Genomic DNA, 56064 nt, shown 5'->3' on the forward strand with positions numbered 1-56064 from the left:
CATCTCAACCGAGGCGCGCATTCTACAGCAGCCTCACTTGCTGTCAAGCGGTTATTTTCAGAAGTTTTCAAAGTTTCGCTTGGAAATCCTTAACAACTTCAACCACTTGCGCTGTCGATCTCTCGTCAGCGGGAGGCGAATTTTACAGCGTTACTCGCTGCTGTCAACACCTCTTTTTCAACTTCCTTTCAGCTTCGATGACCTGAAGCCGCTTGCTGCCTAAAATTCGTCTAACTCATTGTTTTGCAAGGAGTTTTCCGTTTCGACTGCGCCGGAAGTGGGGCGAATTATAGGCTCATAAAATTCGCCGTCAACCCCTAATTTGGTTTTTCTATCAACAAATGCAAATCGACGGCTTATATATAGACGAGACAGCAACGATTGCGCAGTATATTGCCCAACACCAAGAATAGTTTCCCTGCTTCCTTTTTCGGACGATGCCACTCAATGAATGATCAGCCTCGCAGCCTTGCCTCGACTCTGTTCTCGGTCGGCCTGCTATTAATAGCCATGGCTTCGATCCAGTCCGGAGCGTCCCTGGCCAAAAGTATGTTCCCTGTCATCGGCGCCCAGGGAACCACAACCCTGCGCCTGATCTTTGCCAGCGTGATCATGTTGCTGCTCCTGCGCCCATGGCGAGCGAAACTCACTGCCAGGTCCCTGGGCACCGTCATTGTCTACGGCATGGCATTGGGCGGAATGAACTTCCTGTTTTACATGTCCTTGCGCACAGTTCCGTTGGGCATCGCCGTGGCACTGGAATTCACGGGACCGTTGGCCGTTGCCATCTATGCCTCGCGCCGGGCCATCGACTTTCTGTGGATAGCCCTCGCATCTGCCGGTTTGCTGTTATTGATACCGACGGGAGCAACCTCTGCGGCAATCGATCCGCTGGGGGTCGGATACGCTTTGGGCGCTGGGGCCTGCTGGGCGCTATACATTCTGTTTGGGCAAAAGGCCGGTGCCGACAATGGCGTGCAGACCGCGGCACTGGGGGTGATGATTGCTGCCCTGTTCGTGGCCCCCATCGGGATCATCCATGCGGGCGCTACACTGCTCACGCCCTCGCTGATCCCGGTGGCTATCGGTGTCGCCATCCTCTCCACGGCCCTTCCGTATACGCTGGAGATGGTCGCCCTCACACGCATGCCAGCCAGGACCTTCGGCACACTGATGAGCATCGAGCCCGCATTTGGCGCACTGTCAGGCCTGTTGTTCCTCCACGAATACCTTTCCCTGTCGCAGTGGATGGCTATCCTTTGCATTATCCTGGCCTCCATCGGTGCGACCATGACCATGGGAAGTACGGCCAAGCCTGCCGTTGCGGCGGATTGATGGGAGATTTGACGAAACTCTGGCATTTACCGTCCATTTAGGCCATGTTAGGCCCGCAACCCCATGCCATACATGGACTTTTCAAGATAGGGATTTCAGAGCGCTTCATACGAAATCGAATACTGTCAGACCGGGCGTGAGATCCGGAAACGTATCAAGGACAGCAATGAAACGAATTTTGATACTGATCGCCATACTTGCAGTTGCGGGCTGCGCGGCGACTTCGGAAACCCATATCAAACGGGGCAAGAAAGGGCTACACATCAACTGTTCAGGGTTGTCATCCTCTTGGGACCAGTGCTACGCAAGTGCAGCCAACTCGTGCGCCCCCAAGGGATACAAGGTGATCGCAAAATCCGGGGATGCCGTCGAGGAGCCGGGAGATTATCCGTTTGGCCTCAACCCTGCGGGCTATACCAGCCGTAGCATGATTGTCATCTGCAAGTAGACCGATACCGCGCCGTCAGATTCTCGGACCTGCAATCTGACGGCCGATCTCATCGTAACTGGATCGCAACACAGTACGCTGAAGCTCTTCAGTGGCGAGCATTCGCGCCATCACCAACGCCCCGATGCATTGCGACAGGATGGCCCAGGCCAGGCTCTCGCTCTCCAGCACTTGCGCCCAACTCTCCTGCAACAGACAAATCCAGTGCTCTGCCTGCCGGCGAATCGACATATCGGAACGAGCAATCTCGGCACCCAAGGCAGGCAATGCGCAACCGGATTCTGCGTGCTCTACATGAGACAAGCTCAAGTATTGCTTCAAGCAACGCTCAAGCTTTTCACGCCCCTGATCCGCACCCAGGCGTTCCAGGCTCTGGCGCAACTCGCGTTCGACAATTGAAGCGAACAACTCATCTTTCGATGAAAAATGGCTGTAAAAAGCGCCGCCACTCAAACCGATCGCTTTCATCAATCCATCGACGCCCACGGTGGAAAATCCGGATTTCTTTGCAGAAATCGCGCTGCTTTGCAGCAGTTTTTCCCGGGTTTCCTCTTTGTGATTGGCCGAGTAACGCATCGCACTTCCCTCTGAATTGATCACCTTGACGCTCGTCGAATCGTAGCATAACGTTCGTTTAGTTAACGATCGTTTACTAAAAGGGACCCATCCATGAATAACAAAAAGGTCGTACTGGTTGTAGGTGCAGGGGATGCCACCGGCGGTGCCATCGCCAAACGCTTTGCCCGGGAAGGATTCGTCGCCTGTGTCACGCGGCGCAGCGCGGACAAGCTTCAGCCACTGGTCGATACAATCAAGGCCCATGGTGGTGAGGCCCACGGTTTTGCCTGCGATGCGCGCAAGGAGGAAGAAGTGGTCGCGCTGGTCGAGCAGATCGAAAAGGATATTGGCCCCATTGAGGCGTTCGTGTTCAACATTGGCGCCAATGTGCCTTGCAGCATTCTTGAGGAAACTGCGCGCAAGTATTTCAAAATCTGGGAAATGGCCTGTTTCTCGGGTTTTCTCAATGCCCGCGAAGTGGCCATACGCATGGCCAGACGCCAACGGGGTACGATCCTGTTTACCGGCGCAACCGCCGGCATGCGTGGTGCCGCCGGATTTGCCGCGTTCGCCGGAGCCAAGCACGGTATCCGTGCGCTTGCGCAAAGCATGGCGCGTGAACTGGGGCCGATGAATATTCACGTCGCCCACGTCATCGTCGACGGTGCCATCGATACTGATTTCATTCGCGAAAGCTTCCCCGAAAAATACGCGACCAAGGACCAGGACGGCATTCTCAATCCCGAACACATTGCCGAGAACTACTGGTACCTGCACAGCCAGCCACGAGACGCCTGGACCTTCGAGATGGACCTGCGCCCCTGGAGCGAACGCTGGTAAGCCTCCCTTCCAACAACAAGCAGAGCACACCGATCATGAGCAAAACCGTTGAGTTCTATTTTGATCTGGGCAGCCCCGCCACGTATCTGGCCTATACCCAACTGCCAAAAATCTGTGAGCAAACCGACAGTCAGTTGATCTACATCCCGATGCTGCTTGGCGGCGTGTTCAAGGCCACCGGCAACGCCTCCCCTGCCGAGATTCCGGCCAAGGGACGCTACATGTTTCAGGATCTCGACCGCTACGCCAAACGCTATGGCGTACCGTTGAAATTCAACCCGCACTTTCCGATCAACACCCTGATGTTGATGCGCGCCGTCACCGGCATTCAGTTGCGCCATCCCGAGCGCTTTGCCGATTTCATCGACTGCCTGTTCAAGGCGCTGTGGGTGGAAGGTCTCAGTCTTGATGAGCCGGCAACCGTGGCGGCCGTGCTGACCCGACACGGTTTCGATCCCGAAGAAGTGCTGGCCCTGACCGCCGACGAGGAAGTCAAAAACCTGCTCAAAGACAACACCGGGAAAGCGGTGCAACGAGGTGTATTCGGTGCACCGAGCATGTTCATCGGTGATCAGCTGTTCTTCGGCCAGGACCGACTGGACTTTGTCCTGCAAGCCCTGAGTTAAATTTCGATGATCAACCGCCCCTGCGCCGCTCCTGACAACAGCAGCTCATGGGCGGCCTCTGCGGTTTGCAGGGTGAATCGGCGAGGATCAAGCAACGGCTTGAGCTGACCAGCCTCGATCAACCGAGCCGTCTCGCGCAGAATGTCGCCGTGATGCGCCCGCCCTTGCCCCGTCAGCAATGGCAGTAACGTGAACACTCCGGAATAGCTTGCCCCCCGAAAGGAAAGTGGCGCGAGGCTATGCTGTCCCCAACCGAGGCAGCTCACCACGTGTCCTTGATAAATCTTCGCTGCCTTGAACGAGGCATCAAGGGTTTCGCCGCCCACCGTGTCATAAACGATGTCGAAGCCTTCCCCTGCGGTGTGCTCTGCCACGTAAGCCTCGACGGACGATTGGCGATAATCAATGAACGTCGCCCCCAGGCCCTCGATGATTTCCTTTTGCCTCGCCGATCCGGTGGCAAACACCTGTGCACCCAACGCACGGGCGATTTGTATCGCGACGTGCCCCACACCTCCTGCCCCGCCATGAATCAGCACTGTATGCCCCGCCTGTACCCGAGCACGGTCGACCAATCCCTCCCACGCCGTGATCAACACCAACGGCAAACCTGCTGCTTCACGCATGCTCAGATTGCCCGGCTTGCGTGCCAACAGTCGCGCGTCGACTACCGCGTATTCAGCCAGTGAACCCTGGGCGCCACCAATTCCTGTCGCCATGGCGTAGACCTCATCACCGGTTTCCCATTGATCCACACCCTCGCCCAACGCTTCGACAGTGCCCGCCAGGTCCATTCCCAATACCGCCGGCAGCGGCTGGCGCGCATGGGCCGCCTGACCCGCGCGGATTTTCCCGTCCAACGGGTTCACACCGCTGGCCGCGATCCGCACAAGGACTTGCCCCGCTTCAGGTGCGGGTCGAGCAATGGACGCCAAGCGTAATGGTGCATTGGCCGAGTCAACAATCAGAGCGCGCATTTGCAGTGAGTCCGTCATTTCACATATTCCCGTCAGAAGTGGTTGTAGGACCTATCTTCAAACAACTCACTCATGCCGATAAGACGCCATATAGCTATAGTAATCATGCCTATCCGGCATGAATGAGGACTACCATGGACAAACTGAATGCGATGGCCGTTTTTGTCCGGGTCGTGGAGCGCGGCAGTTTTTCCGCCGTCGCCCGGGAAATGCAGACCAGCCAGCCGACAATCAGCAAAATGCTGCAGGCGCTGGAGGCCGGGCTGGGTGGAAAGCTGATCGCCCGCAGCACTCGACACCTGTCGCTGACCGATGAAGGACAGCGTTACTACGATCAGTGTCGGCAGATACTCGCCGCGGTAGATGCCGCCGAACACAGTTTTCAGTCCGGCAGGGAAACCATCGCCGGCCCTCTGAGAATCGGCTCCTCTGTGAGTTTCGGGCGCCTTCAGATTGCGTCGCGATTGCCGGATTTTCTCAAGCGTCATCCAGAAGTCCAGATTGACCTGCAACTGAGCGACCAGAACCAGGATCTGGTCAGCGAGGGCCTGGACGTCACGTTCAGGATCGGCGAGTTGAGCGACAGTGGCCTGATCGCACGTCATGTCGGCACCACCCACCGTGTGACCGTCGCTGCCGCGGATTACCTTACCCAACACGGCCAGCCGCAAACACCGCAGGAACTGCGCGAACACAACTGCCTGGTGTTCAACCTGCTGAGCAGCCAGAACCTGTGGCACTACCAGAACGGTACTCAACGCCATGAAGTGCGCATCAAGGGAAACGCGCAAAGCAACAATTCGGAAGCGATTCGAGAAATGGTGTTGGGGGGATTGGGGATTGCGTTGTCGCCGGTATGGTTGTTCAGCGAGGACCTGAAAGCCGGGAGAGTGACAGCGATTCTGCAGGAGTACACCGCACAGACGTTGCCGATATACGCCGTGTCCCCGGCGAATCGTCGCCAATCCGCCAGGGTCAAAGCCTTTGTCGACTACATGAGCCAGGCACTGGAAACAGCGCCCGGCTCATGATCCGTCAAATGGCCGCGGTGCGAGTGTTCAACCACTGCAGTGCTGCGCCATCGAGCAATGGGCTCAGGCGTTCGCGCACTTCGGCGTGGTACGCGTTGAACCACTGTTTTTCCTCTTCGGTCAGCAGCGAAGGCTCCAGGCAACGGGTGTCGATCGGGCACAGGGTCAGGGTTTCGAACTTGAGGAACTCACCGAATTCGCTGGAACCTGCCTCGCGGTTCATGGCCAGGTTTTCGATCCGCACACCCCAGCGCCCCGGACGGTAGGTACCCGGCTCGATGGAGGTGATCATGCCCGGTTGCATCGCTGTTTGCGGTGCCGGTGCGGCCTGATAGGCAATGACTTGCGGGCCTTCGTGTACGTTGAGGAAATAACCGACGCCGTGACCGGTGCCATGACCGTAGTCGACGCTCTCGGCCCAGATCGGCGCGCGGGCGATGGCATCGAGCAATGGCGACAGGATGCCCTTGGGAAATTGCGCCCGGGACAAGGCAATCACGCCTTTGAGCACACGGGTGCAATCACGCTTCTGCTCGTCGGTCGGCGTTCCCACCGGCACCATCCGCGTGATGTCGGTCGTGCCGCCCAGGTATTGGCCGCCCGAGTCGATCAGCAACAGGCCATCGCCCTCGATCACTGCGTGCTCTTCTTCGGTAGCGTGGTAGTGCGGCATGGCGCCATTAGCGTTGAACGCGGCGATGGTGTTGAAGCTCAACGACACGTAGCCAGGACGACGCTCACGCGCGGCGGTGAGCTTTTCGTCAATGGTCAGCTCGGTGACACGCTCGCGGCCCAGCGCCGAGTCCAGCCAGGTGAAGAACTCGCAGAGTGCCGCGCCGTCCTGCTCCATGGCCTGGCGGATGTGTGCGGCATCGTCCAGGCTCTTTTGCGACTTGGCCAGCGTGGTCGGGTTCAGGCCTTCGACCAGCGTGACGCCGCTGCCCAGGTTATCCAGCAACCCCGCCGTCACGCGCGCCGGATCGACCAGCAGGCTCGCACCGTTCGGCACCGCGCGCAGGGCATCGGCTACCTCGCTGTAGTCGCGCAGGGTGACGCCGTCCTGTTCAAGCACCGCACGCAGCTCGGCATCGACCTTGCTCAGGGCCACGAACAGCGTTGCCTGTTGCTGGCTGATCAGGGCGAAAGAAACGAATACCGGGTTGAACGACACGTCGCCGCCGCGCAGGTTGAACAGCCAGGCGATGTCATCGAGGGTCGCGATGAAGTGCCAGTCGGCACCACGCGCCTGCAGGTTTTCGCGCAACTTGGCGAGTTTTTCACCGCGACTGACCGTGGCCTGCGGCGGCAAGTGCTGATAGATCGATGCGTTGGGCAGGCTCGGACGGTCGCTCCAGACTTCGTTCAACAGATCGATGTCGGTGCGCAGACGTGCGCCGCGCTCTTCAAGTTTGCTGCCCAGAGTACGTGCCGAGGCCACGGCCATTACCGCGCCATCGACCGCGACCACACCACCTTCGGGCGTTTGCTCGGCCAGCCAGTCCAGCGGTCCCGGTTGGCCCGGTTGCAACTTGACCAGGTCGATGCCGCTGCCCTTGAGTTCCTTGGTCGCCTGTTCCCAGTAACGGCTGTCGGCCCAGACACCGGCGAAATCCGGCGTGACGATCAGGGTGCCGACCGAACCATGGAAGCCCGACAACCATTGCCGTCCCTGCCAATAGCCCGGCAGGTATTCGGACAGGTGCGGGTCGGCCGACGGCACCAGCAGCGCATGAATGCCCTCCCGGCTCATCAGCTCGCGGGTTTGCGCCAGGCGCTGGGGCACCGGCCCGTTGATCGAAGACTGCGTACTCATCGTGACTCCTGCTAACCACTCATCATTATTGTCATGTGCCGATCGGGATCGGCGTTTACAAACCTGTCGCCCAGAATGCCGGAGCACGGGTACAGGCTGCTTTTATAAGCTGTATCGCTTGATCGATATCCTGCTCGGTCGTGAATCGTCCGAGGCTCAAGCGAATGGTGCGACCCGCCGCGTGTGCGTCATGCCCCAAAGCCAACAGCACGTGGGATGGGGTTTTGCTCGCGGAGTTGCAGGCAGAGGTCGCGGAAAAGGCGATCGAGGCGCTCAACGCCTCCGGGCTGAACTCGCCCTCGTTGAACGTCAGGCTCAGAGTATGGGGGATGCGTTGGCTCGGGCTGCCGTTGAGACGCACGCCCGGAATGTCCAGCAGCGATGCGAGCAGGCGTTCACGCAGATACACGATCCTGGCTTTCTCTTCATCGAACGATGCTGCCGCCAATGCGAAAGCCTCGCCCATGGCGACAATCTGATGGGTCGCCAGGGTGCCGGAGCGCAAACCGCCCTCGTGTCCGCCGCCGTGGATCTGCGCCTGCAGGCGCTGTTGTGCTCTGGGGCCGACATACAACGCACCGATGCCCTTGGGGCCATAGAGTTTGTGCGCCGAGAACGACATCAGGTCCACTGGCCACTCGCCCAGGTCGATCGCCACCTTGCCCGCCCCCTGAGCCGCGTCGACATGGAACAGGGCCTGGCGATCACGTACTACCTGGCCAATGGCCGGAATGTCATTGACCGTGCCCAGTTCGTTGTTGACCAGCATCAGCGACACCAGAAAGGTGTCCTCGCGCATGGCCTGACTGACAGCTTGCGGGGTGATCAGGCCGTCGGCGTCCGGCACCAGGTAGGTCACGGCGACACCGGCATCCTGCAACTGCCTGGCGGTATCGAGGATGGCCTTGTGCTCGATCTGGCTGGTGATGATGTGGCCACCGGCAATCCCGCGCGCCTGGGTGACGCCCTTGAGGGCAAGGTTGTTCGATTCGGTGGCGCCGGAGGTCCAGACAATTTGCCCGGGGGTGGCACCGACCAGTTCGGCGACCTGGCGCCGCGCATGCTCGACCGACTGCCGGGCCTGTTGGCCGAATGCGTGGGAACTGGAGGCCGGGTTGCCGAAATTGCCGCTGAACCCCAGACACTCGACCATCACCTTGATGACGCGTTCATCCACCGGCGTGGTGGCGGCGTAATCGAAATACAACGGACGTTCATTCATAAAAGTCTCGCAGAGCGTGTTCCGGGATCAGGAGTGGCTCGTGACTGCAAACGTCAAGACGCAGCCTTGTGAGCCGCGTCCCGGTTTACAGGAGGTTACCAATACCTGATCGGATGCCGTTAAAGAAGTACAACTTCGTTTAAAAGTGCGTTGGAACGCTCCTGAAAAGCGAGCTTAACAGGCATCGGGCGACCGGTTGAAGCAATGCGTCAGGTAAAGCTTTCTCGCAGGATGGGATAAAGCGACGCCACCAGCAGCGCCGCCATGCCCCAGTTGAACAAACGCAACCAGCGGCGATCCTTCAGCACATTGCGCAGCAACGTGCCACACCCGGCCCAGAGGCCGACGCTCGGCAGGTTGATCAAGGCGAACACCGCTGCAATCACGACGACATTGGTGAAGTAGCCCTGCATCGGCGTGTAGGTGCTGATAGCACCAATGGCCATGATCCAGGCCTTTGGATTGACCCACTGAAACGCAGCGGCGCCGAGGTAGCTGATCGGTTTCGCCTCGCTCTGCTCGCCGTCGGAAACCGGCCCGGAACGGGCGATTTTCCACGCCAGATACAGCAGATAGGCCGCGCCGATGTAACGCAGCAACGTGTAGAGCAATGGATAAGTCTTGAACACCGCCCCAAGACCGAACCCTACCGCAACCACCAGCACAAAGAAGCCGCAGGTCACGCCGAGCATATGAGGGATGGTGCGGTTAAAACCGAAATTCACGCCGGATGCCAGCAACATCGTGTTGTTCGGGCCGGGTGTGATCGAGGTGACGAGGGCAAACAGGGCGAGGCCCAGCAGCAGATCGAGTGAGAGTGTCATGGCAGGCAGTCCATCAGGGTCGGTCAGGTATCGACCCTATCGCACACCCGATTGGAAACCCATGGACAGTTACACGAAAGTTGGACCAGTACAGTTTTCGATCAGCTTTGACGACCGTGCAGCTGTACAGTTCGCTCGGCGTTCATCTCACCCTGTTTATCGAAGCCGAAAGATTTCTGCGGCTGGCCAAGCAGTTCGGCCTTTTTGGCCTGGTATTCATCGAAGGACAAACCGCGGCGATTCAACGCTTCCATCGCCAGTTCACGGGTTTCTTCAGCGGTGTAAGGCCGCAGCTCAGGAGAAACATGACTGGCACATCCGGCGAGAACAGAAAGGCTCAGCAACAGGAAAGCGGTGATTGGCGTTTTCATTTCGAGCGTCCTGGCAATTCGGGTTCGAGGCAATGAACACAGGCTACTCGCGCCCTTGAACGGGTAGAAATCAACACGCTCGATAGTCGCTATCGCGATTTTCCAATCATTCTTTCTCGTCAGCCCTCATATTCCATATAGAAATATAAATATTTGTTTAATGTATTTTAAGGAATAAAAAATAAGCTTTATAACAACGCCATCCGCAGGCGCACTGCCGGATGCGTCCACCCCTGACAGAGAAACCCGGCCCTGGCACGCATCCCCTGCCAGGTAAGTGCGCTCAATCGAACTCCAGCGATTCCCACTTTTCATTCATTGCCTGCCCTACAGGGAGCGTATTCCATGCAATTGCTGACCTTGCCGCCCTCACCCGCCCTGGCCACGTCTATTCGTGCCACCGCCCAGGTGTTCGAAGACCCCAAATCCCAGGCCCTGCTGGCGCATCTGCAACAAGTCGCCCCCAGTGAAGCCAGTGTGCTGATCATTGGTGAAACCGGCACCGGCAAGGAATTGGTAGCGCGACATATCCACAATCTCAGCGCACGACGCAATCAGCCCTTCGTGGCGGTGAACTGCGGTGCATTCTCCGAATCACTGGTTGAGGCCGAGCTGTTCGGTCATGAAAGGGGCGCCTTCACTGGCGCCCTGAGCGCCAAAAGCGGCTGGTTCGAAGAGGCTGATGGCGGCACCTTGTTCCTCGATGAAATCGGCGATTTGCCGATGGCGATCCAGGTCAAGCTGCTGCGGGTGCTGCAAGAGCGCGAAGTGGTGCGCCTGGGTTCGCGCAAGAGTATTCCCATCAATGTCAGGGTGCTGGCGGCGACCAACGTACAGCTGGAAAGAGCCATCAACGCCGGGCATTTCCGCGAAGACCTGTACTACCGGCTCAACGTCGTCAGCCTGGAACTAAACGCGCTGCGTGAGCGCCCCGGCGACATCCTGCCACTGACCCGCCACTTCATCGATACCTACAGCCGGCGTCTGGGGTACGGCGACATCACCCTCAGCAAAGAGGCCGAGCTGAAATTGCGCAACTACAGTTGGCCGGGCAACATCCGCGAACTGGAAAACGTCATTCACCATACCTTGCTGATTTGCCGCAACGGTGTCATCGAGCGCGACGACCTGCGCCTGTCGAACCTGCGCATCGAGCGTCAAGACGATGTGCACGGGCAGGTCGACAATTCATCCGAAGCACTGCTTGATCGCGCCTTTCAAAAGCTGTTTGAAGAACAGGCCGGTGCGCTGCACGAGAAAGTCGAGGACGCGCTGTTACGGGCGGCCTATCGTTTCAGTCACTACAACCAGGTGCATACCGCCGCCCTGTTGGGGCTCAGCCGCAACGTGACCCGGACACGCCTGATCAAGATCGGCGAACTGGCGGTGAACAAACGCCGGCCAGCGGAAAACGTTCAGGGTGAGCGATTGGTGCAGTTGTCGATTTAGGCAATGTAAGTCAGCGGTACAGCGTTCGCGGGCAAGCCTCGCTCCTACGGATCGTGGAGTCCTTGTAGGAGCGAGGCTTGCCCGCGAAGGCGTCTTTAAGGTCAACCGATCATCAGAACCCCGGCGCAATCTGCCCCTTGTAGCGGGTCAGGATGAACTGGCGCACGTCATCGGAATTCAACGCCTTGGCCAGTTTCTGCAGGCCCGGGTCGTTGATGTTGTCTGGCCGCGCGACCAGGAACTCGACGTACAGGCTCTTGCCCTTCTCGACGATCAACGCACTGTTGGTGTCGATCCCCGCCTCCAGCGCGTAGTTGGCAAACACGAACGCCAGGTCCACCTGACTCACTGAACGCGCCAGCAAGGCGCCTTCCAGTTCACGGATCTTCAGATGCTTGGGGTTCTCGGCGATGTCCCGCTGGGTCGCCAGCGTGTTACTCGGGTCCTTGAGTTTGATCAGCCCGGCCTCATGCAGCAGCACCAGCGCTCGACCGGTGTTGACCGGGTCGTTGGGGATCGACACGGTGGCACCGTCCTTGAGTTCGGCGATATTCTTGATCTTGGTCGAGTAGGCACCGAACGGCTCGATGTGGACGCCGACTACCGGCACCAGATCGGTGTGACGGGTCTTGTTGTAGTCATCGAGAAACGGACGGTACTGGTAATAGTTGGCATCGAGGTTTTTCAAGGCCAACTGCTGGTTGGGCTGGATGAAATCGGTGAACACCTTGATGTCCAGGTCCACGCCTTCCTTGGCCAGGGTCGGTTTGACGAATTCGAGAATTTCCGCGTGCGGCACCGGGGTGGCGCCCACGGTGAGTTTCTCATTGGCGTGAACGCTCAACGAAATCAGGGCAGCCAATACGGCGAGAGTCTTTTTCATCTTGTGCTCCAAGGCAGAGTTCAATGGCCGTCGTGGGGCGCACGTGAGGCCGGTTTTGTGGGTTGTGAATCGAATGTCTATCGCCGGCTGTAGCGCGCCACCAGGCGGTCGCCGCTCATTTGCAGGGCCTGGACCAGGACCAGCAGCAGTACCACGGTGACCACCATCACGTCGGTCTGGAAACGCTGATAGCCGTAGCGGATCGCCAGATCACCCAGGCCACCGCCGCCGATGACCCCGGCCATCGCCGTGTAGTCGACCAGCACGATGGCGGTCACGGTAATCGCCGCCAACAGCCCTCCCCGGGCCTCCGGCAGCAGGGTGTGATGGATGATTTGCCAGGTGTTGGCGCCCATGGCCTGGGTCGCTTCCACCACGCCACGATCGACCTCGCGCAAGGCGGTTTCCACCAGCCGCGCGAAGAACGGCGTGCAACCGACCACCAGTGGCGGAATGGTGCCCGGCACGCCCAGCGAGGTCCCCACCAGCAAAGTGGTCAGTGGAATGAGCACAATCAGCAGGATGATGAACGGCAGCGAGCGCAACATGTTCACGATCACTGACAACACCCGGTAAACACCCACGGCCTCATGCAACTGGCGTTTGCCGGTGAGGAACAGCAGCACACCCAGCGGCAACCCCAGCAATACAGTGAAACCCAGCGCTGCACCGAGCATGCTCAAGGTGTCGAGACAGGCCTGGGCGATGTCGGCCCAAAAAATGTTCTTCAGCAGTTCGGCCATGATCACGACCAGTCATGACGGGGTGGTTTGACGCCGTTGAGCAGCCAGTTGCCCACCACGTGGTATTTCCAGCGCACGGGGTCATGCAGGGTGTGCACCCGGGCATTGCGCCAGTGGCGGTCGAAGTTGTGCTTCTTGAGCGTCGAACGGGTGCCGCCGAGCTCGAACAATTTGTTGCTGGCTTCGATGGCGATTTCGGTGGTCAGCACTTTGGCCCTCGCTACGGCCAGCGAGGCATGGGCCACATTGTCTTCGTCCGGGGCCTGGCGCGCCGCGTCCAGTGCTCGACCGGCACGCTCCAGCAAGGCTTCGGCAGCCTCCAGGCGAATGTCCAGGCCACCGACCTGAATGATCGTCAATGGATCTTCGCTGGCCTTGTCCACGCCCGCATCGATCCAGGGCCGGGCAAACGCTCGAACAAACGCCAGGGTGTCGCGCAGAGCGGCACGGGCAATGCCGGCATCGATGGCGGCCGTCGTCAACTGGGCAAACGGGCCTGCCAGCGTCGGGCTTTCATAGGAGCGATACGTTGGGAACAGGTTGAACGCCTGAACGTGCAGATCCTCGGCCAGCACCGTGCCGCTGGACGTGTTGCGCTGACCGATGCTGTCCCAGTCATCGAGTATCACCAGGCCTTTGGTGCCACGCTCGACGAAGGCCAGTTGCCCCTTCTGCTGCTCATCCAGCGCCAGTACCGCCAGCCAGTGGGCATAGAGCGAACCGGTGCAGTAACCCTTGCGCCCGTTGATCACATAACCGTCGCCATAGGGACGGATGGTCGCCTGAATGTCCTGCACTGTCTTGCCGCCGGTTTCCGACAAGGCATTGGCAAAACGATGCCCCTGCAACGCCAGTGCAAAGAAGTGCGCCTGCTGCTGCGGTGTGCCTTGCAAGCGGATGTCTTCAAGCAGGCAGTAGTGATTTTGCGGGATCTGCCCCAGGGAGGGGTCGGCCGCCGAGATGATCGCGATGACTTGTGCCAGCACCGCATACGACACCTGCGCGCCGCCAAATGCCTTCGGCACGGTGATGCCCCACAGGCCGCTGTTGGAATAAAGATCGACGATGTCGACGGGGACATGGCGGTTGCGGTCGCGTTCGGCATCCTGCTCCAGCAGGATCGCGGCGACGTGTTCGGCCACTTGCAGGGCTTCGGCTTCGTCGGCGATCCGGTGGGCGGCCGGCGGGTTGATCGGATAAACGGCTGAGGGGGTCAAGGCAGACATACAAGGCTCTCGGTACAAGTGTTACCTGAGTCATTGCAGCTTCTGTGCCTGACCGCGAGAGCCCGTGTTTTCGGGCTGTTCGCCCTGGTTTTAAACGTTTAATGCGCTACTGAACGAACATTCTGTTGCTTTGCTGTTGATTGCCGAACAGTGCCACCGAGAGGAAAAACGTCCGTCGCCAGACGCGATCGATGTGTGAACTTGAAACATCCTGAAGATCAAAACCAAGAGATCGCAGTCTCCAGCACCTCCTACAATTGTCGGTTCTGCTCAAGGCAGCGAATCCACAACCACTTCAGGGAGAACCCATCATGAGCGTCAAACCCATTCCAGAGGGTTATCACAGCATTACCCCGTACCTGGGCATTGCAAAGGCAGCCGAGGCCATCGAGTTCTACAAAAAGGCCTTTGGTGCGATCGAAGTCATGCGCCTGGCCATGCCCGATGGCGGTATCGGCCATGCCGAACTGCGCATCGGCGACTGCCCGATCATGCTCGGCACGCCATGCGACCAAGGACCGTTGCGCAGTCCGGAGCAATCGCCGTCCGTGGGTCTGCATTTGTATGTGACCGATGTCGATAAATCCTATAAACAGGCGATTGAGGCAGGCGGCATCGTGGTATCGGAGGTCAAGGACCAGTTTTATGGCGACCGGTCCGGGACCTTGAAGGACCCTTATGGCCATCTGTGGTTTCTGGCCACGCGCAAGGAGGATCTGACACAGGAGCAGATCGAGCAGCGGGCGAAGGAGATGTTTGCGCAGGGTTGAGTGTTTTAGCGTCTGAAACACCCCTATCGCGAGCAGGCTCGCTCCCACAGATGCTGCATCGCACACGAACAGATAACCGACATGAAAGGCCCGCTGGTTGTCACCTATCCAGCGGGCTTCTTTTTGCCGTACGAACTTAGCGCGCTACATCTTTTGTATCGCGCAATCGTTTTTCGCGGGCAAGCCGGATCGCCGCACCGCTCGCTCCTACGGTCTGTGGTGTTAGTAGGAGCGAGGCTTGCCCGCGAACGCATCAAACCGCCTGCAACGGCATGGTCAGTTCGACGCGCAACCCATCCGGTCGGCTGTCGAAATGCAGGGTGCAGCCGCATCGCTGGACGATGGCCTGGACAATCGCCAGGCCGAGGCCGCAACCGGTGCTCTGGCCGTTGCGCCAGAAGCGTTGGGTCAGGTGTTGCAGGTCATCGTCGGCGATGCCCGGCCCATGGTCGCGTACCACGAACTGCACGCGGTTGCCGCTGGTTTGCAGGCTCAGCTCCACCGGTCCGTCACCGGGTGTATGGCGAAGGGCGTTGTCCAGCAAATTGCGCAACGCGGCAATCGACAGCACTGAAGGCATTCGCACCGGCGCGTGGGAGAACCCCGCCGGCACCGCCAACCGGATGCGTTGGCGATCACCGCCCGCGGTGTCCTGAATCGCCAGTTTCGCCACTTGTTCGGCATTGCATTGAACGCCGTCATCGAAGGACAGACTGCCTTCGACCCGGGCGAGCAACAACAATTGTTCAAGTGTACGGTGTAGACGATCCGCGCCCTCTTCGGCCCGGGCCAGGGATTGATCTCGCGCGGCGCCATCGGTCATGCGTGCCACTTGCAGGTGGGTCTTGATCGCGGTGAGCGGGCTGCGCAGTTCGTGGGCCGCATCGCCCGTCAGCCGACGCTCGCGCTCGATGGTCTTGCCGATTCTCTGAAACAACTGGTTCTGCGTTTCGAGCAACGGTTGCAGCTCACTAGGCAACGGCTGGATCTGCAAGGGTTCTAGGGAGTCGGCACTGCGGCGCATCAAGGCATCGCGCATGCGGTTGAGCGGCGCCAGCCCCTGGCCGATGCCCAGCCAGAGCAGGCACAGGCAACCGAGCAACGCCACGCCTACCGGTACCGAGGCCGCCAGCAGGATCGACATGTTCAACGCCTCGCGTTCAGTCTGCCGATCAGCGGTGGTAATGCGCAGATCGCCCCGCGCCAGGGTAAAACTGCGCCACGGGGCACCGTCGATCATCTGATCGTGAAACCCCACTTTCTCCGCTTCCAGAGGTTGCCCGGGTTCGGTGTGACTGCGGGCGAGTATTTCCCCGCGCAACGAACTGACCTGACAGGCCATGCCACCGGGGATGTTCAGTTGCTCGGCACTGAAATGAGTGCCCTCGCCTTTGCTCGGCAACGGCGGCAATTGCTCCATCAACCCGGCGACCATACGCGCCGAGGCGACCAACCGCTGGTCCAGGGAAAACATCATCTGATTGCGCAGGTCGCTGAGCATCCAGGCCGCCGCCAGCGCCCAGATCAGCGCAAACGCGGCGCCCAGGGTCAGGCTCAGGCGCAAACGCAGGCTCATCACTTCGATTGATCTCCATCGGCAGGCCCCAGGCGATAACCCAGGCCGCGCACGGTTTCGACGATGCCTTTGCCCAATTTGCTGCGCAGGTGATGGATATGCACATTCAGCGCGTTGCTTTCCAGTTCATCGTTGAAGCCGTAAACGCTGTCCTTGAGTTGCTCGGTCGACAGCACGCGACCACGGTTATGCAACAGCGCCTGCAACAGCGACTGTTCACGGCGCGACAGGTCCACCGGCCGGCCGGCGAGCGTGGTTTCGCGGCTGCTCGGGTCGTAGGTCAGGGCGCCGTGTTCGATCAGGTTGATGCTGCGCCCCGCCACCCGTCGCAACAGCGTGTGCAGACGCGCGGCCAGTTCGCGCAGGTCGAAAGGCTTGAGCAAGTAGTCGTCGGCGCCGGCTTGCAGGCCGTCGACGCGGTCAGTGACCGAATCGCGGGCCGTGAGGATCAGCACCGGCAGCTCCAGACCGTTGCTGCGCAACTGTTGAAGCAATTTCAAGCCGTCTTCATCGGGCAGGCCGAGATCGAGCACCATGACATCGAATTGCGCCACCTTGAGCATCGCCCGGGCCGCGGACGCCGTGGCCACATGCTCCACGGTCAGGCCCTGTGCGGTGAGGCCGGCGACGATGCCGCTGGCGATCAACTCATCGTCTTCGCAGACCAGTACGTGCATGGAAAGCCTCGTGTAAATAATGCCGATTAGGCCGGTGACCGATTAAGCGGACATTATGCCGCAAGCACCACAGCCACAAGGCCGCGACGGTTAATCATCGGTTAATCGCCGCCGCCCATTGTGCAGTTCATCTGCAAAAGGATAAGGCTTTTCCATGCGTCATCTGCTTCTACTCGTCGCCCTGCTGTTCTGCAGCCTGACCCAGGCCGGCACCAATCCGTTCGAGAGCAAACCCGACTTCCTGCCCGTCGCCAAAGCGTTCGTGTTCACCTCCGAGCGCCTTGAGTCCGGCGAAACCCAGTTGTTCTGGCAGATTGCCGACGGCTACTACCTGTACCAAAAGCGGCTCAAATTCGACGGATTGCCCGCCGACCAGCATCCGGCGCTGCCCGAGGGCGAAGCCCACAGCGACGAGTTCTTCGGTGAGCAGACCGTCTATCGCCAGGGGCTGGAGCTGAAGATTCCGGCCGGTGCCCATGGTCAGCTCAAGGTGGGCTTCCAGGGTTGCGCCGATGCCGGTTTGTGTTATCCACCGCAGACCCAGGTCGTCGATCTGGGCACCAGTGACGCGGCCCCGAGCGTGGCTCAGGCACCGGACGAGGCCCTCGCCGGCGACCTGCAACAGCGGGCGCTGGGCTGGAGTCTGCTGGTGTTTTTCGGCCTCGGCCTGTTGCTCGCTTTCACACCCTGCACCTTGCCGATGTTGCCGATTCTGGCCGGGTTGATCGTCGGCAGCGGCGCCACGCCCAAGCGTGGTTTCGCCCTGGCCGGCAGTTACGTGGTGAGCATGGCGCTGGTGTATGCGGCGATGGGTGTGCTGGCGGCAATGCTTGGCGCCAACCTTCAGGCACTGCTGCAGAATCCATGGCTGCTGGGCGCTTTTGCGGCGATCTTCGTGCTGCTGGCGTTGCCGATGTTCGGCTTCTTCGAACTGCAACTGCCGGTGGCGGTGCGTGACCGGCTGGAGAATGTCTCTCGCAATCAGCGTGGCGGCAGCCTTGTCGGTGCGGGTGTTCTGGGGGCCTTGTCCGGCCTGTTGGTCGGCCCGTGCATGACCGCGCCACTGGCCGGAGCACTGCTCTACATCGCACAAAGCGGCAATGCGCTGCACGGTGGCCTGGTCCTGTTTGCCCTGGGCATCGGCATCGGCGTGCCACTGCTGGTGCTGGTAACGGTAGGCAATCGCTTCCTGCCCAAACCCGGTGCCTGGATGAATCTGCTCAAGGGCATCTTTGGCTTCCTGTTCCTCGCCACCGCGCTGTTGATGCTGCGCCCGGTGCTCGATGAATCCCTGTGGGTCGGCCTGTGCGGCGCGTTGTTGCTGATCGCGGCCTACAGCGCCTGGAAGCAGTCGGAAGGTTTTGGTCGCATCGCCCATCTGTTTGGCGCCAGCGCCCTGTTGCTCGGAGTGTGGGGCAGCCTGTTGATGATCGGTGCCGCGGGTGGCAGCAATGACCTGTTCAAACCGCTCCAGGTCTTCCGCGCCTCCGGCTCTGCCGTCGCCGCCGTTGCGACGGGGCACGAGGCCTTCACGACCCTCAAGGACCCCGCCGCCCTGCAACGCGAGCTGGACGCGGCGCAAGCGCAAGGCCAGTGGGTGATGCTCGACTATTACGCCGACTGGTGTGTGTCGTGCAAGGTCATGGAAAAACAGGTGTTCGGCAACGCCAAAGTGCTCGAAGCACTGCGCGACGTGCGCTTGCTCCGACTCGACGTCACCGCCGACAATGCCGCCAGCCGTGAACTGCTCGGCCGTTATAAAGTGCCGGGACCACCGAGTTTCCTGTGGATCGGTGCCGACGGCAACGAACGTCGCAGCCAGCGCATCAGCGGCGAGGTTGATGCCGACACTTTCCTGCAACGCTGGTCCACCACCCGAGACGCCCGTTAATGCTGACCTTCACCCTCGGCACCTTTGCCATCGCGCTCAACCACCTGTTGCTGATCAGTGCATTGGCGCTGGCGACCTTCATCGGTTGGCGGGTGGCCAGGCGCGGCGGTGATAATCCCGAGTCGGCGCTGTTCGGCCTGTTTCTGATCGGCATGCTCGCGGCACGGATCAGTTTCGTCATCGTTTACTGGACGCACTATCACAATGATCCCTGGCAGATCATCGATCTGCGCGACGGTGGTTTCCTCGCCTGGCCGGGAGTGATCGCGCTGCTTCTGGCCACGCTGTACCGAGGCTGGAGGCGCCCCGGCCTGCGCCGTCCATTGGGCTTTGGCGTGGCCGGCGGCCTGGCGTTCTGGTTGCTGGCGACCTTTTCCCTGAGCCTTTATGAGCAAGGCACGCGCCTGCCGGAAATCACCCTGCGCAATGCCGCGGGTGAAACCGTGCAACTGGCCGATTACAAGGGTGGACCGTTGGTCATCAATCTATGGGCCACCTGGTGTCCGCCCTGTCGCCGGGAGATGCCGGTGCTGGAAAATGCCCAGCAACAGCGCCCGGACCTGACCTTCCTGTTCGTCAATCAGGCCGAGAGCATGCAAAGCGTCGCCACCTTTCTGGAAACCCAGGGCCTGAGCCTGTCCAACGTACTGTTCGACGGCAGTGGTCGCCTGGGCCAGGCGGTAGGTTCCATGGCGTTACCGACTACGCTGTTCTATAGCCCCGACGGTCGCCTGCTGGGCAGCCATCTGGGTGAACTTTCCCACGCCAGCCTGGCCCGCTCCCTGGAAAATTTCGATTCCACCCCCGTCACCTCGTCAAGGAAACTGCCATGCCCCGCCTCCGCCACCTGCTGACCTTGAGCCTGGGTGCCGCCTTGCTGCACCTGCCAGCGGCGCAGGCCGAAGAGTTGCCCGACGCGATCAAGAAGATCGAAGCCAAGGGCGCGAAAATCGTCGGCCAGTTCGATGCACCCGATGGCTTGCGCGGTTACGCGGCGCAGTACCAGAACCGCGGCATGGCGCTGTACCTGACGCCGGACGGCAAGCATGTGCTGCTGGGCAATCTGTACGACGCCGAAGGCAATGACCTGAGCAGCGCCCCGTTGCAAAAACTGGTCTACGGGCCGATGGCCAAGGAAGTCTGGGGCAAGATGGAAGCCAGCAACTGGATCGCCGATGGCAGCAAGGACGCGCCACGGGTCATCTACATGTTCAGTGATCCGAACTGCCCTTACTGCAACATGTTCTGGGAACAGGCGCGGCCATGGGTCAAGGCCGGCAAGGTGCAATTGCGCCACATCATGGTCGGCATCATCCGCGAGGACAGCCCCGGCAAGTCCGCCGCACTGCTCGCCGCCAAAGACCCGCAAAAGGCCCTGCAAGATCACGAAGCGGCCGGCAAGGGCAGCTCGCTCAAGCCCCTGAAGGATGTACCACCGGCCATTGAGGCCAAGCTCGCCGCTAACATGCAATTGATGGATGAACTTGAACTGCAAGCCACCCCGGCGATTTTCTACATGGACAGCAAAGGCGAACTGCAACAGCAGCAGGGAGCGCCTTCGCCGGACAAACTGGCGAAGATACTCGGGCCGAAATAACGCCATCAGTCAGGCCATGGGAGCCGACCTGCCGTGGCTTTCACAGTGCACTATCGAGGAGCACTACTTTCGCCCCTCAATTGACAATAATTATCATTACGAATAACTTGTCGCTCGATGTGTCGGACGCTCCGCGGATTCGCCAGCGTCCCACGAACCATTTGGCAGCAGGGTGTTTTCCATGACGGAACCAGTGTTCACAAGCAGGTGCGATTCACCTTTACTCCAGACCTTCGTCGACAATCGACCGATGCTGGTCAAGATCGCCGCCCGCATCACCGGGTGTCGTTCCCGTGCTGAAGATGTGGTGCAGGACGCTTACTTTCGACTGCAATCGGCTCCTGCGATCACGTCCTCGCTCAAGGCCCAACTGAGCTATCTGTTCCAGATCGTGCGCAACCTGGCAATCGATCACTACCGCAAGCAGGCAGTGGAACAGAAATATGCCGGCCCTGAAGAAGAAGGCCTGAGCGTGGTGATTTCGGGCGCGTCACCAGAAACCTCGCACATCAATTTTTCGACCCTGGAAAACATCGCCGATGCACTCGGCGATTTGCCAAGCCGTACCCGCTACGCGTTCGAGATGTACCGACTGCATGGCGTGCCGCAAAAGGACATCGCCAGGGAGCTGGGCGTCTCGCCAACCCTGGTGAATTTCATGATTCGCGATGCACTGGTGCACTGCCGCAGGGTGTCGGGCAGTCGGGCGAATGCCGCTGCCGGTCGTTGAAATCAGAAATCTCTTTGCCTGCTCGCGATGACTGACTCAAGATCAAGACGAGAGCCGTGTCGCGCACTCAGCTGCCCGGGACCGGTACGATCGCGATCTTGTACGGGTCGAAGATTTTCAGCATCTGGCCGTTATCCCTCAGCCCCTGCAACAACTTGCCGAACGCCTCGCCGGTGATGGGTGCGGCCGGACGCAGGATGGCGTAATGGTGATACACCTGATCGATACGATCGGAGACCAGCAACTGGTCGGCGACCTTCTCATTGCGCAGCAAGTAGTCGCTCAGGTAGGAGCGCGTGACCAGGGCGATATCGGCACGCCCGCGCAAAACCATCAGCAGGTTGCTGTCATGGGAATAGGTCAGCGTGGCGTTGTAGTTTTGCGCGAGGTACTTGGGCTCGGCATTGAAGTTGGCGAACTCGTAGTGATAACCACTGAACAGCGCCAGACGCTTGCCCGCGAGGTCGACAAAATAATCCTGCTGGCGAGTCGGCCGGCCTTCGGGCTGGCGTTGGGCGACGAAAATCTCGGCATCTTCAAGGCCCATGTCGACATCGGTGTGCGGGATCTCCTTCCAGCCCCAGTTCGGGTTTTCGAAGATCGCCATGTCGATCCGGCCCTGCTTGAAGTCACCGAAACGCCGGGGAATCGAGGTAGGCACCAGAACAAACTGATAGTCGCTTTGCAGGGCATTGAGTGCATCGGCCAACTGCGGCAGCAGGCCCGTGTCGGCGCCGTTTTCCGGGCGCACTGTATAAGGAGGAAAATGCGCGGCACCGATGCGTACCAGTTGCGCAGCCTGGGAGGGCATCGCACACGACACCGCAAGCGCTGCGAGCAATAGACGCGAAGCCGTCCGAATTGGCGAAGACATCAAGACAACCCACTCCCCAAAAATACAGCGTCAATGCATTCAAGCTAGGCGGTTTCGTCCAGTTAGCCAGTTTCCCGCCAACCTGCACAAGCCCGTTATTGTTCGTCCAGCACCAGAATCAGCGCCTCATCGGCCAATTGATCCAGACTCATGCTGCCATCCGGGCGAAACCAGGTCGTGGTCCAGGACAACGCCCCGGTGAGAAATCGCCGGGCGATAAATACATCGCCACGTATGAAGCCGGCGCTCTTGGCTTCACCCAGCACCTGCAGCCAGATGTCTTCATAGATATCTCGCAGTGCCAAAACTTTTGCCTGGCCATCCTCGGAGAGCGAGCGCCATTCGTAGACCAGTACCGCCATCGCCTCGCCGCTGCCGCCCATGATCGATTGCAATTCACAGCGAATCAGCGCCAGCACCCGCTCGCGCACGTTGCTGGCCTCGGCGATGGCGGCACGCATCAGCGCGGTGTTGTAACGGATGGTCTCCTCCATCACCGCCCGCAGGATCTCGTCCTTGCTTTTGAAGTGATGAAAAATGCTCCCCGACTGGATGCCCACGGCGCCGGCCAGATCGCGCACGGTGGTGCGTTCGTAGCCTTTGTTGCGGAAAAGGTGAGCCGCCACTTGCAGCAACTTGCCACGGGCGCTGTCCGGATCGGTCAACTGGCCGTCGTCGACCAATTGGCGCATGACCTTCAGGGCTTTTTGCTCGTCCACCCGTTCTCTCCTACAGTCGTTATCACCGCCAAAACAGCGGGGTTGCGCGGGCAATTTAAGCAGTTGCCGACAACCAAGCAAGCGCTCGGGCAGAAGATATTCCGGCCATTTACAAACCAAGCGCTTGCTTGGTAGTCTCGAAGCACATCCGTTGGAGGTGGTTATGGATTTGACTGCGCCCAAAACGATTCGCATCGGTTGCGCCAGCGCGTTCTGGGGAGATACCTCGACCGCCGCCGCGCAATTGGTGGAAGGAGGACGCCTGGACTACCTGGTGTTCGATTATCTGGCCGAAATCACCCTGTCGATCATGGCCGGCGCGCGGATGAAAGATCCCCAGGCCGGCTACGCCAGCGATTTCATCGAAGTCCTGGGCCCATTACTCGAAAAGCTTGCGGCGCAAAGGATCCGGGTCATCAGCAATGCCGGCGGGGTCAATCCCCAGGCCTGCGCCGCCGCCCTGCAAGCGGCCTGCGACAAGGCAGGCGTCCCACTGAAGATTGCGGTCCTGCTGGGTGACGACCTGCAACCGCAATTCAGGCAGCTGAGCACTCTGGGCATCCAGGAAATGTTCAGTGGAGCCCCTCTCCCGGCGATGTGCGTCTCGACCAACGCCTACCTCGGCGCACCAGGAATCGTCGAGGCCCTGAGCCTGGGCGCGGACATCGTGATCACCGGGCGCGTGGTCGACAGCGCGGTGGTCAGTGCCGCGCTGGTGCATGAATTCGGCTGGTACTGGCATGACTACGACAAACTCGCCCAGGCCGCGCTGGCCGGACACATCATTGAATGCGGTGCTCAATGCACCGGCGGCAACTTCACCGATTGGCGCGAGGTGCCCGACTACGAGCACATCGGTTTTCCAATCGTCGAAGTCAGCGCCGACAGCCAGTTCATCGTCAGCAAACCCGACGGCTCCGGCGGCCTGGTCACGCCGTTGACAGTGGGCGAACAACTACTCTACGAAATCGGCGATCCGCGGGCCTATTTGCTGCCCGACGTGGTCTGCGATTTCACCCAGGTCAAACTCCAACAACACGGCAGCAATGCAGTGCGGGTACACGGCGCGAAAGGATTGCCGCCGACCGCTCAGTACAAGGTCAGCGCCACTTACCCGGACGGGTTCCGCTGCACCGCCAGTTGCCTGATTGCCGGGATCGATGCGGTGGCCAAGGCCCGGCGCGTCAGCGCGGCGATCATCGACAAGACCTCGGAAATGTTCGCCCTGCGCGGGTGGGGTCCTTACAGTGACGTCAACATCGAACTGCTTGGCAGCGAAGCCACCTACGGCCCCCACGGCCAGCGCCAGGACAGCCGCGAAGTGGTGATCAAACTGGCCGTGCGGCATCCGGACAAACGCGCGCTGATCCTGTTTTCCCGGGAAATCGCCCAGGCCGCCACCGGCATGGCACCGGGGCTGACCGGCATCGTCGGAGGCCGGCCGACGGTGTATCCGCTGATCCGGCTGTTCTCGTTTCTGATCGACAAAACCGCCTGTTCGCTGGACATTGATTTCATGGGCGTACGCCATCCCTGCTCCCTTCCCGCCCTGGATGCGCTCGACTCTCGCGACCTGCCGGTGCCGTGCGAACCACCCAGACCCGACGGCCCGGCCGACGCCAGTGTCGCGCTGGTCAAGCTTGCGGTGGCTCGCTCGGGCGATAAAGGCAACCACAGCAACATCGGTGTCATGGCTCGCGATCCCGAATTCCTGCCATGGATTGCCGAGGCGCTGACCCCGGAAGTCATCGTCGACTGGATGAGCCATGTCCTTGACCCGATCCACGGACGCGTCGAACGCTGGTACTTGCCCGCCACCCATAGCCTGAACTTTCTGCTGGAAAACGCCCTCGGCGGCGGCGGAGTCGCCAGCCTGCGCATCGACCCGCAAGGCAAGGCCTTCGCCCAGCAACTGCTGGAAATCCAGATCCCGGTGCCGCAGCGCATCGCCGACCGGGTCAACTAGAGGACTGCCGCCATGGCCTACGATTCGATTTTCAAAACCGATCTGTTTGCCGGTCAAAACATAATTGTCACCGGCGGCGGCAGTGGCATCGGCCGCTGCACCGCCCACGAACTGGCGGCACTCGGAGCCCATGTGCTGCTGGTGGGACGCAAGGCCGACAAACTGAAAAATGTCGCCGCCGAGATTGCCGAGGATGGCGGCAAGGCCGACTGGGTCGTCTGTGATATCCGTGACGAAGACGCCGTGAAGGCACGGGTCGGAGAACTGATCGACAAGCACGGCCCGATCCATGGCCTGGTCAACAATGCCGGCGGACAGTACCCATCGCCGCTGGCCGCGATCAACCAGAAGGGTTTCGAAACCGTCATGCGCACCAATCTGGTGGGCGGTTTCCTGATGGCCCGGGAAGTCTTCAACCAGTCCATGAGCAAGCACGGTGGCGCCATCGTCAACATGCTGGCCGACATGTGGGGTGGCATGCCCGGCATGGGGCATTCGGGCGCTGCGCGTTCGGGCATGGACAACCTGACCAAGACCGCCGCCTTCGAATGGGGATACGCCGGGGTGCGGGTCAATGCCGTGGCGCCGGGCTGGATCGCGTCCAGCGGCATGGACACCTACGAAGGTGCCTTCAAGGCAGTGATTCCGACCTTGCGCGAACATGTGCCGCTCAAGCGCATCGGCACCGAGTCGGAAGTCAGCGCGGCCATCGTTTTCCTGCTCAGCCCGGCTGCCGCGTTCATCAGCGGCAGCACACTGCGCATCGACGGCGCAGCCAGCCTTGGCGGGCGCGCCTGGCCGATTCACAAGGCGACGAACAGTGAGTCGTACAACGGCTTCCATCGCGCCTACCTGCCCGACGTACTGCAACCGGATGCCACCCGGGACAAGGAATAACACATGCCGGTCATTGACTCGCAACTCGACCCCCTGGACGAACAGTTCACCCGCAATCGCGCGGCGATGCTCAACGCAATCGAGCAATTCCGCGAGCTTGAGCAGAACCTGCTGAACAAGGCCGCGCATGCCAGCGACAAGTTCGAACAGCGTGGCCAACTGCTGCCCCGTGAACGCCTCAATCTGCTGCTGGACCCCGGAGCGCCCTTCCTTGAACTGGCCAGCCTGGCCGGCTACAAACTGCACGATGACAAGGATGGCAGCTCGGCCGGCGGTGGCCTGATCGCCGGGATCGGCTATGTATCCGGCGTACGCGTGCTGGTGGTGGCGAACAACAGTGCGATCAAGGGCGGGACCATTTCACCCAGCGGCCTGAAGAAATCCCTGCGCCTGCAACAGATCGCCATGGAAAACAAACTGCCGGTCATCACCCTCGCCGAGAGTGGGGGGGCCAACCTCAACTATGCCGCGGACATTTTCGTCGAAGGCGCGCGCAGCTTTGCCAACCAGGCGCGCATGTCGGCCATGGGGCTGCCGCAAATCACCGTGGTGCACGGTTCGGCCACGGCAGGCGGCGCGTATCAGCCGGGTTTGTCGGACTATGTGGTGGTGGTGCGTGGCAAGGCCAAGTTGTTTCTTGCAGGTCCCCCTTTGCTCAAGGCGGCAACCGGTGAGGTCGCGACCGACGAAGAACTGGGCGGGGCCGAGATGCATGCACAGCTCGCCGGCACCGCCGAATACCTGGCCGAGAACGATGCCGACGGCGTGCGCCAGGTGCGCGAAATTGTCAGCCTGCTGCCGTGGAACGAACAGCTGCCGCGGCTCCCCGAACCGCAATGGCAGGAACCGCTCTACCCCATCGACGAACTGTTGGGCCTGATTCCGGATGACACGAAAAAGCCCTACGACGCACGGGAAATCATCGCCCGCATCGCCGACGGTTCGAACTTCCTCGAGTTCAAGGCCGAATTCGATCAGCAGACTGTCTGCGGCCAACTGAAAATCCAGGGGCGTGCTTGCGGCTTCATCGGCAACAACGGCCCGATCACCCCCAAGGGCGCCAGCAAGGCTGCGCAATTCATTCAGCTGTGCGACCAGAGTCGCACACCGCTGCTGTTTTTCCACAACACCACCGGGTTCATGGTCGGTACCGAATCGGAACAGCAAGGCGTGATCAAGCACGGCGCCAAGATGATCCAGGCAGTGGCCAACGCCCGGGTGGCGAAACTGACCATCGTCGTCGGCGGCTCCTACGGAGCGGGCAACTATGCGATGTGTGGCCGCGGCCTCGATCCAAGGTTCATCTTCGCCTGGCCCAACAGCCGAACCGCCGTGATGGGCGGCGCCCAGGCCGGCAAGGTGCTGCGCATCGTCACCGAGGCCAAGCAGATCAAGGACGGCCTGGTGCCCGACCCGAAAATGCTCGACATGCTGGAGCAGGTCACCGCGCAGAAACTCGACAGCCAATCCACGGCGCTCTACGGCAGCGCCAATCTGTGGGACGACGGGCTGATCGATCCGCGTGATACCCGCACCCTGCTCGGCTACTTGCTGGATATCTGCCATGAGGCCGAGGTGCGGCCGCTGCAAGCCAACAGTTTTGGTGTCGCCAGGTTTTGAACCGGCCATAGGAGAACAACAGGAATGATCTTCACCCAGGAACATGAAGCACTGCGCCGCACCGTCCGCCAATTCGTCGATCACGAGATCAATCCGTACGTCGAGGAATGGGAAAAGGCCGGTCGATTTCCGATCCACGACATCTTCCGCAAGGCCGGCGACCTGGGACTGCTGGGCATCTCCAAACCGGAAAAATTCGGTGGCATGGGGCTCGACTACAGCTATTCGATCGTGGCCGCGGAGGAATTCGGCACCATCCATTGCGGCGGCATTCCCATGTCCATCGGCGTGCAGACCGACATGTGCACCCCGGCCCTGGCGCGGTTTGGTTCCGATGAGTTGCGCGACGAGTTTTTGCGTCCGGCCATCAGCGGCGAACAGGTCGGTTGCATCGGCGTATCCGAAGTCGGTGCCGGCTCCGATGTGGCCGGTTTGAAAACCACCGCGCGCAAGGATGGCGACGACTATGTGATCAATGGCAGCAAGATGTGGATCACCAACTCACCGAGCGCCGATTTCATTTGCCTGCTGGCCAACACGTCTGACGATAAACCGCACATCAACAAGTCGCTGATCATGGTGCCGATGAACAGTCCCGGCATCAGCCTCAGTTCACACCTGGACAAACTCGGCATGCGCAGTTCGGAAACCGCGCAGGTGTTTTTCGATAATGTGCGCGTTCCGCAGCGCAACCGCATCGGCCATGAAGGCGCCGGGTTCATGATGCAGATGCTGCAGTTCCAGGAGGAGCGCCTGTTCGGTGCGGCGAACATGATCAAGGGGCTGGAATACTGCGTCGACAGCACCATCGAGTACTGCAAGGAGCGCAAGACCTTTGGCGGCGCACTGATCGACAACCAGGTCATTCACTTCCGTCTGGCCGAATTGCAGACCGAAATCGAATGCCTGCGGGCGCTGGTCTACCAAGCCACCGAGCAGTACGTCAAAGGCCAGGACGTTACCCGCCTGGCGTCCATGGCCAAGCTCAAGGCTGGCCGACTGGGCCGCGAAGTCAGCGACAGTTGCCTGCAATACTGGGGTGGCATGGGCTTTATGTGGGACAACCCGGTGGCCCGTGCCTACCGTGATGTCCGGTTGGTTTCGATTGGCGGCGGTGCCGACGAGATCATGCTGGGGATCATCTGCAAACTCATGGGCATTCTGCCGGGGAAAAAGAAATGAGCGGCCTGCCGGTTTGTCAGACGCTGCTGTTGCAATCGCACAATGGCGTGCTGCACATCACCCTCAACCGCCCGCAAAGCCGCAATGCCATGAGCCTGCAGATGGTCAGCGAATTGCGTGCCGTACTGGCAGCGGTTCGCGATGACCGCGCCATTCGCGTTCTGGTCATTGACGGCGCCGACGGGCATTTCTGTTCTGGCGGCGACATCAAGGACATGGCCAGCGCACGCACCCAGGGTGCGACGGCCTACCGCGAATTGAACCGGGCTTTCGGCGCCTTGCTGGAAGAAACCCAGCACGCGCCGCAGGTGGTGATCTGCGTGCTGCAAGGCGCGGTGCTGGGTGGCGGGTTTGGCCTGGCGTGTGTCAGCGATATCGCCATCGCCGCGCATCAGGCGCAATTCGGCCTGCCGGAAACCAGCCTCGGTCTGCTACCGGCGCAGATCATACCGTTCGTGGTCCAGCGCATCGGCCTGACGCAGGCACGGCGCCTGGCCCTGACGGCGGCACGCTTCGATGGCACCCAGGCGCGGCGAATGGGGCTGGTGCATTTTGTCGAGCATGACGCGCAAGCACTGGCCGGGCGCCTGGATGAAGTGTTGGCCCATGTGCTGTGTTGCGCGCCGGGGGCGAATGCGGCAACCAAAAAGCTGTTGCTGGCAAGCGCTGTGCAGCCATCGGATGAGCTGCTCGATCAGGCGGCCCAATGGTTCAACGACGCGGTGACCGGGGCGGAGGGCATCGAAGGAACCATGGCGTTCGTGCAAAAACGCAAACCGGGGTGGGCGCCTTGAAAGCATCGCGAGCAGGCTCGCTCCCACAGTTGAAATGCTTTTCATTGTGGGAGCGAGCCTGCTCGCGATTTGGCCCTCACTGTCACCGCACAATCAGAGAGAAACCCCATGCCCGGATTCACCAAAATCCTCATCGCCAACCGCGGTGAAATCGCCTGCCGCATCCAGCGTACCGCCCAGGCCCTGGGCTACCGCACCGTCGCCGTGTTCAGCGATGCCGACGCCGATGCACTGCATGTGCAAATGGCCGATGAAGCCGTGAATATTGGTCCGGCGCCGGTGCAAGAGTCTTACCTGAACATACCGGCGATCATCGATGCAGCACAACGAACCGCAGCTGATGCGGTGCATCCGGGGTACGGTTTTCTCTCGGAAAACGCTGAATTTGCCCTCGCCTGCCGGCACGCCGGCATCACCTTCATCGGCCCCAGCCCCGAAGCCATCGAACTGATGGGCAGCAAGCGCCTGTCGAAAATGGCCATGATCGACGCCGGTGTGCCGTGCATCCAGGGATACCAGGGTGCCGAACAGGATGATGCGACCCTGACTCGCGAAGCCGAACGCATCGGTTATCCATTGATGATCAAGGCCAGTGCCGGCGGCGGCGGACGCGGCATGCGCCTGGTGCACGATGCCCGCGACTTGCTTGAGCAGATCCGCACCGCACGCTCCGAAGCCCTGCACGGTTTCGGCAGCGATGAATTGATCCTCGAACAAGCGTTGATCGAGCCAAGGCATGTCGAAATTCAATTGTTCGGCGACCGGCATGGCAACCTGATCTACCTGGGCGAACGCGATTGTTCGATTCAGCGCCGCCATCAGAAAGTCATCGAGGAAGCCCCCTGCCCGGTGATGACGCCCACATTGCGCCAAGCCATGGGTGAGGCGGCGCTCAAGGCAGGACGCGCGGTGAACTACGTGGGTGCCGGCACCGTGGAGTTCCTGCTCGATGCGCACGGACAATTTTACTTCCTGGAGATGAACACCCGCCTGCAGGTGGAGCATCCGGTGACCGAACTGATCACCGGCCAGGATCTGGTGGCCTGGCAATTGAACATTGCCGAGGGACAACCACTGCCGCTGCGACAGGAACACGTGCGGCTCGACGGGCATGCCATGGAAGTGCGCCTGTATGCCGAAGACCCCAGCCGGGATTTTCTACCGCAGACCGGGCGCATCTCAGCCTGGGAGCCGGCGCTGCAAAACGGTGTGCGCATTGATCATGGCCTGATCGAAGGTGGACACATCAGTCCTTTTTACGACCCGATGCTGGGCAAGATCATCGCCCACGGCGCTACTCGCGAAGAGGCCAGGCGCAAGTTGCTGCGGGCCGTGCAGGACACCGCGTTGCTGGGGATACAGAGCAACCAGCGCTTGCTCGCCAGCCTGTTGCAACACCCGCAATTCGTCAGCGGTGATTGCAGTACCGGGTTCATCGCGCAGCATTTCGCCGAGCATCCCTGCCTGCGTCCTCATCAGCCCGACGTCAGGCAGTTGGCAATCGCCGCCGCCCTGCTGTATCAGGCTTCGGCACAGACGCACGACGGCCCGCAGGCTGGCTGGCGCAATACCGCCAGCGTGCCACTGCGTTATCGCCTGGGCCTGGAGGACCAGGAATGGACGGTGGCGCTGCACAGGGTGTCGGGCGCGGTGTACCGGATTGACGTCGCCGGCTGCGGCCTGCAATTGAAGGTCATTGAATGCGATGGACGCCGGGCCACCCTTGAGATCGATGGCATCAGGCAGCGCCAGGCCTATCGCGTGCAAGGCGGGCAAGTCTGTCTATTCACCCGGCCGGGCAGTCTGCTGCTGACAGACCGCACCCATGTGCTGGCGGGCAGTCAGGCCGTCACTCGCTCAGGCACCCTCAAGGCGCCCATGGATGGTGCCATTGTCGACGTGCTGGTCCAGGAGGGCAGCCAGGTTTGCAAGGGCCAATTGCTGGTGGTGCTGGAGGCCATGAAAATGGAGCATCCGATCAAGTCGGACATCGACGGCGTCCTCAAGCGCCTGCAGGTACAGGTGGGCGACCAGGTGAAGAACCGTCAGATTTTGCTGGAGGTCGAATAAGCCGCTAGGCGGATCTGTCGGGTTTGGCTACGCTCAACCCCTATCAGGACGCGGATACCAGGAACCCTGCGATGCCCCAATGGCTGGTCATTGATCTGGAAGCCACCACCGATGAGGGTGGTTGGCCAGTAACGGAAATGGAAATCATCGAAATCGGCGCCACATTGGTGGACCGCAAAGGGCGCGAAGTGGATCACTTCCAATGCTTTGTACAGCCCTTGCGACGGCCACTGCTGACACCGTTCTGCCGGCAATTGACGCATATCACCCAGGCCGACGTCGACGGCGCACGGACCCTGAGCGAAATCTGGCCGTCATTCGAACAATGGCTTGGCCCTCATCATGGGCAACTTGAAGGCTGGATCAGTTGGGGCGATTACGATCGCCGGCAGCTCCTTCAGGAATGGCAGCGCCTGCAACTCGACAGCGTGCTGAGCCGCACGCCGCACATCAACCTCAAACAACGTTTTGCCAAGGCCCGGCGTCTGGAGCGACCGCTGGGGCTCAACGGCGCGCTGCAACTGGCCGGCCTGCAATTTACCGGGCAGCAGCACCGCGCGCTGGAAGATGCGCGCAATACGGCGCGCCTGTTGCCGCATATCCTGCCTCCTCAGGAGAGGTGACGCCACCGGCCCCCTTGTGCATACTGGCCGGCCCTTTTTAGCCCTTTTCGAGGAATCGCCCATGTTTAAAGTCAACGAGTACTTCGACGGCACCGTCAAGTCGATCGCCTTTGGCACTGCTGAAGGTCCTGCGACCATCGGCGTCATGGCTGCGGGCGAATATGAATTCGGCACCAGCCAGCGTGAAATCATGCACGTGGTATCCGGCGCACTGACCGTCAAACTGCCGGACAGCAACGACTGGGAAACCTTTGCCGCCGGTAGCCATTTCAATGTGCCGGCCAATAGCAAGTTCCAGCTGAAAGTGGCTGTCGACACCGCTTACCTGTGTGAATACCGCGGCTAAACGCCCGGTTTTCAAGCCATAAAAAAATGCCCGTGTCCAAGGACACGGGCATTTTTTTATGGCTGCGAACGTCTTTGAACGTCGCTCATTCCAGGATGGTTACCGGCATGCCGACTTCGAGCCTGCCGTTACCGTCGTTGACCAGATTCTGGCCAAACATCGCACCCTCGGCCTCGGCACGGTAACCCTGCAAGGTGGCCAGCGGCTCACGGTCGTCACTGCGCAGGCCGGTTTGCGGGTCGATGGTGGTCAGGATGCAGCGTGAGCACGACTTGACCACCCGAAACTCGACTTCGCCGATGCGAATGCGTTTCCAGCCATCCTCGGCATATCCGTCGCTGCCCTCGATCACCAGGTTGGGTCGAAAGCGCAGCATTTCCAGCGGACGGCCCACCCGTTGCGCCAGATCCTCCAGTGATGCCTGGCCAATCAACAGCAGCGGGAATCCGTCGGCGAAACCCACCTGATCGTCATCCTTGCCGTAGCCAGCCTCGGTCGTGCGTGCGCGATCCAGTGGTACGTGCACCAGACGCGTCGGCTTGCCGATGAACTCACTGACCCAGGCACCCGCCTCATCGCCGGCATCGGGTACGCGCAGGGAGTCGCGCCAAATGGTCACGCCACGCAGTTCGGCCTCGCTGCCAGGTACAGCGATGTCGATCGGCGAGAAACCGGGTGCATCGAGGGTCAAGCCACCCTTGGTATTCCACAAGGCCGACAGCTGGCTCATGTGAGCCACTGCACGCTGGGTCAGGAAGCGCCCGCTGGCCTCGTCCACCAGCATCCAGCGCCGGTCTCCGTCCAACCCCAGCTTGTCGAGGTCGACCTGTTGCAATGTCTCGCCCTTGCCGGACTTCAACGGATAACGATAAAGCGCACTCAGACGCAGCATGGCCAGCTCCCTGATGGTTCAAAAACGCAACCCTATACGAGCTGACCGCCGAATCAAAGGACAAAAACCTTTGTAGGAGCGAGCATGCTCGCGAAGAACATCTGGGCAACACGGGCTTTCAGATTGCCCGCGTCATCGTTGACGACCATCGCGAGCGTGCTCGCTCCTACGCCTACACAGGTACGGCGTCGAGCATCAGGCGCTGGCGCACCACGTCGACCAGTTTGTCCGGCTGGAATTTGGAGAGGAAGTTGTCACAACCGACTTTCTTGACCATCGAGTCGTTGAAGCTGCCGGACAAGGAGGTATGCAACACCACGTAAAGGCCGCGCAGACGTGGATCGTTGCGGATCTCGGTGGTCAGGCGATAACCATCCATTTCCGGCATTTCCGCGTCAGTGAACACCATCAGCAGCTTTTCGGTCATGTTCACGCCGGTGTCGGCCCAGGCCTTGAGCATGTTCAGTGCCTTCAAGCCATCGCTGGCGATGTGCATCTTCACCCCCAGTTGCCCCAGCGTGTCTCGCAATTGCGCCAGCGCCACATTGGAGTCGTCCACCAGCAACACTTCACGACCACGGGCACGCTCCAGCAGCGGGTCGTCGAGTTTCTCGCGAGACACCTTGGCACTGTAAGGAACGATTTCCGCCAGGACTTTTTCCACGTCGATGATTTCCACCAACTGATCGTCGACCTTGCTGATGGCAGTCAGATAGTGTTGACGACCCGCGCTGGATGGCGGCGGCAGGATCGCTTCCCAGTTCATGTTGACGATACGATCTACACCACCCACCAGAAACGCCTGAACAGAACGGTTGTACTCGGTGACAATGATCGTGCTGTTCTCGCCCGGCACCAGCGGGCGCATGCCGATCGCCTGGGACAGATCGATCACCGGCAGGGTCTGGCCACGCAGATTGACGACACCGCAGACGAACGGATGGCGTTGGGGCATCAGGGTCAGTTTTGGCAGTTGCAGGACTTCCTGCACTTTAAACACGTTTATCGCGAACAATTGCCGGCCGGCCAGCCTGAACATGAGAATTTCAAGGCGATTCTCACCCACCAGTTGCGTACGTTGGTCTACCGTATCGAGAATGCCAGCCATCAATGACTCCTGGGCTTGTACTGATAAATTCACTAATAAAGGGTTATCGGCAGTTTTTGTCAGACCTTGACCCTTTGCAAAAGGCCGCGATCAAGCATTGATGTCACATTAACATCATGCTTTACTGGCGTAGATGGTTTCCTCTGCTACAGTCTTTGCCACGCGACCATGGTTTACGCGACAGGTTCCATTGCATAAGGGATTCCCCTATCAACAATCAGGTACAACCTGATATTCGCAATATCCAATAGCCATTAATGTGACGCCATTCTCATTGCATGAATGGAGTCAGGCTTTTGCGTGTGATCGCGGATCAGTGGCCATCCACCCTCTCAAGCAGTACTCCAGCCCGGGTTAATGGCCGGAATGCGATCTCACGTCGAAACGATTACGTCGGGACGCCCATCGTCCTCGTCGACACGCACGACATCCCCTCATTAGTTATGACGTTGTGGAGATAAGCATGCCGAACAATCGTGGTGAATGGGCAAAGCGCGTCCCTGAGTTTCTGGTCGAAGCCGAGACCCTTTTGGCCAAAACCGAAGAATGCCTGAGCCATCTGCAATTGATCAGCAATGACAAGGACGCCATCGACTGCATGCTCGCCACGCTGCTGAAACTGGCGAACAAGGCAGACGCCCTCGCGCTGGCAGCCGTTTCCGAGTTTTCACTGCATATCCATGGCCTGCTCAATCACGCACACAATCACATGGAGCTTCACGACGAAGCCCTGAGTGCGTTGAAAGACTGCCTGACACTGATCGCCTGGCAACTGGAGCTGATCGATCAGAAAACCGGCCAGCTGAGCCTCGATGAAAGCGAGCAAACGACCCTGATCGAAGCCTTCGCGCTGCAGGTCGGCCAAAGTCGGTTTCAGCCACCGGTCAATTCCAAACCGTTCACGCTCGTGCCCTACCTGGAACGCCAGGCCTGAACGCCTCGAACTGTGTCGGACTTCGCATTTTATTGGCACAGGGCGGAGTAACTCGAATGCACTCATGTCGCAATTGAGTTTTACATACCTATTAACGACATCCGCAAACAAACTGCCATTTCTTCATGCAATAGATCGCCTGAGCTGAGCAGGGTTTTTCCTGGCAGCAAAGACAAAAAACCCTGGATACTTGATCTCATTGCAATGCCAATCGCCGCTTTACTCGTTATATCGACATGCGGTCCAAAACGGGATGTATCCTGACTTTCCGGACATATATCGCAGACGCGACCAACGGTAACTTCGGTGGTATTATGCCGCCCGTTAGTTGGCGTCAATAAATGGCAACATGATTGCCACTTTGGAAGCCGATCAAGTTTCAGTCTTAATTTCTTATACAGAAATCATGCACCGTTGAAGCCGATGTACAAGATTCTAAAACAGAGGCCTGTCAGCCCTAACGACCGGCCTGCCCGAAGCGAACATCCATTGGCTCCAACTGCTATGTACACCAGCCTCAAGTCATTCGCCGCGTGGCCACCTTCCAGAGAAAACGCACGTCGCTTCACACTTTTCCTGTGTGTCGGCTCGGCACTCGGCAGCCTGCTCACCTATTGCCTTTCCATACAACTGCCGTTGGGTCTGCTGCTGCTCAACCTGGCGTCATTGGGGTGTGTCTGGGCTCAACATCGCTTGTCGCGCAAGTCGATCAAGTTTCAACCGCAAGAACTGGCCGACCGCTTGCTTCAAGTCCAGGAAAATGAACGCCACCGGCTCAGTCGGGAACTGCATGACGACATCGGCCAGCTGCTCACTGCCGCCAAGCTTCAAGGTGATTGGCTCAGACGCCGCATGCCGGAGGAGCTCCAGGGACAATGTTCAGTGCTTTGCGACACACTGGATGAAACCCTCGCCAAAGTCCGGGACGTATCGGCCATCCTCAACCCTCGCCAGTTGACCAGCCTTGGATTGGAAGCCAGTCTGCGAGCGCATCTGCTCAAGACATTGACCAATACCCCGGTGCACTGGAGCCTGGAATGCCATCAACGCCTGACCGGAATACCGGAAGAAATGGCGGTGGCAGCCTTTCGAATCACCCAGGAGGCGGTCACCAACATGTTGCGCCATGCCCAGGCAAAAAACCTCGTGGTTTGCATCCAGCGTTTGCCACAGGGCCTGAAACTGTCGATCATCGACGACGGCCAGGGCTTCGCGCCAGCGACGGACCCCGGTCGTGAAGGGCAGCGCGGGATGGCGGGGATGTCGGAACGGATCAATCAACTGAGCGGCACATTGACCGTTACCAGCGAACCGGGCAAAGGCACTCAAATCGAAGCACTCTTCCCCTGGGCGCCTCGCGCGCTCGAGCGGGCCAGTACGAATAAGGTTCTGCATTGACTTGTAACTTACTTCTTGTGGATGACCACTCGCTGATCAGGGCTGGCGTGCGTGCCCTGGTGCTCGACCTTCCTGGCTACGCGGTCATCGGTGAGGCCAATGACGGCTCGCAGTTGCTCGCGATGGTCGAACACCTGGCCCCGGATATCGTGCTGCTGGATATTTCCATGAAGCAGACCGGCGGCCTGGAAGCCTTGCAGCAACTCAAGCGGGTACGCCCGCAGAGCAAGGTACTGATCCTGTCGATGCACACTGACCCGGCCCTGATCATGCAGGCACTGGAATCCGGCGCTCACGGCTATCTGCTCAAGGACACCACCGCAACCGAGCTTGAACATGCGCTGGAAGCCTTGCGCAACAACGAGCGCTACCTCAGCCCGGCCATCGCCCATACCGTCATCACCCAGGCGTTGACCCGAAACCAGAAAAACCCCGAGGCCACGGACTCGCACAACCTCACATCCCGCCAGTTGGAAATCCTGCGATTGATTGTTCGCGGCAAATCCACACGGGAAATAGCCAATGGCCTGGGCTTGAGCGTCAAGACCGTGGAAACCCATCGCTCGCAGATCATGAAGCGCCTACAGATCTACGATGTAGCGGGCCTGGTACTGTTCGCCGTGCGCGAGCAAATCATCAGCCTGGACGACTGACCGATCGCTCGCCCCCAACAGTGGCGAGCCTTCAGGCAGATGAACCCGTATTGCCGCGGGCCGTGCCGTAAAACGCAGACTGTCTCCCTCCAGCGGCTCGCCATCGAGATTGATGCACAGACCTTCCGATGCCTTGATTTCGATCCATGGCAGGCGAGCCCGCACGAACAGGTTGTCGATGTCGAAACCATCGACCAACAGGGTTTTCAGGGTTTCGACCACGTCCTGCGGCGCAGGCAAGATGCTGATATCGAGCAGACCGTCGTCGACCAGTGCCTGCGGGCACAGCACATGACCGCCCCCCGCCTGCCGGCCATTTCCAATGCCCAGGGCCAACAGCTCCCCACGCCAATGAAAACCCGGCCCCTGCAACTCGCCATACGCCGCGTGCAACTCACTGAAACGTGACAGCCCCGTGAACAGATAGGCCGCACCGCCCAGAACCTTTTTCAGTTCCTCGCTGGTGTTGGCCGTGACCTGGCTGCCAAAACCACCCGTAGCCATGTTCAGGAACACCTGTCCATCGACCTCTCCAAGATCCATGGCGTGCGCTCTCAGGTCCAGCAACTCCAGAGCCGGCCCCGGTTCCAGAGGCACCCCGGCGGCACGCGCGAAATCATTGGCGGTACCCAGCGGCATCAGTACCAGACTGGCCTGTACCGGATGCGCCGCCATCGCATGGGCAATGTCACGCAAAGTACCGTCACCGCCACCGGCGACGATTGTTCTGTAGCCGGCCGCCAGCGCTTCGTTCACCAGCCGCTGAGCATCGCCGGCTTCCCAGGTCAGTCGAACGGCCAGCTCCCATCCTTGCTCACGTTTGCGTTCCACCGCCGCTCGAACCATTTCGTTGAGCGCCTGCTTGCCATGCAGAATCAACAGCGCCTTGCGTTCGCTCATTGTGATCACTCCCGGTGCTGGATGACGTATGGAAGATGTTGACCGCGACGCGTCCCCGAAAAGTCGCAAAATTTTGAATAATTTCAGGCAGGCAGTCCCAAGGGGCGAGATTTTTCTTACAAAACGTGAGGAATCGGCTTAATTGACCGCAAAAGGCGATTGGTACACTTTGGTGACCAGTTTTTTCAGTCATCAGCAGGACGCCCACAAGGATGTGCCATGCAACGCCATGACCCCGGGCTTCCGGTGATCCAGGTCTTACCGATCACAGGGAAACGCGCCGATCATCAAGCGGAATTCAAATACTGCGTAAAACAAAAAGGAAAAGCCGATATGGAACCTCGTGTGATTGAGCTGGAGGCACATCTCAAGTACCTGCGCAAAGACATGGAAGAGGTACGCAATGACGTCAAATCCATCAAACACAGGCTCGCCTATTCCGCCGGCGGCACGGCGGTAGTGCTGGGCCTGCTCGGGTGGATCGCCAACAGCCGATTCGATCAGCTTGTGACGTTGCTTCTGGCTCATTGATCGCCATGAACGCAAAACCCGGCGATAAGCCTAATGCTGTTCACTTACTGTAGGAGCGAGCAGGCTCGCGATGATCCTGAGAGCGACGCGGGGTGTCAGGTTTCCAACGTTATCGTTGACGACCATCGCGAGCATGCTCGCTCCTACAGTAAACAGCATTACGGCGATAAGCCGGGTTTTGCGTTTAGGGGGCTGAAAAAAGGATCAGCTCAACACTTCACTCAATGGAATGAAATACACCGGGTCTCCCGCGACTAGCGTTCGATCCTCAAGTACCTCGACCAGTCCATCGGCCCAGACGGCACTGCGCAGTACACCGGAGCTCTGATTCTTGTAGATGATTGCCCGGCCATTCTCCAGGCGACCGCGCAGGTATTCGCGTCGATTGCCTGCGATAGCCCAGTCAAACCCTGCCGGCACCTGTATTTTCAGTGGATCGACCTGAGTGACACCCTGGCGACGCAACAGGTAGGGCCTGGCCAGCAAGGCAAAGGTCACCAGGGTCGATGCCGGGTTACCCGGCAATCCAATGACCGGTACACCGCGAAAATGTCCGAATGTCAGCGGTTTTCCCGGCTTGATGGCGAGCTTCCACAAACTCAATTCGCCCTCTTCCCGCAACGCGACGCCAAGGAAGTCGGCCTCACCTACCGATACCCCTCCGGTGGAAAGGATCAAATCGACATCCTTCAATTCACCAAGGCGTTCGCGAGTGGTCGCCAGATCATCCGGCAGTATGCCAGCGTCGACCACTTCACAACCCATTCGCTGCAACCAACTGCAGAGCAAAACGCGATTGCTGTTGTAAATCTGCCCCGGCTCGAGTGCCTGTCCCGGCTCGACCAACTCATCCCCGGTCGACAGTACCGCAACGCGTACCTTGCGAATGACCTCCAGCTCGGCGCAACCCAGCGAAGCGGCCAGGCCCTGCTCGATAGGCCCCAAACGCGTACCCGCCGGCAAAATCAATTCACCGACCGTGGTTTCCTGGCCTTGTGGACGAATGTTTTGTCCCATGACCAGGGCTTGCTTGAAACCCACCCGCCCATCCACCTGAACGTCGGCATTTTCCTGCATTTCGACGCAATCGGCTCCTGCAGGAACAGGCGCGCCGGTGAAGATTCGGGCACAGGTGCCAGGCTTCAAGGCCTCGGGCGCCTGACCGGCAAAAATTTTCTGGCTGACAACCAGCGGCTCCCCAGTCCAGTCAGCCATGCGCAAGGCATAACCATCCATGGCACTGTTAGGCCATGGCGGCAAATCAAGCGTCGACACCAGATCATCGGCCAGCACACGACCCTGGGTTTGTGCCAGCGGCAAACGCTCACGCTCGACTATCCTTGAGGCATCTGCCATTTCCAGCAAACGCGCCAATGCCGTTTCCACGGGCATCAGACTGCCGGTCTTGCCGGGCTTACCCACGGGATTCACAAGACACCGCCTGCTTCAAATGAGCCACGAAGTTACAGGGCCGATGCCGCGAATCCAGCTGCTCGGCAAGAATACCGTCCCAACCTGTGCGTACGGCATTGGTCGAGCCCGGCAAACAACAGACCAGCGTGCCGTTGGCCAGCCCCGCCAGTGCACGGGATTGAACGGTCGAGGTGCCGATATCGGCCACCGATATCTGCCGGAACAGTTCACCAAACCCGTCTACCTGCTTGTCGAGCAGGCAACTGACCGCTTCCGGTGTGCTATCGCGCCCGGTGAAACCGGTACCGCCGGTGATCAGGACCACCTGAACGTCATCGTCGGCAATCCAGTTGGCGACTTGCGCACGAATTTTGTAGAGGTCATCTTTGAGCAACACTCGGCAGGCCAGGTTATGACCGGCAGCCGTTAACCGGTCGACAAAGACCTGGCCTGAGGTATCGGTCTCAAAGGTACGAGTGTCGCTGACCGTCAACACTGCAATGTTGAGTGGTGCGAAAGGTACATCAGCCTTGGCTTTCATCGGCTCTTCCAGTTGTAGGAGAAACAGCCCGGTGTTATATCACAGCGCCCGCTTTTTCCACCGCCCCCCCCTGCGCCTGATGGAGATCTGCCATGACTTCACATTCACAGTTGCCCCCCTGCTCCATTCTGCTCCTGGCGGGCGGACGTGGCCAACGCATGGGCGGTCAGGACAAAGGACTGGTGCAATGGCACGGTGAGCCATTGATTGCACACCTGCATCGCAAGACGCGCCCGCTGACCAATGACCTGATCATTTCCTGTAACCGTAACCTGGAAAAATACGCGCATTACGCCGACCAGTTGGTTCACGACGACGAAGCCGGGTTTCCGGGTCCATTGGCCGGTATTCATGCCGGACTGAAGGTGGCTCGCCATTCGCATCTTCTGGTCCTGCCTTGCGATGTGCCGCGCGTCGATGAGGCTCTGATCACCCGCATGCGTGAAACGGCCATGCAACACCCGGACAAACCGTTGATGCTGCGCCACGACGAACACTGGGAGCCTTTGCTGTGTGTGATCCCCGTGGCACTTCTTGGTGAAATCGAACGTGCATGGAATGAGGGTGAACGCAGCCCGGGACGCCTCATGCGCAAACTGGGTGCGACGGCGTTGCAGTGCCCCGACAACGACCCGCGCCTGGCCAACCTGAACACGCCGGAACTGTTAAGCGCGCATAACACTGTGTCAGACTGAACGCGCCCGAGGAACTTGCACGTACCGCATACGTCAGAAGCTCAGTTACCAAAAGAATTCATTTTCGGAGACTCACCCATGACACAACGGACCCTGGCCACTTTCATGCTCGCACTGGGCCTCGCCAGCCTCGCCGGTTGCTCCTCACCTACCGTGATCACCTTGAATGACGGTCGTGAAATTCAGTCCGTCGATACGCCTCACTATGACAAGGATTCGGGCTTTTACGAGTTTGAACAACTGGACGGCAAGCAAACCCGCATCAACAAGGACCAGGTTCGCACCGTTAAAGAGTTGTAATCTGCGCAGCGACTACCGGATTCAAAAATGCCCCGACTTGTCGGGGCATTTGCTTATGTGCAATCGGGAAACAACCTGAATTCATCAGGGGGTTGGCTCGTTGTTGAGTTTATCTACACGTGCCAGCGCCTGAGTGGCTTCAGTGATGCATTTCTTGTCGTCATTGCCGGCCCTGGCTGCTTCAGCGCTGGCTTGCAAACGCTTGATTTCCATCGAGGTGTTTTCGGACGTGGCCGGCAGGCTGGTGACCTTGTCCTTGAGTTCCTGAAGCTTGATGGTGCACAGATCGTTGTCTGCGGCAAATACGGGAGAAGCCAGCATTGCAGCGCAAATGAACATTCCAGTGAAAACGGTACGTTTCATAGGGATCTCCTTGCAGGGAAGGTCTCGGAGCCGCCGAGCGATCTGACGGCTGTACCGAGTTTTTGAACACCACACTTGTGGGGCCTGTTCAAATGACTACAAACCGGCCCGCGAATTCGATTGGATCATCCTGTGCATCCGCCGGATTTTAACTCACCCGATCACCATTGCAGGGTGATCGTACTCTCGAACGTTCTTTCCTGGCCGGTGACCGGGTCCACAAACCTCAACCCCTGGGCCAGCAGCTTCAAGGGATTGGCATAGTCATCCTCGGCATCCCTGACGACCCGAGGGTAAAACGGGTCATTGCAAATGCCGGCACCCAATGCCGCCATATGTACCCGCAACTGATGTTTCTTGCCCGTTACCGGGTAAAGACCATAGCGCCAGAGATCCCCTTTCTTTTCCCTGACCTCGACAAGCGTCTCGGTGTTACTGGCTCCCGGCCCTTCCTGCATACGGAAGAAAGGTTCGCCGTCAATCAGCCGGCTTTTATGAACCAGGGGAAACGCAAGCTCAGGCAAAGCGCGGGCGATGGCTTCATAGCGCTTTTCGATTTGTCGCGTGGGAAACAGTGATTGGTACGCCGAACGGCTCTGCGGGTTGGCTGAAAACAACACCAGCCCTGCCGTATGTCGATCGATGCGATGCAATGGCACCAGATGCGGATTGTCCAGGCGCCGGATCAGTCGCCTCAGCAAGGTCTGCTCGACGTACTCACCCGCTGGCGTGACTGGCAGGAAATGCGGCTTGTCCGCAACCACCAGATGCTCGTCGGCGTAAAGGATCGACTCGACCACCGGGATCGGCTTTTCGTCCGGCACTTCACGAAAATAGTGAATGCGCAGGCCTTCCCTGTAGGGCAGATCAAGGGGAATCGGTGCACCTTGCCCATCGAGTACCCGGCCACGAGCAATTCGATCCCGCCATTGTTCACGGCTGATGGCACTGAAGCGTTCGCACAGGCAATCGAATACGGTCTGCCATGAGCCGGGCGGCAAATAGAGCGTGCTGGCCTGGCTATGCGCGGCAGAAAAAGATGAAGTGGACATACGTGAAGCTCTAACCCTCGACAGAGGTCGTCATTATCCAACAAACCGTGTCGGGAACGAACCGGGGGGTGATTATCAGGCCGATACCTGTGCGCGCGCCGCCTCGGTGTATTCCTTGAGCCAGCGCAACACATCGACTGCCTCCCAGCGCAGCGGGTCATACAGCGCATACATCAAGCCCTGATAACCCACGACGTCCAGCTGCCGGTGATAACCCGCACGCTGGAACAAGGCCTCGATTTCAGCGAAACAGGTATTGAAATGCAGTTTGTTGAAGGGCGTTTTGCCTTCCGTTACCAGGCCGTCCAGGCGCAGATCGAGCACCGCCTCACGCACCACGTCCACCGACATCCGGTTCACGCTGCTCTTCAATTGTTCGACATTGACCACAACTCATCCCTCTGACGCCCGGTCGCCTGCCCATCCCTGGAAACGGGATGCCAGCCGACAACTCGAATAACTGTATATGCAAACAGTATCCGAATCACGATGGTTTAGCCAAGGGAATAAATTGAAAGGTTGGGCAGCCGGTACTGTGGGTATCGAGGAAAACACTCAGCCCAGGAACGCCACCACTTGTTCGGCGCCAAACGGCCAACCCAGTTCGGCGCCGGTATCAATGCGTCGCAGCACGGGAATACGCAAGTTGTAAGCTTCGTACCATGTTTCGTCGTCAGCGATATCCACCAGTTCCACCAGCAGACCGTTTTTTTCGACAAACTCCATCAGCATGGCTTCAGCCACTTCACAAAGATGACACCCAAGGGTGCCGAACAACTGGCATTCAGGAAGCATAAGCGCTCAACCGGAAAATTGAGTGCTTATTCTAGGCCTGCCCCGGAAAACCGTCGAGGCATGACCGCTATCGCGTACTGCTCGTTTTTTGTCCTGGCGTCGGGGACCGCGAGAAGTCAATCAATCCTGGCTGACAGCGCCGATCTTGTGCACCGACAGATCCGCGCCGTAATACTCTTCTTCCTGGCTCAGGCGCAAACCATGAAACGCCTTGATCGCACCGTACACTGCGAACCCGCCGCAAAAAGCGATGACCACACCCAGTGCCGTGCCGATCAACTGGCTGACGAGGCTCACCCCGCCCAGCCCTCCCAGTGCGCTCTGGCCGAAGATTCCGCAGGCGATGCCGCCCCACACGCCACACAAGCCATGCAACGGCCAAACACCCAGCACGTCGTCGATGCGCCATTTGACTTGTGCGGCCGTGAAGCACCAGACGAACAAAGCCCCGGCAATCGCCCCGGTCACCAACGCGCCGACAGGATGCATCAGGTCGGAGCCGGCGCAGACCGCTACCAGCCCGGCCAGCGGGCCGTTGTGTAGAAAGCCTGGGTCATTGCGCCCGACAATCAAGGCCGCTGCGGTCCCGCCCACCATAGCCATCAGCGAGTTCACCGCGACAAGCCCGCTGACGCCTTGCAGGGTCTGCGCACTCATCACGTTGAAGCCGAACCAACCCACGATCAGAATCCAGGAGCCCAGTGCGAGAAATGGAATGCTCGACGGCGCAAATGCCACCAGGCGCCCTTCACGATACCGACCATTGCGTGCTCCCAGCAGCAACACCGCCGCCAGCGCCAGCCAGCCGCCCATGGCATGAACGACCACCGAACCGGCGAAGTCATGGAAACCGGCGCCAAAACGCCCCAGCAACCAGGCCTGCAAACCGAAATTGCCGTTCCAGATCATGCCTTCGAAAAAGGGATAGACGAACGCCACGATCAGGGCTGTGGCGCACAGCTGAGGAACGAAACGCGCACGCTCGGCGATGCCTCCGGAAATGATTGCCGGGATGGCCGCGGCAAAGGTCAGGAGGAAGAAAAACTTCACCAGCCCATAGCCATGATCGGCATTGATCACCGCTGCCGGTTGCATGAAGGTGACCCCATAGGAAATCCAGTAGCCTATAAAGAAGTAGGCCAAGGTCGAAACGGCGAAGTCACTGAGGATTTTCGACAGCGCGTTGACCTGGTTTTTTTGCCGGACCGTACCCACCTCAAGAAAGGCGAACCCGGCGTGCATGGCCAGAACCATGACCGCACCGATCAAAATGAACAACGTATTGGAACTATGGACCAGGCTGTCCACAGCGCTTTGCAGATTTTCCATGGATTAGGCAGACCTTGAGGTTAAAAAAGCACCAAATGAGTTCGTACGGGCAATCCATGCACCAAGTTGCAACACCTGAAAATCAGCGTTTTGCTCTCGATGAACCGTTTTGGCGCAATGGGTTCGGCAAGGGACAATTATTCGGATGTTTCAAGCTCAACGTGCACGGCAACAGCGCAACCGCGCAGGCCGGCGCACCACGAGACAGCAAAAGTTGTACCAGTCATTCGCACTGAACCTTCGCAGAAGGCTCATACTCGAACGTTTCACAAGCCACGAGGGAGATCACCAATGGCCAGCATCAAGGCAAAGACTGCTCAAGAAATCCTGATGAACGACTTTCAGACACTGGTCAGCGACACGGAACGGCTGCTGGAACACACCGCGTCCCTGGCCGGTGATCAGGCCGATGAATTGCGCGACCAGATCCACGACAGCCTTTTGCGCGCACGAGAAACCTTGAAACTGACCGAAGACTCCCTGCGCGAACGTGGCGAGGCCGCCGTGACCGCCACCGAGGAATATGTGCAGGCCAATCCATGGCAAGCGGTGGGGATCGCTGCCGGCGTGGGTTTCCTGATCGGCCTGCTGGCGACCCGGCGCTGATATGGCGCTCGATGAAACAGGCTCGTCCGAATCGGGCCACAGCTCTTCGCCGCGGCGCCTGGGTGCCGCATTCCTTGGACTGCTTCACGGCCATATCGAACTGTTCGGCATCGAACTGCAGGAACAAAAGGCACGTACGGTCAGCCTGCTGCTATTTGCCGGCCTGACCCTGGTATTCGCCCTGCTGCTATTGGTGGGGTTGTCGACGCTGGTGCTGATCCTGTTCTGGGATACCTATCGTCTGGCGGCCATTATCGGTCTTTGCCTGTTCTATACCCTCGCGGCAATTTTCTGCGGCATGCGTCTCAGAGCGGCGATTTTCGATGAGTCCTCGCCCTTCCATGACACCCTGGAAGAACTGGCCAATGACCGGGAGCGCTTGCTGCCATGAGCCTGCCTGAGTTGCCTCAAAACAGTTCGCGCACGCAAATGCGCAAGGCACTGATCCGGCTGCGCATGGAAATGCATCGTCAGGAGATCCGCCACGAATCGGCGCAGTTGCTGCAACCTTTGCGGCGTGTTCGCGGCATGACACAAAACCTGCAGGACGGTTTCGGCATCAAGCACGCCCCACTCTGGGGCGTCGCGGCGGTGACTTTACTGGGCTTCCTGACCGGCAAGGGGACAAAAAACGGCAGCGGCCTTCGCAGCCTGACCCGTCTGGTACGGTTGGGCACCACACTGGTGCCGCTGATCAAGGTCCTGCTGCAGGGCTCGCCTCGTAAACACTGACCTGTCAGTTTCTGGCTACATTCTTGCAATAACCCTGGGACGGACCTCTCTATCGAGCGGTCCGATCCTGTGTGCCCACCCGGCGTCCAGGCTGTATCCAAAAACAAGATCGACCAAGGAGGCCTTGTGATCGACGGGCAACCGCTCGCCTGCTTTCAGCCGTTCATCGATACCGCTACCGGCCTTATTGCGGGGGTCGAGGCGCTAGGTCGACTGCGCCAGGCCGATGGTCGACTGGTCTCGGTGGGGCCGCTTTTCAGCGACCCGAAAACCAACGCCGTCGCCTTGCGCCGACTGGATCGGCAGTTGCGCGATAACGCCCTGAGTCGGCTGCATGAAGTGCCCTGCGACTGGTTTCTCAGCCTGAACATCTCCCCGCGCTGGATCAGCCGTCTGCGTGCGGACCAGCCATTGCCAAGCCTCAAGCAATTGAGCAAATACAGTATCGACCCGCAGCGGATCGTCTTCGAGATCACCGAACTGGGTGGCGACATCCAGCGTCTGGCCCAAGTCGTTGCACGGTACCGGTCAGCGGGTGCAAGGATCGCCATCGATGACTTCGGAGCCGGTTATTCGCAACTCGATCGCGTGCTGGCACTGCAACCGGACATTCTCAAACTCGACATGCGTTTGTTCCAGGCAGCCGCACTGGGCGGACCGAGCAGCGACGTGGTCAAGGCGCTGGCGCAAATGGCCGAGAAAACCGGTTGCTGGATCATCGCCGAAGGTGTTGAGACCGATGTTCAGCTCAACTTTGCGCTCGAATGCGGTTCACGTTATGTACAGGGTTTTCTGTTCGCCCCGGCACAGGAGAACTTCTTTGCCTCCGACGCTTTTGTCGGGCGCTTTGCACAATTGCGCCAACGCTATGTCCAGCAAAAACTGGCCGAGCGCGGTCGGCTGATGAGCATGCGCCAGCAACTGGGCGAACTCATGACAATCCTGCAAACCTGGGCTCAGGCCTGCGCCCCGCTCAGCGCCTTGCCCCAGCTCGACACCTTTCCCTGGTTTCTGCGCTTCTATCAGTGCGACCGTCACGGTACGCAACTGACACCGAACCTGGAATGGCGCGACAACCGATGGGTCGCCGACAATCGCTATCTGGGGCATAACTGGTCCTGGCGCCCGTATTTCTATCACTTGCTGGCCGAAGGCTGGGATCAACGACGACTGACCCTGTCCAATACCTACCGCGACGCCACCAGCAACCAATACTGCCTCACCGCCGGGCAGTTTTTCGACAATGGGGAACGACTGCTGCTCATCGATATAGATGCCGGGGGGTTGTAGTTCCACTTGCAGGTCCACTTGCGAACCGGGAAGCTAGGAACTCAAGTCATCAGACGGAGAGTACCCGCCTTGGATTGGCACACGCTGCTTACCCGCGAACGCCTCGGAAAACCTCTGCACAGCCCGCAGGAACTGGGCCGCAGTCCTTTTCACAAAGACCATGACCGCATCATTTTTTCGGGAGCGTTCCGTCGTCTCGGGCGCAAGACCCAGGTGCATCCGGTCTCCAGCAACGACCATATCCACACCCGCCTGACCCACTCACTGGAAGTCAGTTGTGTCGGCCGTTCGCTGGGCATGCGTGTCGGCGAAACATTGCGCAACACCCTGCCCGACTGGTGCGAGCCCAGCGATCTGGGGATGGTTGTTCAATCGGCCTGCCTGGCTCATGACATCGGTAATCCGCCGTTTGGCCATTCCGGCGAAGATGCCATTCGCCATTGGTTTCAGCAAGCCGCCGGACGTGGCTGGCTGGACGCAATGAGCGAAGCCGAGCGCAATGACTTCCTCAACTTCGAAGGCAACGCCCAGGGTTTTCGGGTACTGACCCAGCTGGAGTACCACCAGTTCGATGGAGGTACTCGACTGACTTACGCCACCTTGGGCACTTATCTGAAATACCCGTGGACAGCCAGGCATGCCGATTCGCTGGGCTACAAGAAACACAAATTCGGCTGCTACCAGAGCGAGTTGCCGTTGCTGGAACAGATCGCCCAGAAACTCGGCCTGCCGCAAATCGAAGAGCAGCGCTGGGCGCGTCATCCGCTGGTGTATTTGATGGAGGCTGCAGACGACATCTGCTACGCCTTGATCGATCTCGAAGACGGCCTGGAGATGGAATTGCTGCAATACGCCGAAGTCGAGTCGCTGCTGCTGGGACTGGTAGGCGATGATCTGCCGGAAACCTACCGTCAGCTCGGCCCAGGTGATTCACGTCGGCGCAAACTGGCCATTCTGCGCGGCAAGGCCATCGAACACCTGACCAATGCGGCCGCCCGAGCCTTTGTCGAGCAGCAGGACTCGCTACTTGCCGGTACGCTACCAGGCGACCTGGTGGAGCATATGCATGGCCCCGCCAAACGCTGTGTGCAGAATGCCAAAGACATGGCACGCAAGAAGATTTTCCAGGACAAGCGCAAAACCCTGCACGAAATCGGCGCCTACACCACGCTCGAAATCTTGCTCAACGCGTTCTGTGGTGCAGCACTGGAACAGCACAACGGTCGAACGCCATCGTTCAAGAGCCGGCGGATACTCGACCTGCTGGGCAACAATGCGCCAGATCCCCATGGCCCGCTCCACACATCCTTTCTACGGATGATCGACTTCATCGCCGGCATGACCGACAGCTATGCCAGTGATATGGCATTGGAAATGACCGGCCGCTCAAGCCACTGAGAAGATCTGCCATTACATCCTCTGTAATGGCAGATCTGTCCCTGAACAGGCAAGAACACTCAATGTTCGCCGAATTCCCCTACAGCCAATGTCGAGCAGGCTGATCGATTGCCGCAGATCGGCGGGAAACAATCACGTTCACTTTGTTCAATAAAAGCGGCGTGAATAATATGATCAAAGGCAATTTGCGTATCTTGCTGGTCGAAGACCATCCGTTTCAGCTCCTGGCCACTCAGTGTCTGCTCGAAAGTTACGGTTTCACCCGCCTCACCACTTCAAACTGTGCCCAAGGCGCACTGGAACACATGCTGGGTGCCGATCACCCCTTCGATATACTTTTGTGCGATCAGTGTCTGCCTGACTTCTCCGGAATTGATCTGGTCAGACTTGCCAGTCGCAAGGGAATGATCAAGCAGGCAATCCTTTTAAGCAGCCTTACATCCACCGAGCTGGATGAACTCAAAGGCAAGGCACATCTGCAAAACTTGCCATTGCTGGGCTACCTCGCCAAACCATTGAATCACTCCGAATTCATTAAACTATTGACTACAACACTTTAAAAACACACCAAACTCATTTCGACATCACCCTATCCCCCATAAGCACGCACAAAAAAACCATAACCAAACAAAAACTACAGCACGCGCCCCGCATAAGAAAATTCGGTTAGCATGTAATCCCATTCCTTTTAAATTGTAGGAATATTCCTATATTGCTGCTACAGCTACATCAGCTCATACGTGACCACAACTATCTGAGCTAAGGTGCGCGCTTTATTTGAGAACGCATGGAAATTTATTATGAACTCGGTTTTTATCGTTGACGATCATCCTGTCATCCGACTTGCCGTTCGTATGTTGCTAGAACACGAAGGCTACAAAGTTGTCGGCGAAACCGATAACGGGGTCGACGCCATGCAGATGGTCCGTGAATGCATGCCCGACCTGGTCATACTTGACATCAGTATTCCCAAACTCGATGGACTGGAAGTACTTGCTCGCTTCAACGCCATGAGTACACCGCTGAAAACATTGGTATTGACTGCACAATGCCCGACACTTTTCGGCATTCGCTGCATGCAATCCGGTGCTTCCGGTTATGTCTGCAAACAGGAAGACCTCAGCGAACTGGTGAGTGCCATCAAAGCGGTTCTTTCTGGTTACAACTATTTTCCAAGTGAAGCCTTGAACCCGGTTCGTGGTGATGAAGCACGTTGCGCGGAGCTGGAGTTATTCAAATCCGTCAACGACCGTGAATTAATGGTCTTGCAACTTTTTGCCCAAGGTCGCACGAACAAGGAAATTGCCAAAGGCATGTTCCTGAGCAACAAAACCGTCAGCACTTATAAAAAACGTCTCATGCAAAAACTGAAGGCCAAGTCTTTGGTTGATCTTATCGAAATGGCAAAACGCAACGCATTAGTGTGAGAGCCGAAATGCCTCGTCGTTTAGTGGACTTCCTGATCCTGATGACCGCCGGGCTATGCCTGAACACCGCACTGCTTGCGGCACCGGGCAGCGAACGCTACAGCTTGCTCGCTCGCTCGACTTCCGGCCCTTTGCAAGCCCAGCTGGATACGGCGCAACAACAATGGATCAGCCGTCAGCATGAACTGATCCTCGGCACCTCGGCACCGGATTACCCTCCATTCGATCTGACTCAAAGCGGTCGCGACTATGAGGGCTTTACCGCCGACTATGCAGGCATTCTTGGCAAAGCCATTGGCCTACCCATCAAGGTTGTACGCTTTGAGTCCCGAGAGGCCGCTATCGAGGCGCTCGTGAGCGGCCAGGTCGACCTGCTGGGTACCGCCAATGGCTTTGAGGCTCGCAATGCCGAGATTGCCCTGTCGATACCCTACGCCGTGGATCAACCGGTCCTTGTGACCCGTGAAGGCGAAACCCGATCCCTGACCGATGGACTTTCCGACATGCGCCTGAGCATGGTGTATCACTACCTGCCCCTGGACGAGGTCAAAGCCCTGTATCCGAAAGCGAGCATCACCTCCTACCCGTCCTATCAGAATGCAATGAGCGCCGTTGCATTCGATCAGGCGGATGTGTTTCTCGGCGATACCATTTCTACCCATTACATGATCAACAAGGGGTATTTGAACAACATCCGCATGGCCAACTTCGGCAAACACGAAGCCCAGGGTTTCAGTTTCGCGGTGCACAAGAACAACGACCCATTGCTCGGCATCATCAATGCCGTACTCCAGAGTATCCCCGGCAGCATTCGAGAAAACATTGCCAGGCGCTGGAGTGTCGGCAGTGACATCCTGCTGACCGACCAGAAACTGGAACTCAGTTACAGTGAAGAACGCTGGCTGACTCAACATCCGGTGGTACGGGTGGTGGTCAACGAAGCGTTTGCCCCCCTGACGTTTTTCGACAGCGCGGGCAACTTTCGTGGCGTCGTCGCCGATTTGCTTGAACTGATCAGGTTGCGCACCGGATTGCGCTTTGATATCCAGCGCAGTCGCAGCGATAGCGAAATGATTCAACGCGTCAGGGACAACAAGGCAGACGTGATTGCCGCCCTGCTGCCCAGTACGCAACGCAATGACCTGCTGAATTTCAGTCGCCCGTATCTGCAAAATCCCTATGTCCTGATGACACGCAAAGCGGCTGACAGCCCTGCCAATCTGGTCGAGCTCCAGGACAAGCGTCTGGCCATCGCCCAAGGCCATCCGCTGATGAGTTACCTGCGCAGCGAGTTCCCGACAATCAAACTCATGGAAACACCGGACACCTTCAGTGCCGTGGAAATGCTGGCCGATGGGCGGGCTGAAGGTACGGTGAACTCCCTGGTGATCGCCAACTACTTCAACACTTCACGCCTTTTCGAACACCCCTTGCAGATCAACACCACCATTGGCACCGAACAGGCTGCGTTTTCCCTGGCGACTGCGCGCGAGGCCAGGGAACTCGGTGACATTCTCGACAAGGCACTGCTGAGCATCACACCTGAAGAGCTGGGTATCATCAACAGTCGCTGGCGCGGCTATTCGGCGTCCTCACAACGTACCTGGAGCAGCTATCACCGACTGTTCCTTCAAATCGTCTGCGGTGCGGCCGTGCTCTTGCTGATATCCATGGCCTGGAACGCCTATATGCGGCGCCAGATCAATCAACGCAAAGCAGCCGAACGGGCATTGAACGACCAGCTCGAATTCATGCACTCGCTGGTCAACGGAACACCTCACCCCATTTATGTGCGTGATCGAGCAGGCTTGCTGCAAAGCTGCAATGACAGTTACCTGCAAGTCTTCCATGCCAATCGGGAAGACGTCATCGGCAAAAGCAACATCCAGGGGAACATGGGCAACGTGTTCGAGGCGCGGGAATTCCGGGCCGATTATCAGCGTGTCATCGCCGAAGGCAAGCCGCTGGTCCTGGACCGTGCGCTGCACATCGGTGAGCGACGATTGACAATCTATCACTGGATTCTTCCCTACCGAGACTCGAGCGGCCAGGTACAGGGCATCATCGGTGGATGGATCGACATCAGCGAACGTCGGCAACTGTTCGATGAACTGCGCTGTGCGAAAGAAAGGGCCGATAAGGCCAACCGGGCCAAAAGCACATTCCTGGCAACCATGAGCCATGAAATCCGTACGCCGATGAATGCGGTCATCGGCATGCTCGAACTCACGCTCAAGCGCATCGAGCAGCAGCACCCGGATCGTCCCGCCATCAGCGTGGCGTATCACTCGGCGAAGGATCTGCTGGAACTGATCGGCGACATACTCGACATCGCGCGCATCGAATCCGGTCGCCTTGGCCTGAGCCCGGAACCTGTCAATCCACGGGAAATCGTGACATCGGTGGTGCGGATCTTCGATGGACTGGCCCGGCAGAAAGGCGTTGGACTCGAACTTGTTTTCAGCCCGTACACCCCACCGGTCGACGTCCTGCTCGATCCGCTGCGCTTCAAGCAAGTGCTGTCCAACCTGGTGAGCAATGCCATCAAGTTTACCGAGCATGGGCAGATCAGGATCATCGTCGACCTGTGCCCGACCACCGTTCCCGATCAGGTCCAGATGCAGGTGCAGGTAAAGGACAGCGGTATCGGCATCAGCGAACAGGATCAGCAACGTCTTTTCGAACCGTACGCGCAGGCCGAAAACACCGGTCAGTCGTCGCGGGGCGGCACCGGGCTTGGCCTGGTGATCAGTCGCAGTCTGTGCGAAATGATGGGTGGCAACCTGCAATTGAGCAGTCAGCCGGATGTCGGTACACAAGTACAAATGTCTCTGCTGCTATCGACGCTGCCCTGTGAGCCCCGGGTGGAAAAAACCGACATGCAGATTCGTTGCACCCCCGCTCCGTTGAATGTACTGGTGGTCGATGATCATGCGGCCAATCGCCTGCTGATGTGTCAGCAACTGGAGTTTCTTGGCCATCGATTCAGCGTCGCGGCGGACGGGCAGGCAGGATTCGAGTCGTGGAAAACCGGCGCGTTCGATCTGGTGATCGCCGATTGCAACATGCCGGTCATGAATGGATATGAACTGGTGCGAGCCATCCGCCAACACGAAAAACAATCGAATCAGCCGCCTTGCACTGTTCTGGGATTCACTGCCAACGCACAACCGGAAGAGGTTCAGCGTTGCAGGCAGGCCGGGATGGATGACTGCCTGTTCAAACCCCTGACCCTGGCGGCCTTGAGTCAATGGGTTGAAAACATCGGCTCGACTGCCCGTGAATCGGCCTTCAGCCTGGACGGGTTGCAGCAGTTGACCGGTGGCAATCCGATATTGAATCTGCGCCTGCTGACTCAGTTACTCGAAAGCAACCGCCAGGATCGCCAGGAATTATCGGCGCTCAGCGGCTCGAGCGATCCACAGGTATTTCTCGACATCGCTCACAAAATCAAGGGGGCAGCCCGCATCGCTCACGCCCTGCGATTGATCGACTGCTGCGAGGCCCTCGAAAGCATTTGCCGAAACGACTTTCATCCCGACAACGTGGCCCGATGCTGCGCCACAATGGAACACGCCTTGCTCGAACTTCACCTGGCATTGCAGCAACAAATCGAAGAGTTGGGCGAAAGCAAAATGACAGAGGCTTAACTATGCTTGGGCGCTGAGCAGTGCGTTAACCCTCATGGAGTGACTTGCATGCCCAGCCCACTGCGTCAGGATCAACGACGGTTTCCGCTGCACATTCATATCAGCGTAATGTTTACCTTCCTGCTCTTGCTCGCCGCCGTGGTGCTGGGCCTGTTCAATTACCGGCAGACCACGCAGATCATTCTGTCGAGCAGCGAGAAGCTCTTCGAACGCATCGAGCAGGACGTGCGCGTGGATTTGCACGCCACCTATGAACCCATCCGTCACTTGCTGAGCCTGTTGGTCGTCAACCCTGCCGTACAGGCCCAGGACCTTGAGCATCGCCTGGCACTCCTGGAGTCCTTCAGCCAATCGCTTACGGACAACCCCGATCTGGCATCTTTGTACCTGGGTTACGGCAATGGTGATTTCTTCATGGTTCGCCCATTGCGAACCGAGCATCTGAAAACGTTGCTGAAGGCACCGGATACAGCGACCTATCAAGTGTGGAGCATCGAACGAAGCGGCAATGGCCAAGTGCGCTCCCAATCCCTGTTTTTCGATCGGAACCTGAACCTGATCAGTCGTCAGGACAACCCGGATGACGCCTACGATCCGCGCGACCGCGCCTGGTTCACCAGTGCCAGCCACGGCGATGGGCAAATCACCACCGAGCCCTATTTCTTCTTTTCCACCCACAACATCGGCACCACCCTGGCACGACGCCGTGGCGAACAGGTGGTGATGGGAGCGGATCTGACCCTGGCCGAACTCAGCGCCACCTTGGCCAAACATGTGGTAACGCCCTCCACCGAAATCGTCTTGTTCGATGCCCGGGGCAATGCCATTGCCTACCCTGACGCCAGCCGCCTGATCGTCGACGATCAGAGCGCGCGCCTGATCAAGGCTGCCGATCTCAGCCCAGGCCTGGCCGCACTACTGGACAATCCTCCAGGAGGAAACCGCCTGAATGTCGGTGGTCGACAATGGATCGTGGCCCGAAGCAGCATGCAGGAAGGTGGACCCGAGGGTCTGCAACTCGCTCTGCTGGTACCGGAAGACGAATTACTGGTCGATGCCTACCGAATGCGCTGGCAAGGCGCGCTGATTACCCTGGCGACCTTGCTGTTGTGCGTTCCGCTGGGCTGGTTGACGTCGAGGATCCTGGTCAAGCCCTTGCGTGCACTGGTACAGGAAGCGGATGCGATTCGCAGTTTCGACTTCAATGCGCCTGCGACCCGTCGCTCTCCGGTACTGGAAGTCGACCAACTGAGCGTATCGATGGCGCGCATGAAGGACACCCTGGCCAGTTTCTTTCAGATCACCGACAGCCTGAGCGCCGAAACCCGCTTCGCTCCCTTGCTGGAGCGGGTGTTGTTCGAAACCGTGAAAATCGGCCA

General features: G+C 59.0%; 58 protein-coding genes and 1 pseudogene (1 of these 59 only partly in view). 36 read left to right on the forward strand and 23 right to left on the reverse strand.

Going from position 1 to position 56064, the window contains the following annotated elements; all coding sequences use genetic code 11:
* The 3 genes and pseudogenes from ACQKP2_RS12140 to ACQKP2_RS12150 all read left to right on the forward strand — a co-directional run.
* Nucleotides 1–223, forward strand: a pseudogene (locus ACQKP2_RS12140) (hypothetical protein); the annotation flags it as partial.
* Between the two features lie 224 nt (nucleotides 224–447).
* Nucleotides 448–1335, forward strand: a complete 888-nt coding sequence (gene rhtA, locus ACQKP2_RS12145; protein ID WP_427576655.1) for a threonine/homoserine exporter RhtA — start codon at nucleotides 448–450, stop codon at nucleotides 1333–1335.
* 166 nt (nucleotides 1336–1501) lie between these two features.
* Nucleotides 1502–1783, forward strand: coding sequence for a hypothetical protein (locus tag ACQKP2_RS12150; RefSeq protein WP_427576656.1), 282 nt, complete (start codon nucleotides 1502–1504; stop codon nucleotides 1781–1783).
* A gap of 15 nt (nucleotides 1784–1798) precedes the next feature.
* Here ACQKP2_RS12150 and ACQKP2_RS12155 read toward each other — a convergent pair whose 3' ends face one another.
* A complete protein-coding gene (locus tag ACQKP2_RS12155) occupies nucleotides 1799–2359 on the reverse strand; it encodes a TetR/AcrR family transcriptional regulator (protein WP_427576756.1) in 561 nt (186 codons plus the stop codon).
* Nucleotides 2360–2452: 93 nt separating this feature from the next.
* On the opposite strand from ACQKP2_RS12155, the gene ACQKP2_RS12160 reads away from it, so the two are divergent.
* Nucleotides 2453–3181: an SDR family oxidoreductase gene (locus ACQKP2_RS12160; protein WP_427576657.1), complete on the forward strand. Its 729-nt coding sequence runs from the start codon at nucleotides 2453–2455 to the stop codon at nucleotides 3179–3181.
* 35 nt (nucleotides 3182–3216) lie between these two features.
* Complete coding sequence (locus tag ACQKP2_RS12165) at nucleotides 3217–3807, forward strand: 2-hydroxychromene-2-carboxylate isomerase (protein ID WP_427576659.1); 591 nt, start codon at nucleotides 3217–3219, stop codon at nucleotides 3805–3807.
* On the opposite strand, the gene ACQKP2_RS12170 is transcribed toward ACQKP2_RS12165, so the two are convergent.
* Nucleotides 3804–4802: a zinc-dependent alcohol dehydrogenase family protein gene (locus tag ACQKP2_RS12170; RefSeq protein WP_427576661.1), complete on the reverse strand. Its 999-nt coding sequence runs from the start codon at nucleotides 4800–4802 to the stop codon at nucleotides 3804–3806. The two genes, ACQKP2_RS12165 and ACQKP2_RS12170, sit on opposite strands and share 4 nt — an antisense overlap.
* 116 nt (nucleotides 4803–4918) lie before the next feature.
* On the opposite strand from ACQKP2_RS12170, the gene ACQKP2_RS12175 reads away from it, so the two are divergent.
* On the forward strand, nucleotides 4919–5815 hold the full coding sequence (locus ACQKP2_RS12175) for a LysR family transcriptional regulator (protein WP_427576662.1): 897 nt from the start codon (nucleotides 4919–4921) through the stop codon (nucleotides 5813–5815).
* Between the two features lie 4 nt (nucleotides 5816–5819).
* Here ACQKP2_RS12175 and ACQKP2_RS12180 read toward each other — a convergent pair whose 3' ends face one another.
* From ACQKP2_RS12180 to ACQKP2_RS12195, 4 genes are all read right to left on the reverse strand, one after another.
* A complete protein-coding gene (locus tag ACQKP2_RS12180; protein ID WP_427576664.1) occupies nucleotides 5820–7628 on the reverse strand; it encodes an aminopeptidase P family protein in 1809 nt (602 codons plus the stop codon).
* Between the two features lie 55 nt (nucleotides 7629–7683).
* Nucleotides 7684–8850 (reverse strand): aminotransferase class V-fold PLP-dependent enzyme, encoded by a 1167-nt coding sequence (locus ACQKP2_RS12185; RefSeq protein WP_427576666.1) that lies wholly within the window; start codon nucleotides 8848–8850, stop codon nucleotides 7684–7686.
* Nucleotides 8851–9059: 209 nt separating this feature from the next.
* Complete coding sequence (locus tag ACQKP2_RS12190) at nucleotides 9060–9674, reverse strand: LysE family translocator (protein WP_427576667.1); 615 nt, start codon at nucleotides 9672–9674, stop codon at nucleotides 9060–9062.
* 101 nt (nucleotides 9675–9775) lie between these two features.
* Complete coding sequence (locus ACQKP2_RS12195; RefSeq protein WP_427576668.1) at nucleotides 9776–10045, reverse strand: hypothetical protein; 270 nt, start codon at nucleotides 10043–10045, stop codon at nucleotides 9776–9778.
* A gap of 345 nt (nucleotides 10046–10390) precedes the next feature.
* On the opposite strand from ACQKP2_RS12195, the gene ACQKP2_RS12200 reads away from it, so the two are divergent.
* A complete protein-coding gene (locus ACQKP2_RS12200) occupies nucleotides 10391–11494 on the forward strand; it encodes a sigma-54 interaction domain-containing protein (RefSeq protein ID WP_427576670.1) in 1104 nt (367 codons plus the stop codon).
* Nucleotides 11495–11606: 112 nt separating this feature from the next.
* Here ACQKP2_RS12200 and ACQKP2_RS12205 read toward each other — a convergent pair whose 3' ends face one another.
* The 3 genes from ACQKP2_RS12205 to ACQKP2_RS12215 form a co-directional block, all read right to left on the reverse strand.
* Entirely contained in the window at nucleotides 11607–12377 is a 771-nt protein-coding gene (locus ACQKP2_RS12205) for a MetQ/NlpA family ABC transporter substrate-binding protein (RefSeq protein ID WP_427576671.1), read from the reverse strand.
* 77 nt (nucleotides 12378–12454) lie between these two features.
* On the reverse strand, nucleotides 12455–13120 hold the full coding sequence (locus ACQKP2_RS12210) for a methionine ABC transporter permease (RefSeq protein WP_427576673.1): 666 nt from the start codon (nucleotides 13118–13120) through the stop codon (nucleotides 12455–12457).
* A gap of 2 nt (nucleotides 13121–13122) precedes the next feature.
* Nucleotides 13123–14346: an SfnB family sulfur acquisition oxidoreductase gene (locus ACQKP2_RS12215; RefSeq protein WP_427576675.1), complete on the reverse strand. Its 1224-nt coding sequence runs from the start codon at nucleotides 14344–14346 to the stop codon at nucleotides 13123–13125.
* 311 nt (nucleotides 14347–14657) lie between these two features.
* Between ACQKP2_RS12215 and ACQKP2_RS12220 the strand changes: the two genes are divergently transcribed.
* Nucleotides 14658–15116: a VOC family protein gene (locus ACQKP2_RS12220; protein WP_427576677.1), complete on the forward strand. Its 459-nt coding sequence runs from the start codon at nucleotides 14658–14660 to the stop codon at nucleotides 15114–15116.
* A 253-nt stretch (nucleotides 15117–15369) separates the two neighbouring features.
* Here the strand turns inward: ACQKP2_RS12220 and ACQKP2_RS12225 are convergent, their stop codons facing one another.
* Both ACQKP2_RS12225 and ACQKP2_RS12230 read right to left on the reverse strand, forming a co-directional pair.
* A complete protein-coding gene (locus ACQKP2_RS12225) occupies nucleotides 15370–16695 on the reverse strand; it encodes an ATP-binding protein (protein ID WP_427576678.1) in 1326 nt (441 codons plus the stop codon).
* Nucleotides 16692–17369 (reverse strand): response regulator, encoded by a 678-nt coding sequence (locus ACQKP2_RS12230; protein ID WP_427576679.1) that lies wholly within the window; start codon nucleotides 17367–17369, stop codon nucleotides 16692–16694. The genes ACQKP2_RS12225 and ACQKP2_RS12230 overlap by 4 nt, the downstream gene beginning before the upstream one ends.
* A gap of 154 nt (nucleotides 17370–17523) precedes the next feature.
* Between ACQKP2_RS12230 and dsbD the strand changes: the two genes are divergently transcribed.
* From dsbD to ACQKP2_RS12250, 4 genes are all read left to right on the forward strand, one after another.
* Nucleotides 17524–19260, forward strand: a complete 1737-nt coding sequence (gene dsbD, locus ACQKP2_RS12235; RefSeq protein WP_427576681.1) for a protein-disulfide reductase DsbD — start codon at nucleotides 17524–17526, stop codon at nucleotides 19258–19260.
* Entirely contained in the window at nucleotides 19260–20114 is an 855-nt protein-coding gene (locus tag ACQKP2_RS12240) for a prolipoprotein diacylglyceryl transferase family protein (protein ID WP_427576683.1), read from the forward strand. The genes dsbD and ACQKP2_RS12240 overlap by 1 nt, the downstream gene beginning before the upstream one ends.
* Nucleotides 20090–20857: a thiol:disulfide interchange protein DsbG gene (gene dsbG / locus ACQKP2_RS12245; RefSeq protein WP_427576684.1), complete on the forward strand. Its 768-nt coding sequence runs from the start codon at nucleotides 20090–20092 to the stop codon at nucleotides 20855–20857. Before ACQKP2_RS12240 ends, dsbG begins: the two co-directional genes overlap by 25 nt.
* A gap of 181 nt (nucleotides 20858–21038) precedes the next feature.
* A complete protein-coding gene (locus ACQKP2_RS12250; protein ID WP_427576685.1) occupies nucleotides 21039–21587 on the forward strand; it encodes an RNA polymerase factor sigma-70 in 549 nt (182 codons plus the stop codon).
* Nucleotides 21588–21654: 67 nt separating this feature from the next.
* Here the strand turns inward: ACQKP2_RS12250 and ACQKP2_RS12255 are convergent, their stop codons facing one another.
* Both ACQKP2_RS12255 and ACQKP2_RS12260 read right to left on the reverse strand, forming a co-directional pair.
* Entirely contained in the window at nucleotides 21655–22461 is an 807-nt protein-coding gene (locus tag ACQKP2_RS12255) for a substrate-binding periplasmic protein (protein ID WP_427576687.1), read from the reverse strand.
* Between the two features lie 95 nt (nucleotides 22462–22556).
* A complete protein-coding gene (locus ACQKP2_RS12260; RefSeq protein WP_427576689.1) occupies nucleotides 22557–23180 on the reverse strand; it encodes a TetR/AcrR family transcriptional regulator in 624 nt (207 codons plus the stop codon).
* Between the two features lie 163 nt (nucleotides 23181–23343).
* Here ACQKP2_RS12260 and ACQKP2_RS12265 point away from each other — a divergent pair, with 163 nt between their 5' ends.
* From ACQKP2_RS12265 to ACQKP2_RS12300, 8 genes are all read left to right on the forward strand, one after another.
* On the forward strand, nucleotides 23344–25146 hold the full coding sequence (locus tag ACQKP2_RS12265; protein WP_427576690.1) for an acyclic terpene utilization AtuA family protein: 1803 nt from the start codon (nucleotides 23344–23346) through the stop codon (nucleotides 25144–25146).
* A 12-nt stretch (nucleotides 25147–25158) separates the two neighbouring features.
* Nucleotides 25159–26043: an SDR family oxidoreductase gene (locus tag ACQKP2_RS12270; protein ID WP_427576692.1), complete on the forward strand. Its 885-nt coding sequence runs from the start codon at nucleotides 25159–25161 to the stop codon at nucleotides 26041–26043.
* A gap of 3 nt (nucleotides 26044–26046) precedes the next feature.
* The gene (atuC, locus tag ACQKP2_RS12275; RefSeq protein WP_427576694.1) at nucleotides 26047–27663 is read left to right on the forward strand and encodes a geranyl-CoA carboxylase subunit beta; all 1617 of its coding nucleotides are present in this window, start codon (nucleotides 26047–26049) and stop codon (nucleotides 27661–27663) included.
* 24 nt (nucleotides 27664–27687) lie between these two features.
* Nucleotides 27688–28845, forward strand: a complete 1158-nt coding sequence (atuD, locus tag ACQKP2_RS12280; RefSeq protein WP_427576696.1) for a citronellyl-CoA dehydrogenase — start codon at nucleotides 27688–27690, stop codon at nucleotides 28843–28845.
* Nucleotides 28842–29639 carry an enoyl-CoA hydratase/isomerase family protein gene (locus ACQKP2_RS12285; protein ID WP_427576697.1) on the forward strand — a complete coding sequence of 266 codons (798 nt, stop codon included), beginning with the start codon at nucleotides 28842–28844 and terminating at the stop codon, nucleotides 29637–29639. Before atuD ends, ACQKP2_RS12285 begins: the two co-directional genes overlap by 4 nt.
* Before the next feature lie 108 nt (nucleotides 29640–29747).
* Nucleotides 29748–31709 carry an acetyl-CoA carboxylase biotin carboxylase subunit gene (locus ACQKP2_RS12290; protein WP_427576699.1) on the forward strand — a complete coding sequence of 654 codons (1962 nt, stop codon included), beginning with the start codon at nucleotides 29748–29750 and terminating at the stop codon, nucleotides 31707–31709.
* A gap of 71 nt (nucleotides 31710–31780) precedes the next feature.
* The gene (locus ACQKP2_RS12295) at nucleotides 31781–32332 is read left to right on the forward strand and encodes an exonuclease domain-containing protein (protein WP_427576701.1); all 552 of its coding nucleotides are present in this window, start codon (nucleotides 31781–31783) and stop codon (nucleotides 32330–32332) included.
* A gap of 61 nt (nucleotides 32333–32393) precedes the next feature.
* Nucleotides 32394–32678 (forward strand): pyrimidine/purine nucleoside phosphorylase, encoded by a 285-nt coding sequence (locus tag ACQKP2_RS12300; RefSeq protein ID WP_421141395.1) that lies wholly within the window; start codon nucleotides 32394–32396, stop codon nucleotides 32676–32678.
* Nucleotides 32679–32763: 85 nt separating this feature from the next.
* Here ACQKP2_RS12300 and ACQKP2_RS12305 read toward each other — a convergent pair whose 3' ends face one another.
* Entirely contained in the window at nucleotides 32764–33570 is an 807-nt protein-coding gene (locus tag ACQKP2_RS12305; protein WP_427576702.1) for an MOSC domain-containing protein, read from the reverse strand.
* A gap of 172 nt (nucleotides 33571–33742) precedes the next feature.
* Nucleotides 33743–34678 (reverse strand): chemotaxis protein CheV, encoded by a 936-nt coding sequence (locus ACQKP2_RS12310; RefSeq protein WP_427576704.1) that lies wholly within the window; start codon nucleotides 34676–34678, stop codon nucleotides 33743–33745.
* A gap of 463 nt (nucleotides 34679–35141) precedes the next feature.
* Between ACQKP2_RS12310 and ACQKP2_RS12315 the strand changes: the two genes are divergently transcribed.
* The 3 genes from ACQKP2_RS12315 to ACQKP2_RS12325 all read left to right on the forward strand — a co-directional run bounded on the left by ACQKP2_RS12315 (nucleotide 35142) and on the right by ACQKP2_RS12325 (nucleotide 37663).
* Nucleotides 35142–35612: a hypothetical protein gene (locus ACQKP2_RS12315; RefSeq protein WP_427576705.1), complete on the forward strand. Its 471-nt coding sequence runs from the start codon at nucleotides 35142–35144 to the stop codon at nucleotides 35610–35612.
* A 504-nt stretch (nucleotides 35613–36116) separates the two neighbouring features.
* Nucleotides 36117–37010 (forward strand): sensor histidine kinase, encoded by an 894-nt coding sequence (locus ACQKP2_RS12320; RefSeq protein ID WP_427576758.1) that lies wholly within the window; start codon nucleotides 36117–36119, stop codon nucleotides 37008–37010.
* Nucleotides 37007–37663 (forward strand): response regulator, encoded by a 657-nt coding sequence (locus ACQKP2_RS12325; RefSeq protein WP_427576706.1) that lies wholly within the window; start codon nucleotides 37007–37009, stop codon nucleotides 37661–37663. The genes ACQKP2_RS12320 and ACQKP2_RS12325 overlap by 4 nt, the downstream gene beginning before the upstream one ends.
* On the opposite strand, the gene yegS is transcribed toward ACQKP2_RS12325, so the two are convergent.
* A complete protein-coding gene (gene yegS / locus ACQKP2_RS12330) occupies nucleotides 37592–38563 on the reverse strand; it encodes a lipid kinase YegS (RefSeq protein ID WP_427576707.1) in 972 nt (323 codons plus the stop codon). The two genes, ACQKP2_RS12325 and yegS, sit on opposite strands and share 72 nt — an antisense overlap.
* A 219-nt stretch (nucleotides 38564–38782) precedes the next feature.
* On the opposite strand from yegS, the gene ACQKP2_RS12335 reads away from it, so the two are divergent.
* Nucleotides 38783–39094 carry a hypothetical protein gene (locus ACQKP2_RS12335; protein WP_427576709.1) on the forward strand — a complete coding sequence of 104 codons (312 nt, stop codon included), beginning with the start codon at nucleotides 38783–38785 and terminating at the stop codon, nucleotides 39092–39094.
* A 204-nt stretch (nucleotides 39095–39298) separates the two neighbouring features.
* Here ACQKP2_RS12335 and ACQKP2_RS12340 read toward each other — a convergent pair whose 3' ends face one another.
* Complete coding sequence (locus tag ACQKP2_RS12340) at nucleotides 39299–40486, reverse strand: molybdopterin molybdotransferase MoeA (protein ID WP_427576760.1); 1188 nt, start codon at nucleotides 40484–40486, stop codon at nucleotides 39299–39301.
* 22 nt (nucleotides 40487–40508) lie between these two features.
* A complete protein-coding gene (moaB, locus tag ACQKP2_RS12345) occupies nucleotides 40509–41048 on the reverse strand; it encodes a molybdenum cofactor biosynthesis protein B (protein ID WP_427576710.1) in 540 nt (179 codons plus the stop codon).
* Nucleotides 41049–41140: 92 nt separating this feature from the next.
* On the opposite strand from moaB, the gene mobA reads away from it, so the two are divergent.
* Both mobA and ACQKP2_RS12355 read left to right on the forward strand, forming a co-directional pair.
* Complete coding sequence (gene mobA / locus ACQKP2_RS12350; RefSeq protein ID WP_427576711.1) at nucleotides 41141–41743, forward strand: molybdenum cofactor guanylyltransferase MobA; 603 nt, start codon at nucleotides 41141–41143, stop codon at nucleotides 41741–41743.
* Nucleotides 41744–41821: 78 nt separating this feature from the next.
* Nucleotides 41822–42043 (forward strand): YgdI/YgdR family lipoprotein, encoded by a 222-nt coding sequence (locus tag ACQKP2_RS12355; protein WP_427576713.1) that lies wholly within the window; start codon nucleotides 41822–41824, stop codon nucleotides 42041–42043.
* Nucleotides 42044–42127: 84 nt separating this feature from the next.
* Here ACQKP2_RS12355 and ACQKP2_RS12360 read toward each other — a convergent pair whose 3' ends face one another.
* The 5 genes from ACQKP2_RS12360 to ACQKP2_RS12380 form a co-directional block, all read right to left on the reverse strand.
* The gene (locus ACQKP2_RS12360; RefSeq protein ID WP_427576714.1) at nucleotides 42128–42406 is read right to left on the reverse strand and encodes a hypothetical protein; all 279 of its coding nucleotides are present in this window, start codon (nucleotides 42404–42406) and stop codon (nucleotides 42128–42130) included.
* Between the two features lie 161 nt (nucleotides 42407–42567).
* The gene (locus ACQKP2_RS12365) at nucleotides 42568–43458 is read right to left on the reverse strand and encodes a pseudouridine synthase (RefSeq protein WP_427576716.1); all 891 of its coding nucleotides are present in this window, start codon (nucleotides 43456–43458) and stop codon (nucleotides 42568–42570) included.
* A gap of 75 nt (nucleotides 43459–43533) precedes the next feature.
* Nucleotides 43534–43848, reverse strand: coding sequence for a transcriptional regulator (locus ACQKP2_RS12370; RefSeq protein ID WP_427576717.1), 315 nt, complete (start codon nucleotides 43846–43848; stop codon nucleotides 43534–43536).
* Nucleotides 43849–44013: 165 nt separating this feature from the next.
* Nucleotides 44014–44253: a glutaredoxin family protein gene (locus ACQKP2_RS12375; RefSeq protein ID WP_427576719.1), complete on the reverse strand. Its 240-nt coding sequence runs from the start codon at nucleotides 44251–44253 to the stop codon at nucleotides 44014–44016.
* Nucleotides 44254–44373: 120 nt separating this feature from the next.
* The gene (locus ACQKP2_RS12380) at nucleotides 44374–45582 is read right to left on the reverse strand and encodes an ammonium transporter (RefSeq protein WP_427576721.1); all 1209 of its coding nucleotides are present in this window, start codon (nucleotides 45580–45582) and stop codon (nucleotides 44374–44376) included.
* A 56-nt stretch (nucleotides 45583–45638) separates the two neighbouring features.
* On the opposite strand from ACQKP2_RS12380, the gene ACQKP2_RS12385 reads away from it, so the two are divergent.
* From ACQKP2_RS12385 to ACQKP2_RS12430, 10 genes are all read left to right on the forward strand, one after another.
* Entirely contained in the window at nucleotides 45639–45818 is a 180-nt protein-coding gene (locus tag ACQKP2_RS12385; RefSeq protein ID WP_427576722.1) for a hypothetical protein, read from the forward strand.
* A 55-nt stretch (nucleotides 45819–45873) separates the two neighbouring features.
* Nucleotides 45874–46188 (forward strand): DUF883 family protein, encoded by a 315-nt coding sequence (locus ACQKP2_RS12390; protein ID WP_427576723.1) that lies wholly within the window; start codon nucleotides 45874–45876, stop codon nucleotides 46186–46188.
* A gap of 1 nt (nucleotide 46189) precedes the next feature.
* The gene (locus ACQKP2_RS12395; RefSeq protein WP_427576725.1) at nucleotides 46190–46579 is read left to right on the forward strand and encodes a phage holin family protein; all 390 of its coding nucleotides are present in this window, start codon (nucleotides 46190–46192) and stop codon (nucleotides 46577–46579) included.
* The gene (locus ACQKP2_RS12400; RefSeq protein ID WP_427576727.1) at nucleotides 46576–46920 is read left to right on the forward strand and encodes a hypothetical protein; all 345 of its coding nucleotides are present in this window, start codon (nucleotides 46576–46578) and stop codon (nucleotides 46918–46920) included. The genes ACQKP2_RS12395 and ACQKP2_RS12400 overlap by 4 nt, the downstream gene beginning before the upstream one ends.
* A 126-nt stretch (nucleotides 46921–47046) precedes the next feature.
* Nucleotides 47047–48210 carry an EAL domain-containing protein gene (locus tag ACQKP2_RS12405; RefSeq protein WP_427576729.1) on the forward strand — a complete coding sequence of 388 codons (1164 nt, stop codon included), beginning with the start codon at nucleotides 47047–47049 and terminating at the stop codon, nucleotides 48208–48210.
* Between the two features lie 69 nt (nucleotides 48211–48279).
* Nucleotides 48280–49608 (forward strand): deoxyguanosinetriphosphate triphosphohydrolase, encoded by a 1329-nt coding sequence (locus ACQKP2_RS12410; RefSeq protein WP_427576731.1) that lies wholly within the window; start codon nucleotides 48280–48282, stop codon nucleotides 49606–49608.
* A gap of 170 nt (nucleotides 49609–49778) precedes the next feature.
* A complete protein-coding gene (locus ACQKP2_RS12415) occupies nucleotides 49779–50168 on the forward strand; it encodes a response regulator (RefSeq protein WP_427576733.1) in 390 nt (129 codons plus the stop codon).
* A gap of 240 nt (nucleotides 50169–50408) precedes the next feature.
* Nucleotides 50409–51035, forward strand: a complete 627-nt coding sequence (locus tag ACQKP2_RS12420; protein WP_427576734.1) for a response regulator — start codon at nucleotides 50409–50411, stop codon at nucleotides 51033–51035.
* Between the two features lie 8 nt (nucleotides 51036–51043).
* A complete protein-coding gene (locus tag ACQKP2_RS12425; protein WP_427576736.1) occupies nucleotides 51044–54685 on the forward strand; it encodes a transporter substrate-binding domain-containing protein in 3642 nt (1213 codons plus the stop codon).
* A gap of 48 nt (nucleotides 54686–54733) precedes the next feature.
* Nucleotides 54734–56064 carry the beginning of an HD domain-containing phosphohydrolase gene (locus ACQKP2_RS12430; RefSeq protein ID WP_427576737.1) on the forward strand. Its footprint extends 1615 nt past the window's final position, so only the first 1331 of its 2946 coding nucleotides appear in the window; it begins with the start codon at nucleotides 54734–54736; its stop codon lies off the right edge, out of view.

The organism is Pseudomonas sp. NPDC089569, from assembly GCF_050280625.1.
Classification (GTDB): Bacteria; Pseudomonadota; Gammaproteobacteria; order Pseudomonadales; family Pseudomonadaceae; genus Aquipseudomonas.

Coding starts and splice junctions, on each gene's coding strand:
- rhtA (WP_427576655.1), top strand. CDS start 448: ATGAATGATCAGCCTCGCAGCCTTGCCTCGACTCTGTTCTCGGTCGGC.
- ACQKP2_RS12150 (WP_427576656.1), top strand. CDS start 1,502: ATGAAACGAATTTTGATACTGATCGCCATACTTGCAGTTGCGGGCTGC.
- ACQKP2_RS12155 (WP_427576756.1), bottom strand. CDS start 2,359: ATGCGTTACTCGGCCAATCACAAAGAGGAAACCCGGGAAAAACTGCTG.
- ACQKP2_RS12160 (WP_427576657.1), top strand. CDS start 2,453: ATGAATAACAAAAAGGTCGTACTGGTTGTAGGTGCAGGGGATGCCACC.
- ACQKP2_RS12165 (WP_427576659.1), top strand. CDS start 3,217: ATGAGCAAAACCGTTGAGTTCTATTTTGATCTGGGCAGCCCCGCCACG.
- ACQKP2_RS12170 (WP_427576661.1), bottom strand. CDS start 4,802: ATGACGGACTCACTGCAAATGCGCGCTCTGATTGTTGACTCGGCCAAT.
- ACQKP2_RS12175 (WP_427576662.1), top strand. CDS start 4,919: ATGGACAAACTGAATGCGATGGCCGTTTTTGTCCGGGTCGTGGAGCGC.
- ACQKP2_RS12180 (WP_427576664.1), bottom strand. CDS start 7,628: ATGAGTACGCAGTCTTCGATCAACGGGCCGGTGCCCCAGCGCCTGGCG.
- ACQKP2_RS12185 (WP_427576666.1), bottom strand. CDS start 8,850: ATGAATGAACGTCCGTTGTATTTCGATTACGCCGCCACCACGCCGGTG.
- ACQKP2_RS12190 (WP_427576667.1), bottom strand. CDS start 9,674: ATGACACTCTCACTCGATCTGCTGCTGGGCCTCGCCCTGTTTGCCCTC.
- ACQKP2_RS12195 (WP_427576668.1), bottom strand. CDS start 10,045: ATGAAAACGCCAATCACCGCTTTCCTGTTGCTGAGCCTTTCTGTTCTC.
- ACQKP2_RS12200 (WP_427576670.1), top strand. CDS start 10,391: ATGCAATTGCTGACCTTGCCGCCCTCACCCGCCCTGGCCACGTCTATT.
- ACQKP2_RS12205 (WP_427576671.1), bottom strand. CDS start 12,377: ATGAAAAAGACTCTCGCCGTATTGGCTGCCCTGATTTCGTTGAGCGTT.
- ACQKP2_RS12210 (WP_427576673.1), bottom strand. CDS start 13,120: ATGGCCGAACTGCTGAAGAACATTTTTTGGGCCGACATCGCCCAGGCC.
- ACQKP2_RS12215 (WP_427576675.1), bottom strand. CDS start 14,346: ATGTCTGCCTTGACCCCCTCAGCCGTTTATCCGATCAACCCGCCGGCC.
- ACQKP2_RS12220 (WP_427576677.1), top strand. CDS start 14,658: ATGAGCGTCAAACCCATTCCAGAGGGTTATCACAGCATTACCCCGTAC.
- ACQKP2_RS12230 (WP_427576679.1), bottom strand. CDS start 17,369: ATGCACGTACTGGTCTGCGAAGACGATGAGTTGATCGCCAGCGGCATC.
- dsbD (WP_427576681.1), top strand. CDS start 17,524: ATGCGTCATCTGCTTCTACTCGTCGCCCTGCTGTTCTGCAGCCTGACC.
- ACQKP2_RS12240 (WP_427576683.1), top strand. CDS start 19,260: ATGCTGACCTTCACCCTCGGCACCTTTGCCATCGCGCTCAACCACCTG.
- dsbG (WP_427576684.1), top strand. CDS start 20,090: ATGCCCCGCCTCCGCCACCTGCTGACCTTGAGCCTGGGTGCCGCCTTG.
- ACQKP2_RS12250 (WP_427576685.1), top strand. CDS start 21,039: ATGACGGAACCAGTGTTCACAAGCAGGTGCGATTCACCTTTACTCCAG.
- ACQKP2_RS12255 (WP_427576687.1), bottom strand. CDS start 22,461: ATGTCTTCGCCAATTCGGACGGCTTCGCGTCTATTGCTCGCAGCGCTT.
- ACQKP2_RS12265 (WP_427576690.1), top strand. CDS start 23,344: ATGGATTTGACTGCGCCCAAAACGATTCGCATCGGTTGCGCCAGCGCG.
- ACQKP2_RS12270 (WP_427576692.1), top strand. CDS start 25,159: ATGGCCTACGATTCGATTTTCAAAACCGATCTGTTTGCCGGTCAAAAC.
- atuC (WP_427576694.1), top strand. CDS start 26,047: ATGCCGGTCATTGACTCGCAACTCGACCCCCTGGACGAACAGTTCACC.
- atuD (WP_427576696.1), top strand. CDS start 27,688: ATGATCTTCACCCAGGAACATGAAGCACTGCGCCGCACCGTCCGCCAA.
- ACQKP2_RS12285 (WP_427576697.1), top strand. CDS start 28,842: ATGAGCGGCCTGCCGGTTTGTCAGACGCTGCTGTTGCAATCGCACAAT.
- ACQKP2_RS12290 (WP_427576699.1), top strand. CDS start 29,748: ATGCCCGGATTCACCAAAATCCTCATCGCCAACCGCGGTGAAATCGCC.
- ACQKP2_RS12295 (WP_427576701.1), top strand. CDS start 31,781: ATGCCCCAATGGCTGGTCATTGATCTGGAAGCCACCACCGATGAGGGT.
- ACQKP2_RS12300 (WP_421141395.1), top strand. CDS start 32,394: ATGTTTAAAGTCAACGAGTACTTCGACGGCACCGTCAAGTCGATCGCC.
- ACQKP2_RS12305 (WP_427576702.1), bottom strand. CDS start 33,570: ATGCTGCGTCTGAGTGCGCTTTATCGTTATCCGTTGAAGTCCGGCAAG.
- ACQKP2_RS12310 (WP_427576704.1), bottom strand. CDS start 34,678: ATGGCTGGCATTCTCGATACGGTAGACCAACGTACGCAACTGGTGGGT.
- ACQKP2_RS12315 (WP_427576705.1), top strand. CDS start 35,142: ATGCCGAACAATCGTGGTGAATGGGCAAAGCGCGTCCCTGAGTTTCTG.
- ACQKP2_RS12320 (WP_427576758.1), top strand. CDS start 36,117: ATGTACACCAGCCTCAAGTCATTCGCCGCGTGGCCACCTTCCAGAGAA.
- yegS (WP_427576707.1), bottom strand. CDS start 38,563: ATGAGCGAACGCAAGGCGCTGTTGATTCTGCATGGCAAGCAGGCGCTC.
- ACQKP2_RS12335 (WP_427576709.1), top strand. CDS start 38,783: ATGCAACGCCATGACCCCGGGCTTCCGGTGATCCAGGTCTTACCGATC.
- ACQKP2_RS12340 (WP_427576760.1), bottom strand. CDS start 40,486: ATGCCCGTGGAAACGGCATTGGCGCGTTTGCTGGAAATGGCAGATGCC.
- moaB (WP_427576710.1), bottom strand. CDS start 41,048: ATGAAAGCCAAGGCTGATGTACCTTTCGCACCACTCAACATTGCAGTG.
- mobA (WP_427576711.1), top strand. CDS start 41,141: ATGACTTCACATTCACAGTTGCCCCCCTGCTCCATTCTGCTCCTGGCG.
- ACQKP2_RS12355 (WP_427576713.1), top strand. CDS start 41,822: ATGACACAACGGACCCTGGCCACTTTCATGCTCGCACTGGGCCTCGCC.
- ACQKP2_RS12360 (WP_427576714.1), bottom strand. CDS start 42,406: ATGAAACGTACCGTTTTCACTGGAATGTTCATTTGCGCTGCAATGCTG.
- ACQKP2_RS12365 (WP_427576716.1), bottom strand. CDS start 43,458: ATGTCCACTTCATCTTTTTCTGCCGCGCATAGCCAGGCCAGCACGCTC.
- ACQKP2_RS12375 (WP_427576719.1), bottom strand. CDS start 44,253: ATGCTTCCTGAATGCCAGTTGTTCGGCACCCTTGGGTGTCATCTTTGT.
- ACQKP2_RS12380 (WP_427576721.1), bottom strand. CDS start 45,582: ATGGAAAATCTGCAAAGCGCTGTGGACAGCCTGGTCCATAGTTCCAAT.
- ACQKP2_RS12385 (WP_427576722.1), top strand. CDS start 45,639: ATGCACCAAGTTGCAACACCTGAAAATCAGCGTTTTGCTCTCGATGAA.
- ACQKP2_RS12390 (WP_427576723.1), top strand. CDS start 45,874: ATGGCCAGCATCAAGGCAAAGACTGCTCAAGAAATCCTGATGAACGAC.
- ACQKP2_RS12395 (WP_427576725.1), top strand. CDS start 46,190: ATGGCGCTCGATGAAACAGGCTCGTCCGAATCGGGCCACAGCTCTTCG.
- ACQKP2_RS12400 (WP_427576727.1), top strand. CDS start 46,576: ATGAGCCTGCCTGAGTTGCCTCAAAACAGTTCGCGCACGCAAATGCGC.
- ACQKP2_RS12415 (WP_427576733.1), top strand. CDS start 49,779: ATGATCAAAGGCAATTTGCGTATCTTGCTGGTCGAAGACCATCCGTTT.
- ACQKP2_RS12420 (WP_427576734.1), top strand. CDS start 50,409: ATGAACTCGGTTTTTATCGTTGACGATCATCCTGTCATCCGACTTGCC.
- ACQKP2_RS12425 (WP_427576736.1), top strand. CDS start 51,044: ATGCCTCGTCGTTTAGTGGACTTCCTGATCCTGATGACCGCCGGGCTA.